We start from the raw sequence: 57,671 nt of genomic DNA, 5'->3' as shown, positions 1-57,671 counted from the left end.
AGGTGAGATGCGTGGAGATGATCGACCACGCGTGGGCACGCAGGAAGTGTCCTGCGATAGCGACGGCAAGGGCTGCGCCTTCTTCTGGATCGGTGGCTGAGCCGAGCTCGTCGAGCAAAACTAGCGAATCTGAATTTGCGATTTGTGCGATGCGATTGAGATTGACGATGTGGGCAGAGAAGGTGGAAAGATTTTGCTCGATCGATTGCGAATCGCCGATGTCGGCGAGAATGTTTGCGAAAACTGGAAAGACGGCTTCTTCCGCAGGCACGGGGATTCCAGCCTGCGCCATGATCGAAAGCAGTCCCGCAGTCTTGAGCGAGACAGTCTTGCCGCCGGTGTTAGGGCCGCTGATGATGAGCTGGCGTTCTTCGCTCGATAAGCCGAGGGTGAGCGGAACGATCTTTCCACCGCTTGCGCGCAGACGCTTTTCGAGCAATGGATGACGAGCCTGCTTCAACTCAAAGAGAGCGTGATCGGTCTCGGTGAAATGTGGCCGTATGCACTCGAAATCCTGCGCAAACTTCGCTCGCACCAACAAAGTCTCCACTTCGACAAGGACGCCCGCGCCTTCTTGAATGACGGAGGCATACGCTCCAATCTGGCGCGTCATGGCGAGAAAGATGCGGTGAATCTCGGCCTGCTCGTCTTCGAGCAGGCGAACGAGATCGTTATTCAGCTCGATGGTTTCGAGCGGCTCCAGATATACGGTCTGGCCGCTGGAACTGGCTCCGTGGATGACGCCCTGCACGCGGCGTTTGACTTCGCTTTTCACGGGGATGACGAAGCGTTCGCCGCGAATGGTGATGAGGTCGTCCTGCGTGCTGCCGCCTTCGGACAAGCGACGCAGGGCGGATCGCAGACTGTCTTCGATGGCGCGCTGCTGGCGCTCCATTTCGCGGCGGATGCGGCGCAACTCGGGCGAGGCATCGTCGGTGAGGGTGCCGTCGGGCAGGATCTTTGTGCGCAGCGAGTCGACCAGCGGACGAAGGTCGCTCGTCAGCAGTTGCGCAGAGAGCGCTTTGAGCTGCGGAATTTTGTCTTGTACGCGCTCGGGCGGCATTCGCAACAGGGCTGTCCAGCCGGAGATGTCGTCGGCGAGGTTGAGTATGTCGCGAATCTCTTCGGCTTCGAGCGCTGCACCTTCTATACGGGACTTGTTAAGCAGATCAGTGGCGTCGAAAAGCGAACCGAGTCGAGGCTGCTCTCCTTCACCGAGAAGTAGCCGCATTTCTTCGACCAGCGAATGCTGGCGGTCGAGCCATTCACGGTCCGTGGAAGGCTGCAGGGCTAGAACCCAGGCCTTTCCGATGGAGGAAATGGAATAGCCTCCGAGCAGGGCGAGAAACCTGTCCCATTCAAGAACAGTGCGGCTACAATCCTCTACCGGGGACGGGGTGGACTTCACGAGGGGCATGAAATCCATGGTAACTGCGATTTGCGGAACCGGTAGGGCACGGGGTGCGTAGCTTCTTAAGGAGGATTTGAGCGATGTTTTGCAGCGGATGCGGCCAGGCAATGCAATCCTTTGAGCAGGTATGTCCCCGGTGCGGGCGGCCTATACCTCCGATGCCACTGGCGCGGCCCTCAGCTTATTCGCGCGTGCAGCGGCATGTGCAGACCGTCGGGATTCTGTGGCTGGTGTGGGCGGCATGGAGCATGATCGGATGGCTGATCGCTCTGCCGTTTGTGGCAGGCGCATTTGGCGGCTGGGGTTATTGGGGCCATGGTGGCCATCACTCCTATGTTTTTGGACCCGGCTTTCCCTTTCCACATATGATCTGGCTGCCGGAGCTGATTACGGCGCTGGTCATCGGAAGATCTCTGCTGGCAGTGGTCACCGGTATTGGCTTACTCAGGCGTGCTCCATGGGCGCGGTCGCTGGCGATTGTAACTTCGTTTCTTACGCTTATTAAACCGCTTACGGGAACGATTCTGTCCATCTACACACTGTGGGTGCTGCTGCCTGCGCCATCCGGCCAGGACTATGAACAGATTGCAGTGCCCTGATGTTTGCATCGTCATTCTGACCCTGAGCGAAAGTGAAGGGGAAGAATCCAGAAGATATTTCGAATGGCACAGCACCTCTAAGTTTCTGGCGAGAAACTTGCTAGCGTCCTTGCCCTGTCAGCGCCCTCTGGATCCTTCGCTACGCTCAGGATGACGGCTTCCGGCGAACGGCAAATCATGGCTGGACATTAAAATAAAGGCATGGAATATCCAGTTACGCGGCTGAGACGCCTGCGGTCAAGCGAGCCGATGCGCTCGCTGGTGCGCGAAACCCATCTCGAACCCGGCGCGTTTATTTATCCGCTGTTTATTTGTCCCGGCGAAGGCGTGCGGAACGAAATCTCTTCCATGCCTGGTGTCTGCAATCTCTCGATTGACGAGGCATTGAAAGAAGCTGAAGAGGCTGCGTCGCTGGGTATTGGCGGCCTGCTGCTTTTTGGTTTGCCGGAGTCGAAAGACGAAGAAGGGTCGGGTGCGTGGGCCGAAGACGGCATTGTGCAGAGTGCTCTGCGCGAGTTCAAAAAGAGCGCTGCACTCAAAAACCTGCTCCTGATTGCCGATGTTTGTCTCTGCGAGTACACCTCGCATGGCCATTGCGGCATTGTGAAGAAGCAGGGCGAAGCATATGAGATTGAGAATGATTCAAGCGTGCGGCTGATTGCGCGTACGGCGCTCTCGCTGGCGCAGGCTGGGGCCGATATTGTCGCTCCCAGTGACATGATGGATGGCCGTGTAGCTGCGATTCGCGATGAGCTGGATGAAGAAGGGTTGGAACAGGTGCCGGTGCTCTCGTATGCTTCGAAGTTTTCCTCGGCTTTCTATGGGCCATTCCGTGAGGCGGCGGATTCGGCGCCGCAATTCGGCGACCGGCGCAGCTACCAGATGGATGGCGCAAATCTGCGCGAGGCGATGCGCGAAATCGAGCTTGATCTGGCGGAAGGCGCGGACATGCTGCTGATGAAACCGGCGATGGCGTATCTGGATGTGATTCGGGCGGCGCGGGAGCGCTTCGATGTGCCGATCGGGGCCTACCAGGTGTCGGGGGAGTACTCGATGTTTCAGGCTGCGTTTGCTAAAGGCTGGCTGGAGCCGCAGCGGACCATGATGGAGTCGCTCGTCTCGATTCGGCGGGCGGGGGCTGGATTTATCGTGACGTATTTTGCGAAGGATGCTGCGAAGGTGCTGGGGTAAGTCTATGAATTGGTTCACCAGACTACTACTTATCGCAGGCGGACTAGGCCTCATTTTGCTGGCAGTCGTTCAGTTGCGAAACGGGCAAATGGTGTTCGACAACTCTAGTTATCACCAAACTACTTTTGCCGCGGGTGGCATCGGTGTCGGCATTGTGATTTTGTTACTTGCCTTTCTGCCTCCCGGTGAGTGGGTTTACAAACACATCACCACGAAACGAAACAATGTGCTTCATTCTGAAAGAAGATCCGGCTCCAAAGCACGTCATGAGCACTGAGTCTCAATTACCCGGCCTCGCGTGAATCCTTCCCGCTCGCATAGAATCAATAGTTAGGGTAGTGGTCATTCCGCGCCGGTACATTTCACTTTTTTCGAAACGGAGCATCCCTTGGCAGAAACAACCTATGACATTGCAATTATTGGTGGCGGTCCGGCTGGATATACGTGCGCCATTCGCGCGGGCCAGTTTGGATTGAAGGTCGCCCTCATCGAAAAAGTAGACAAGCTGGGTGGAACCTGCCTGCACGTGGGCTGTATCCCGACGAAAGCATTGCTTTTCAACGCCGAAGTCTACGACCACCTGAAGAATGCCAAAGAATACGGCATTGAGGGGCTGGGCGAGGGCAAGCTGAACTGGAAGGTAATTCTTGACCGTAAGAACCAGATCATCGCTAAGCACACCAAGGGCCTTGACTTCCTGATGCGGAAGAACAAGGTGACGGTCGTCCCGGGCTTCGGACGCGTTACCGGAGTCGCGCAGGGCGGTGTGCATACCGTGGAAGTTTCGGATACGGCTGGTAAAACCAGCCAGATCAAGGCGAAGAACGTGGTCTTGGCGACCGGCTCGGACGCGCGCATGCTGCCGGGCCTGACTCCTGATGACAAGATTCTTACCAATATCGAGATTCTCTCCATCAACGCGATTCCCAAGTCGCTGGTAGTGATTGGCGCGGGTGCGGTTGGCGTCGAGTTTGCTTCGATCTTTCGCAGCTTCGGCTCGGAGATCACGCTGGTGGAATACCTGCCGCGGCTGGTTCCCGCCGAAGATGAGGATGTGAGCAAGGAGCTGGCGCGGAGCTTCCGCAAGCGCGGCATCGATACGCATACCGGCGCAAAAGTGGAAAAGGTGGAAAAGACGAAAACCGGGGTCAAGGTTACGTTCACCGCGTCCGATGGCAAGCAGGTAGTAAAGGAAGCTGAGAAGGTGCTGGTCGCCGTGGGCCGCGCACCGCGTACGGAAGGCATCGGCCTCGACAAGACGAAGATCACGCCGGAAAAGGGCTTCATAAAGACGAACGAATGGATGGAGACGACCGAGCCGGGCATCTTCGCGATCGGCGATATCGTCGCCGGGTTGCCGCAGTTAGCACACGTAGGCGCGATGGCGGGGATGGTGGTTGCGGCCAAGGTTGCGGGCAAGTATGCGCGGCCTATCATTCGCGAGCGCATTCCGGGCTGCACCTATACGGAGCCGCAGATTGGCAGCGTAGGACTGACCGAGGCGCAGGCCAAGGAAAAAGGACATACGCTGAAGGTCGGCAAGTTCCCGTTCGCAGGTAACTCGAAGGCGTCGATTGTCGATTCGCATGAAGGCTTTATCAAGGTTGTCAGTGATGCGAAGTATGGCGAGATTCTCGGCGTTCATATCATCGGGCCACAGGCTACGGAACTGGTAGCTGAGGCGGTTACGGCCATCGAGCTGGAAGCGACGATCGATGACATGCTCTACATGATCCACGCGCATCCGACGCTTTCTGAGGCGATGCTCGATGGCTTCGGCAGCGTCGAGGGATTAGCGATCAACATTTAACGCATAGTGAAGGAAGCCCGGTACTCAAACCGGGCTTCTTGCTTTTGAGAAGAATGATCCTATCGGTCCTCGATCTCGGACGCCTTGATTATGCTACAGGGCTGGCGCTGCAAAAAACACTGGTCGAATTGCGGCATCAGCAGCGCATAGGCAACGTGCTTTTGCTGCTGGAGCACCCTCCGGTGCTGACGCTGGGCAGAAATTCCAGCCGCTCAAACATTCTTGCCAGCGATGAGATGCTCGCCGCGCGCGACGTCGAAGTGCATGAGATCAATCGCGGCGGCGACGTGACCTATCACGGGCCTGGGCAGCTGGTGGGCTACCCGATCTTTGACCTGCGCAGCTTTTCTCCGCGCCTGGGCGCGGTCGATTATGTCCGCAAGCTCGAAGAAGTTCTGATCCGCGCTTGCGGAGATTACGGTGTGCGCACCCAGCGGATTGCCGGCAGGACCGGGGTGTGGACATTCGCCGGCGGTTCGGTTCAGGAAAAGAAGATCGCCGCGATTGGAGTGCATATTTCACGAGGCATCACCTCGCATGGCTTTGCGCTCAATGTAACGACGGATCTACGCGATTTCAACCTGATCGTTCCCTGTGGCATTGCCGACCGTGACGTGACCAGCCTGGAACTGGAAGCGGAGAATGCTCCGACGATGGAAGGCGTGATGCACACGGTATCTCGTTATTTTGGGCAGGTTTTCGACCTGCAGATTCTGTGGCTGGAGTCATTGGAAGATCTGCTTCCCGACCCGGCGAAGGGTTCCGCGCAGGACACTCCTTTGAGCATTCCAAACGAGGTCAAGCGTCTGCGAGGTGAGAAGGAAACGCATTTCGCGTAAACTAAACCGTTTGGCCTCGCACGACCTCAGGGGCCGGAACACCGATTTATAATCAATATTTGCGCAAACGGGTGTTTGCACTACTCCGGAAAGGGAATCCATGCCGACTGACGTAATCATGCCCCAGATGGGCGAGTCGATTTTTGAAGGAACGATCACCAAATGGCTCAAGAAGCCGGGCGATACTGTGCAACGCGACGAGCCGCTCTTTGAAATTTCGACTGATAAGGTAGACGCGGAGATTCCGTCGCCGGCGGCAGGCGTTCTTTCTGAGATCAAGATTGCCGAGGGTGCGACCGTTCAGATCAATACTGTAGTCGGTGTGATCAATGAGTCAGGTTCGGCTACAGCATCAGCTCCGACACCTGCGGCCGCCGCACCAAGCCCGACAGCTCCGGCAGATGAGGCGCCTGCAGCCCCAGCCCCTGCTGCTCCTGCCGCAGCAGGCCCGGGAACAGATATCGTGATGCCGCAGATGGGCGAATCGATCTTTGAGGGCACGATCACCAAGTGGCTCAAGCAGGTTGGCGACAGCGTGCAGCGCGACGAGCCGCTCTTTGAGATTTCGACCGACAAAGTAGACGCGGAAATTCCGTCGCCTGCAGCAGGAGTTCTGTCCGAGATCAAAGTTCCTGCTGGAAATACTGTGCAGATCAACACGGTTGTTGGCGTCATCGGCGGCACTGCACGGGTGAGCGCAGCTCCGGCAGCAACTCCTGCGGCACCAGCTCCTGCGAAGACCGAAGCCGCTCCCGCCGCATCCGCACCTCAGGCACCGGCCGCCAGCGTAAGCGAAGATGTGCGCTCCTCGCCGCTGGTCCGCAAGATGGCCAAGGACAACAATCTTGATTTGAGCCAGGTTCAGGGCAGCGGAGCCGGCGGTCGCATCACGAAAAACGATGTCACCAGCTTCCTCGAAAAGCATGGCGCTGGAAGCGCAGCACCCGCTCCTGCGGCAGCTGCCCCGGTCAGCACACCGGCAGCGACGCCGCAGCCTGCTGCTGCAAAGCCGGCTGCTCCCGCTGCACCGACGACCCCGGCGCTTCCCGGCGAACTGGTGCCGCTTTCAAGGATGCGCTCGATCATTGCGCAGCGCATGGTCGATTCCAAGCACACTAACGCGCACGTGCATACCGTCTTCAAGATTGACTTCACGCGCATCGTCAAAATCCGCGAGAAAGAAAAGTCGAAGTACGAGCAGCGCAATGGCGTGAAGCTCACCTATATGCCGTTCATCTCGCGTGCTGTGATTGCGACGCTGCGCAAGATGCCGATTGTCAATGCTTCGATGGAAGGCGATGCGATCCGCTATCACAAGAACATTAATATCGGCATCGCAGTCGCGCTCGATTGGGGTTTGATCGTTCCGGTGATCAAGCAGGCGGAGGAACGCAGCTTTGTGGGCGTCGCCCGCGCGATTGCCGATCTGGCAGAACGCGCACGCGGCAAGAAGCTGAAACCGGATGAAGTAGGATCTGGCACCTTCACGATTACAAATCCGGGAATTTTTGGCGAGCAGTTCGGTACGCCAATCATTAACCAGCCGGAGAGCGCGATTCTCGGGGTTGGCGGACTCTTCAAGGAGCCTGCCGTCGTCACCAATGAGGACGGGACAGACTCGATTGCGATCCGCCACATGATCCACCTGACGCTTGGCTTCGATCACCGCATCATCGACGGCGCCGATGCAGGTAAGTTCATGGTAGAGGTGAAGAAGTACCTCGAAAACTGGAATGAGGATATCGGCTAACTGTCGTTCTTCGGTAAAAAGGCAGGCTCTTGGAGCCTGCCTTTTTTATTTTGACGTCATGTAAGACCGAGTCATTCTGAGCGAAGCGAAGAATCCAGAGAATGTTTCATTGCTGCTCGGCTGTTTTAGGTTTTTCAGGAGAACCTATGAGAAGTTTCGTTTACGTTAGCTCTTCTGGATTCTTCGCTCATTCAGAATGACGGCAATTTAGAGCAACGCCTTTGCCTCGAGTACGCGCGCAACCGCATCCTGCGGCGTGTCGCCTATCGCAGAAAGATGTCCCATCTTGCGACCAGCACGCGCTGAGTGCTTTTCATACAAATGCAGCCCAACTCCCGGCACGGTGAGAGCGCGATCGAATTTCGGCTCATGATTGAGCCAAAGATCGCCCAGCAGGTTTGCTATCGCGGCGGGCTTGACCAGTGCGACATCTCCGAGCGGTAGATCGCAGACAGCGCGGACAATTTGCTCGAACTGGCTGGTAACGCAGGCGCGCTCGCTGGCGTGGTAGCTGTTGTGCGGACGCGGAGCCAGCTCATTCACAAGCAGCCGCCCGTCTCGCGTGAGAAACATCTCTACTGCAAGAATGCCTTCGAGCTGCATTTGATCGGCGATGCGTCGTGCCATTTCCTGAGCCTTCGCTTCCACATCGGCGGGAACCGAAGAGGGAATGACACTCCAGGCCAGAATCTGATTTTCATGGTAATTTTCGGCCGAGGGATAGCTCTTTACCTCGCCGTTCGGCGTGCGAGCAACCATCACCGAGATCTCTTTCTCGAGATCTAGTGCTTGTTCTGCAACCGCTGGCCGTTCTCCAAGCAAACGCCATGCTTCAGCCGCGCTGACTGGATCGCCGAAGCCAATTTTTACCTGGCTGCGGCCGTCATACCCACCGCGTGCGCTCTTCACGAAACAGCGGCCACCGAGAGCAGGAATAGCTGCTTCAAGATCGGCCTCTGATTCGATGGTGCGGAATTCGCCGACGGGAAGACCGTGTTCGACCAACCAGTTCTTCTGCAGGATGCGATCCTGAATGGTCCGCATCATGGCAATGCCCGGGCGCACCGGCGCATACTTTTGCGCAGCTTCCAGACTTGCTACCGATATTTGTTCAATTTCCAGTGTGATGACGTCGCATCCACGCGCCAGGTTTGCAGCAGCGCGGGCATCGTCCCATGAGCCTTCAAAGCAGGCGTCGACAACAAATCGCGCCGGGCATGAAGGATCGGGATCCATGACCTGAATGCGGTAGCCGAGCGAGCGGGCTGCCATGGCGGTCATGCGGCCAAGCTGCCCGCCGCCAAGAATACCGATGGTTGCGCCGGGAAGGATCGCGCTCACTGCGGCAGCTCCTCAGCTAGAACTTCTTCCTTGCGAGACTCGCGCCATGAGCGCAGGCGCTCGCGCAGCTCTTGGTCGGTTATCGCCAGAATCTCAGCCGCAAATAGTGCAGCGTTGGCTGCCCCAGGCTTGCCAATAGCGAGTGTGCCTACCGGGACGCCTTTCGGCATCTGCACGATGGAAAGAAGAGAGTCGATACCGTTGAGCATCGTTGCAGGAACAGGCACACCGAGTACAGGCACAAGTGTCTTTGCTGCCAACATGCCGGGCAAATGCGCTGCGCCGCCGGCTCCTGCGATAATCACGCGAAGGCCGCGCGATTCCGCATGCTCTGCATAGGTGAAAAGCCAGTCGGGAGTGCGATGCGCGGAAACCACTCGCACTTCATAAGGAATGGAAAATTCTTTCAGCAGGTCGACGGCAGCTTTCAGCACTTCATAATCACTCTTGCTGCCCATCACCACGCCGACAAGCGGGGCGTGCTCCATAGGTGGATTATAGTGCGGAAGTCGACTCGTGGTTCCGATCCACTGTATGAAAGAAGGTGAGCGCGCCGCCATCCTGAGCGCAGCGAAAGAGATGCTTTCTTATCCGATCAGAAAATCACACGGAATTGCGCTCAGGACGGCAGACTCATCGCTCGAAGTTATTACAGCTTAATGCCGATGGATCCAGCGAACTGAACGATCGCCGGCCATACTGTTCTCAGATCCTGAATGGTAGTGGCATCCAGCGAAAGATTCAGCGGGTTCGCCACAACGCTGTTTATGTCGCCAATCGTTTTGGCAACGGTGCCCAGCAGAACGCCAAGAGCCGCCACCACATCGGGCGAAACTTTGCTGGTTGCTGCTTTAGCGCCACTCACGAATTTGAGGACATCTTCGGCAGCTACTTCAACGCCGTGTTCCATTCCGAGTAATATGTTCGCCATTTTTATGCTTTCTCCTTATTTGAAAAATCGGTATGCGGTTGACCGGACACAGGCCCGAGGGCGCGATCCAGATTTGCGGCTAAGAGATGGGTAAAACGGTAGAGCCACGCGTAAAATCCGACGCTGTTGGCCGCAGGCGGGCTCATTGCGCTTACCGCAGCCGAAAAAATCCAGAGCGCACCCGCGCCCGTCCAGAAGGACTGCGCAGCGCCGCCAGTCCAAAGCCCCACGTGTGGGAAGCTCATGATCGATGCACCTTTATTGTTTTAGGATTGAATGAAAAGTCGGTAATGAGTTGCTTTAGAGCGGTACGTTGACGAAGATGGCGCTCGAAAAACGCGAATAATTCGGTGGTGTGGAACCGTCATACATGCGCACGTAATATTGCTCTATTGCAGCTTCGCGAGGAATGGTGAAGTTGCTGGCGGGGCTGCGCAGCACGAGATCAGAATCCGTTCCCGGACCGAAAGACCAGTCGCGCCGCCGCACCTCGAAACCACCGCCCGGAGGCGGCGTTGCACCCGCACTGATTTGAATTTCACTGCCGGTAATCGATGACGGATTCAGTGTCAGCAGATTAGCCAGCGGCTCGACCGCCTGTGGTTGCTGCGGCAACCATGCGTCCGCAGGTACGGTGGAAGAGGTTTTGATTGCGAGCGCATCCGCCCAGTCGTTTGCAAAGCGAATGGTGTACTGATTCATTTGTGGCACGGTGCAGCCAATATCGACCTGTACACTGCGCACAATAAGATTCGCACTCATGCTGGCAGATGTAGAGCTCACCGCCAGAACGTCACCGGGCCAGATGTCGCCCTGCGCTTCCATGTTCCAGCCTGTATAGGTTCCCGTCCATGCGGCTGCGCGGCTCGATGACAAGCTGAGTAACGCGGCGGCCGCATTTTCACAGTCCACAGAGCTTATTGCCTGGGGATTGGTCACAGTGCCGAACCAGCACGCGGTGGACGGAAGCTGGGAAGAGTTTTGTGGTGAGACGCTGGTATTGTTTGCCTTTCTTGCCACTGCGCGCCACTTGCTGCGATAGGAGACGAACACCAGCTCCCCGGCTTGCGGCACGCTGGTGGGATAAAAGCGAAGTTTCCCGGTTCGCTCAATCTTGCAGTCCGCTCCTTGTGCTGTCGTGCCCAGGCGTCGTGTCATCACGTTGCCACCCGGAGGAATACTTGTCACCCATGCAGGGCCTTCCTGGATTACATCCACACTGCGAATCGTACAGATAAGATTTGTGCTGTTTAATAGAGCAAAAGTACAAACCGAAGGAGTGATTGCTAGCGATCCGTCATACAACACCACGGGTGTCGCATTCACGCCATTCGTGGTGTCTTGTATCTCGAGTACGACATTTATCCCACAAGGAGTAGCCGTGCCGCCCCAAAGCTGCAGCCCGCTATCTCCCATTGCATAGTAGGCCTGTAAAACACGCTGCATCTCTTTCGCATACAGCCGCGTGCGCAACGTGTAAACATGGCCCGCAACCGGAGAAAATGAACTGCCTGCGCTAAGGCCGTCAATCAAAGGCGAGATCAGCGAATTTCCGCTGTTCTGAAGCACCTGAAAGCCGGCAACACAGTCTGGGATATTGATGTCGCCCGCATAAAGTCCGCTGATCACGCCCGTGCTGCCTGCACTGATAACCACGCCGTTCGCCTCGATCACCAGCGATCCGCCAAGCTCCAGGTCGCTGTTAGCGAATAGAGTGGTTTCTCCATCCAGCCCATTGCCGCCCGTGCAGGTAAGCCCATTCGAGGTAATCGAAATATGAGTTCCCGTATCCTGTAACTGCCATAGTTGCATATTGACAGCAGGCGTCTGAAAGAGATCCGACAGCGGATGCGTCTTCGAAGAGGTAGGAAAGAAAGGCACCTCGGTTAAATCAAAAAGAACGGTTGTACCATCGCCCGCGAAGACTTCGGTGATATAAGCGCTCGGTTCCTCCTGTCCACAGACAGTCACGTCGTTGGCCAGCATCTTCACCATGGAAGCCTGTAGCTTACTCACCTGCAGAGTTCCATCGCTTTCGCTGAGTGAATGCGTGACATCACCTACGGGCGCCATCGTTAAGCCACCGGAAATGACGCGATACGCATTGCCTGAGCTGGAACCGAGAAGACCGACATTGCCGGACCATGCCTCTCCCGGCTCGGCAACAAACCTTCCCACGACACCTGTCGCCTGGGCGGTGTTATAGGTAAAGCGCGTTGGATCCACGATGCCAGTGAGCATTTGCGCGGTCTCCCCTGCAGGCAGCGCAAAACGTGAGGTCGCTTGTGAAATGCCCTGCATATCCAGCAGCACTTCGTCACTTATCGCCGAAACGACCGCTTCGTATACCGGTCCTTCTGTGCCTTCTCCAGCTTGTATCAGTGCAGGTTCGCTGGCCACATATCCCGTAAACAAGATAATGCCGTTGTCATCGCTCACGATGACGCGTGCAAGGCGCAGAGGCACGGACATGTTTGAAGCCATTGGCAGCAGCGTAAAGCTGCATGTGGACGGCTCGTTTAACTGTCGTTGGATGCGCAGCGGAGCCTTTGCCATCACAGTCCTGGAGTAATTCAGCGGACCGTTCCCGTCCAGATTATCTATTGTCAGGATCATCAGATTGATTTCCTCAGCGCGCAAAAGGTATTACAGAGCTCATCAGCACCTAGATGAGCGTCATAGTGCCAGGAAGAAAGCTGCGAAAGCACACCACATGCTCACCATCGTTGCTATCGGTGACGGGAAGCGCGCGAAAGCTCGCATCGAGCGAGATTCGTTCGAGTGGTGCTGCGAGGGCATCGCCGCTTTCCGCCGCTCCCTGCATCGCCTGCAAGCGTGGATAGTGGAAGATCACACGGTCACCTTGTTCCCCCGGCAAAACAAAAACCGCAGACCATTCCTGAAAAAAACTTCCGCCCTCACGATCCACAAACCCGACGATCGGCTGTACCTTCATCCCAGGCGCGGGAGCACCTGCGAGCAACGGTTGAGCAAGTTGCAGACCGGACGTGTTCACCTGCGACACACGCGCGACGTTAAATGTAACCCTGCGGATGTAATCAGGATCATTGTTGACGCCCGCCGCGCTGCGCACATACGCCGCGGAAACTCCGCTGCCAACAAATCCTGTTTGTCCTGCATAGTCCACATCGACTACGACTAAACTACCGGGAGAAAATAAAGCTGTATCTGTTGCATTCAAAGCGATGCTGGTAGCCGTGGAACCCGTTTGGGCACTGACTGCCGCAATCCCCTTCGTCCCGGAGCCGTTGGCGCCGCTGCCGTTCAGCGGCTGGATAAGATTCATATGTTGCGATCCAGCGGTAAGCGCCATCGTCAGCTTGCTCCAGACCTTAAAGCGAAACGATAACGTCGCGCCCGTGGTCTCGCGAATCTGATATTGCGCAGTGCTAGGCAAACCGCTGTTCAGCGCGTCAATCGCGCTCGTCGATTTGCGAGCGAAATTCTCGATCCATCCGAGATCGATCCATGGGGCAGACGGCGCATCAAGCAGGAATCTGCCTGTCTGCGACGGATCAAATATGGATGGGGTCTGATGTACGCGATCCACTGGCGCAAAATAGGCGCGCACCCGGCGGCTGATGGTTGGCAGCATCGCGTAATTTGTAACTGCGTTCGTGCTCATAATTCGCCTTGCTCCTGAAACGCAAATACATTCACCTTCGCTATACGAGCCATGCGCTCACGCGATACCGTGAGCGCGCCGAATTGTGCGCCTGGCCAGAAAACTCGTGTCTCCATAGCCGCTGCCGGAGCCTGCGTGTAGTTCATCTTTTGCGCGCAACCAGGCGAAATGATTGAAAGCAGCTCTGCATCCATCTCCTCCATCGCGCGGCCTCGATCCAGGCCAGAGTTGGGCTGTGTGCCGCCGGTCGTGTAGTGAATCTCGCACGTCATCTGTGCCAGAACGCATGGCAATTGGGTGTCAGTTTGAAGCTCCGACCAACGCAGTACGAAAACATCTCCCGGCATTTGCGCGACAACTCCCTCGGCGTCTTCCACCATGATTCCTGGTCTTTGCACGCCACGCTGGATCATCACCCGGCCCGGATTGAGTGCGGCCAGCCGGTTTCGCAGCGTCACATAAAATGTGTCTATTGCATTTTGCATGGTAGCCTCACAAACGTTTATGGAATCGACTGGAGTAGCGCATGCGATTCACGTAACAGAAGTCGATACAAATACACCTGTCCCAGGGATTCTGAAACAGAGCGGGACTCTATCAGAAACTGTCCATCGTTGATCTCCACCCCTGCGGCGCTGTCGAAGAGCGCATCCGCCGAAGTAAATTGCAACGCGCTTACCTGTTGCTGCACAGAAGAAGCAGAAATCAACAGCTCATACAGAGGCGGTCGGCCCTCCTGCATCGTGGCACGCGCTTTGCGGAAGATCGCAGGCGACAGCGAAAGCAGCTGGAAATTCGGAGCATCGATTCCGACCTGTCCCGCGTCGCTGCTGTCGCCAGTCGCAGGCGCTACCAGGAGAGACACTGCTATACCGCCGCCCGCCCGCAGTAGCGCATCTGCCATCAGCAAGGGGCTCTGGTTCGCGTTTCTAACGCTAAGATCACTCCCCATAATTCACCCCAGCCTGTTCGCGACCCACGGTTTCAAAAGACTCTCCACCGTGCCGTCAATCAATGAATTCGAAAAATACTGCATCTGCATTGTGTCGATCTTGCTGCTCTTCACGTTCAGACCAGGAGTCGCCTGCGCGTTCTTCACGATCAGCGCACATGCCGCCATCACCGAGTCGGGAATGGTGCTGAGGCCAGCTGTATATGTCACTTGCACTTCGTTGTAAGGAAGTCCCAGGACGTTCATTGGAAAAATCAGTTCGCCCGTTTCCGCAACGAAATCGACAGCAGAAGGATCAAGCTGCGTCCATGCACCCGGTAAAGCAAATGCCCACGCAATCTCCTCTTGCATCGGATAAATCATCTGCCCTCGACGAGGCCGGGCATAACGAGCCTGGATATTTACAAAAGGTGAAGCGGCTGGCACAATCGGCGCCAGTGGAAGATAGCTCAAGCGCACTGTCTGCGATCCCGCAGTCAGTCGCAGCCGCTCTACATACTGCGTAGGATTCAGACTGACACGCCTGCAATGGCTATCAATCAAGGCCGACGCCACCGTGACCCAGTCATCAGTGGTGTCCGACGCTAACCCAAAATTTTCGTAATCGGTCGGCTGCAAATAACCCATAGTCATCTCCGCGTTAGAAAAAGAAATGGGCTGGTCGTTTAAGACCAGCCCCGTAATCAAAACAAATTCAGACTAGCGGTCGACCAGCACCTGGTAATGTGCATAGTTTGCGCCCTTCACTACTACGCCACCGAACTTCACCGCGACGTATTGCGAAGCAAGCGATCCTGGAACACCCAGCTGGAAAACTCGCGGAGTCGAATCACTCAGCCAGTGATACTCGATCATGTCTTCCGTCACGATATACGCCGGAAGTACAGCCGAGCCCGAGCCGGGAGTTCCTGAATAGCTCAATGCCCAGTCCGGAATCAACGGCAGATCTCCAGCCTGTGTCGAGAGCGTCTTCACGGTGAAGCCGGCATTGATCTCACGCGTATTCAGCACGACATTGAAGTCGGTCTTCATCTCGCGGTCGATCAGGTCCAGCAACACTGGATTGGCATAGATGGCCGTGGGACGAACAGCGAAATTGCTGCTGGCGACCATCTGCGCAATCGTGGATTTCAGACCGTCCACGATGCTGGATGTGGAACCGATCATCGTGGTGTTGCCACCGGCAGCAATCTGTGAAGCGACACCGTAATACTGCGCGGAAGTTGGTGTGCTCAGCGACGTGTCGTTCCCATTCCACAGCGCGATGTCATGCGTGTGCAGAACGCCCTCTACCGTATCGACCAGGTCCTTGGCCTGCAGATATGCAAACTGCTTCTGCTGCGTGCCCAGTTCAATATCAAAGAGGTTGTAATTGAGCTGCGCCACAATCGCTTTCAACGGCACGCTGCGCTCTACACGCGTCGGGCTCACAATGGGCGCGACGATGTTGCGCGGATCGACAAAGCCAGCCGCGCCCGGAGACGGAATCGCGGTCTCTTCAAAGAAACGCGAAGGATGGCCCGTAGCCGGAACCTGCTTGATGCGCTGTCCGAAGATGCCGCGCCGCCGAACGATGTCGGTAATCTCCGTCTGGTAAAACGGAACCTCAATTGCGCCAGGCCCGATGAAATCTGCAGCTGCATGAATGTCATAAAAATTTGCGTTCATTCCATTCCTTCCACCTGATTTGCAGGTTGTTTTTACTTCATTTTGGAAATCGTGATGGCTATCCGGCAGCAAAGGGTTACTGCGTCAGCAATCCGGCGCGCAACAGCTGCGACTTCACCGCAATACGCTGCTCCACGTTCAATCCTGTAAGAGCCGCGTCCAAAGCGCCGGCCTGAATCGAATCCACAGTCGACAATCCCTGCTTGGCCAGCAATTGTGCTGTCGAAGCGGGCAGCGTCTGACGTGCGGCAGTCGCGCGGCTGCCCGATGCACGAAGCTCAGCAATTTGTTGCTCCGCAGCCTCGAGCTTCAGCCGTAATTGAGACAGCTCTTCCTGGCTATCGACGGCCGCGGTCAGCTTTTCCACAGCGCCTGCAGATCCGCGTTGTTCCAGCAACGTTACCGTCCGCTCCAGCAGTTCCGCCGCGGCTCCGAGTCGCTCAATGCTTTCCCCCAACGAAGCAAACATATTTTCTGTTTCCATTACGCTTCCTTCCTCCTCTGTGTTTGACCAAAAGATTGATCTTTGAATTGCCAGCGAGAACGAGTAGCCGTTCTTGTCTCGCTCCATCCTTTTGCGGATACGCTGCTTCTGCACCGGCCAGCCGACAGCCGAAAAGAAGTATTCCCATACGCGGCTTTTTCCCGCAGCAAAATGGCCGCACCCGTAAACGTTGCACGCGTCAGAGTCCAAACCTCCGCATACATGTTCGCCATATGCGCATTGGCCAACTCATATGACATGCCCATATTTCCAGCCGTGCTCGTATTCAACTGCTCCACTACTTCCGGAAAATCACGTCCAAATAGGTAACCGCTCACCCGCAGCTGATTGCCGATTACGTCAGCCTCGGTGATGATGCCGCATTTCACTCGCGCATCGTGGGCATCCCACTTCGGTGCATAGTCCACTGCCATTCCCAGCAGCGACGGCAATGCCGCACTTGCTGCCTCACGGGTAAGAATCACTCTGTGTCCGCGAGCACCCGATGGAGGTCGCGTGCTCGCCTCATCGACCGCTGTAAGTACACCTTCAAACGGAACCCGGTTCGGATGGTCCGCGACCTCCGGCATGGTGATCGCCATTGCTTCCAGTCTCATGTCCTCTCCATCCCTCTTGTTGAAATACCGCCATGCTCTTCCTGACTGCCCTTTACCTCCCTTCTCCCGCGATCTCTGTAGTCTGGGCTAATGCAAGCGGAGCAAGTCCTCGCATCGACCGGACTTCATTGACGGTCAGCACTCCAGCAGCCAGCAGCTGTGTCTGTATCTGCAGCTCGGTCAATTCATCCGGAGCATCGAGTTCGTTAAATACAAACTCGAACTCGCGCCATCCCAGCTTCTTTGCAAACAGATCCCGAGTCAGATGCTCAGCGAGTAACTTCGCTAACGGAACCACCGCGCTCCGAAACGCTTCATCCGCTTGCTCTGCGGCAGTCGACCGATTCACTTCGCGTTCGAGGCCCAGCAGCATTAGAGGCAGCGAGAAGGCGTTTGCGATCATGCGAATCAGAAACTCCTGCCAGTTAAGCCGCAGATCGGCATCCGTTCCGCTGGCAAAACGCAGCACTTCCGGCTTCTGCTCCGTACTGAGAATTGGAACGCGTCCCGTGCCTTCAATCTCGTCCTGCCACCAGCGAATCAGCCGCTCGTGCTCCATTGGCGTTGTTTCATTCAGCCACAGCGCATACTGTGCCACCGCGTTGCTCGCCAGGTTTCCAGCAAATCGGTGTGCTGCAAGGAATGTATTCACCGTCTCGAAAGCAACTTCCAACGGACCCAGGCCAAATGGCGTATGCGAGCGCGGGTTCATCCGCATATAAATCAGCTGATCGTCCCGCAAAAGCACCTGCCCGGTGGCTCCCGGCATTCCCGTCGTCTGCGCATATCGGATCGAATCAGCTTTGCCATCCCATTTCGGATCGATCTGAATCGTCGCTCCATCCACGGCCCACAGATCGAAAGGTTTCTGAGGATCGCCCGTTAACTCCATCTCAATCGCGCCGAAACCACCAACCAGCGCGTCTTCCAGCGCCTGTTCGATGAGTGTGCGAAACGAATCAGCCGGATTCGGCTCCTCCAACGCTTGCCGAAGAGCCTGCATACGCTCCTGAACATCTGCGACATCCGCAATCGAAAACCCTCGCTTCAGCCGAATCTGCCAATCGAGGCTGGCGATGCGATCCTTCAGCACGTTGATCGCCCTGCGAACCAACGGCGTTTCAGCAAACCTTCTCAAATTCACCGGGGTCGGCTTCGGCAGCGCATTCGAAGGCATTCGATACGGCGTCAGAATGGAAGGCAGCGCCAACGTTTTACGCTGCGCAACCCGAGCCTCTGCCGCTGCCACGCTTACTTCTTTGCGCCGCCATAGTTTTTGAACAGAATTCTTCACCGTCAATGTCGCCTCCAACTCTTGTCATGGCTAAAAACAAAAGGCATGGCTTAGCGCCATGCCTTCATCTACCCTCAAACTCAGTCAACCTGCCGCGGCCCAGCCTCCTAAACCCGAAGCTCCGTCTGTGCGACCTCAGCTATTCGAGGCAGATCATTCGTAGTCAACACCCGAATCTCCTCCGCCTCCATCGTTTCTACTGAAAACCTGTACTGCTCCATGCGTTCTGCGTCATCCCGATCGGAGCTGACCTCCGCAATCGGCTCGACCACAGCGGTTAATTCGAGCTTCGCATTTTCAACGCGGGCCACCCCTTCGCGAATCGCCGCCACGCTGAAGGCCAGCACCTTTGGCCATTCCGTGTCACTCTCCAGAGAAACAGCATGAAACATACGAACAACGCCATTAGGCCGATACCCGCAGTCAATACGCAGCGGATCGCCTGGCTTTGTGTAACTCGATACTGCAATTCGCTTCCGCATCAAATCCCAGACACCAGCCCGCTCAAACTGCGATCGCATTTTTGTATGGATCGCCTGCCTGCCGCTTTTGCGCGCTACCGTCTGCCGCTTTCGCGGTTCCACATACAACCGCATCAGCTCTTCAACTCCGGCAACCAGAGACTCAGCCAGGTAGGCCTTTGGCTCCGTAACCTGCAGAGCATTCGAGAAAGAATCCTCCAGCACGTGCATGAGCGGCGGCAACCCAGCCTCCGGATGCGCCAGCCGTTGTCGCAGCTCGCTCTCCAGGCTCTCCAGCATGGCGACATCCACATCAGGATCGATACAACGCACGCGCGCCCACTCTTTCGTGAAAGTCACAGTCATCTGCTCCGGCCGCTCCGCATCTCGCAGCATAACGCCGATATTCACAAACTCGTTTCTCACCGGGTCCGGTACATACCGGACGAGGTAGAAATTGCATTGTTTCCGCGCGCTCAATCCTGAATCACCTGAATGTCACCATCACAATTACATAATCGGTCCACGTACAGTATCGGCCCATCCCGGCTCCGGAAACTGCCCTGCCGTCACATTCGCGGGCGGCTTCATCCAATTTGGAAACGGCTCTCGTGACGATTCCCGAAAGAGCGTAATCAGTTCCCCGATCCGCTCCCGTCGCTCGAGCAATCGTTCGATCAGCATCTCCATCTCCGTCAAGTCGCCGCCATACCACTCCGGAGGTACAGTCTCCGCAATCGACCATATCTTTTGCGGATCAAGCTCCGTCACCCGATTCAGCCAGGGCTCGAAACTATCCCAATTTGTCACGCCTCTATAAACAAGGTTCCGTGCATAGACGCCACGCAGCGGAGCATCCGCAAATTTCCATTCCCCGGCATTAAAACAATATCCCTGGTCAATAAAAGTCGCTGTGTAGCGTTTCTCCCTCGCTCGTTTATAAAACACAGCCTGTCGTCCATTCGAATTGCAGGTCCATTTGTCGATCACCAGCATTCCGGCAAACTCATCGAGATTCTTGACTTCCATCAGCCTTTCCTCAGGCAGATAGTCGATCGTCTGGCCCGGCATCAGTCCGCCAACCAATCGTGATCCAAATTGCAATCCCGGCCGACAGCGTTCCTGCCTCTGTCCGAAATCGAGTGTCATCTCATCAGAATTCTGAATCAGCCAATCCGTTACTTCAACCACATCACACGCCGGCACACTCAAGCCAACAGCCTCTGCCAGCCGTGTAGCCAGCAGCTCATTCGCAAGTACCCGTATATGTTGCGGATTATTCTGAAACTTCACCACATACGGATTTCCATCCGACGCCAGCATCAGATAACTTTGCGCCCCGCCCCGCATCCGTCGAATCGATTGTGTCGCTAGTACTGCCAACCCGCCTCCGCTTCAATCGGATTGTACCTTGCCGTCCTTCATAAGGCAGGTATGCCATCATTCGCGAAGTAGAAGGCTGATATGCCCACACTCATCGAAACAGGTATCGCCCCTGCAATTCTTCCCGCACACAAAGCGCCATCGCCATGGCCATCACGCAGTCATCATGCGCGCCTGCGCTCGCGCTGACCTTGCCGCTGCGATGCCGCACAAAGCTGCGGCACTCCTGCAATAGCCGCCGGCTGAAGAAGATCCCCGGCGTCTCAACCAGGGCCGCGGCCAGCTTCCCCAGCATTCGCGGCCGATGAAGGACGGAAGTCAACCAACCATCCTGCCCATCCTGCTGATAAATGAGTGCATACTTACTCACACCCTGCAGATAAGCCAGCACCCCGGACCCATGATTGTTGCGTTCCACCACAATCCAGGCCTCGTTGTACTCCGTCGCCAACCGCGTCGCTTCCTCCGCCAGTTCGAGCGGCGTAAGACGTGCCTGCAGCTCCGCGCATTGCAACCCTGTTGCGATCTCCAGGATCTGCGCAACAGAATAATCGCCTTCGCTGCCACCTCCCGCAGTATCTACTGCCACCAAGTACCGCCGTCTACGTATCGGAGGAAACCAGATCTGCAACTGCCCCCCGAGGCGCTTCGCTATTGGCTCCGGAAGCTCCTTTACTCTGGCATCAAGCGCCAACGTATCGAAGTAGCAACTCCCGCTGCTGAGAAAGCATTCCGTAGCATCTTCCGGATACTCCTGTTTCGCCAGCCCGCGAAAACCCGCCGCGATCATTCTGCGAAAGCCAATCTGCTCCAGCGTTAACCCATGCCGCTCGACCAGCATCCGCTCTGCATTTTGCAGTGATTCCTCGTTTACACTCGCATCGCGATACGCATCCTCCCACCACCAGGGAAAGAAGTGCTTTACCATTCCAGTTTCATCAGCGCGATTCCACTCATCCCAGAAGCATCCTTCCGCCCCGTTAGGCGTAGACTCCAGAACCAGTTCACCCTGTTGAGGCATGGTTGCCCGCAAACCCTGCAGCGTTTCCGCCGCATTTCCGGGCCATCGCGCCACCTCTGAGCAGTGCAGGTTATGCACCGTAAGCCCACGTCCTGCGTTCGTGTCACCGGCTGTTTCCACCCGATACTCACTATCCAGTGCAGAAAAAATAATCTGGCGCGAGTTAGCCCTTGATGTGCGCAGTGTGTCCTCACGGAGCCATTCGGGGAGACTTTCCAGAAACCGGTGAACGATCCTGAAGATCGCCTCTGCAGCCTCCTGCGTATGCGCCACCTGCAGCGTCGTAGTGCCCGGTTTCGTAATCGTCTTTAGAAAGAATCGCCCCGCAACCCAGGTGCTGATGCCCATCTGCCGCGACTTCAGCACGATATTCGCTCGCCCCCGTCTCCGTTCAAATTCACATTGTGCGCGGTTCGGCGAAAATCGCACGATCCGCCCCTCACGATCTCGAATTCTCAAAAGCTGTTCGGCGAGAAAATGTCCGGTGACGTCACCTATCGGTGGTACTGCGTCATCCAGCGTACTTCCCAATCGAATCAACTCATCAAGATCAATGCAGTCTTCCAGCAGCTTAGTATGCATACCAGTTTGCATCCGGACCACACAACAGCGTTCGCGCTCCTGGCGACGTGATCACTAGAGATTGCGTCGGCGTACCAGCCTGGTAATGAATCGGCTGAGAAGAACTGGCTGCAGTTACAGTCACAGCATACGGGGTCGAATCAGATTTAAGAATCGTAAACTCTTCACCCGTAGGAGAAGCCTTGTCCGGCCATGCCGTGTAACAAGTAGGCAACGTAATCGTCTGCGCCCCATTCTGCGCATTGGCAATCACATTCTTGTTAGCAGCCGTAAGCATCAATGTAGAAGATGTGTTTATCACAGTCGAAAGCGCAATCCCGCCATCCGATCGCACTGTTCCCTGATAAGTAATGTTGAAGAACGGATTCTGTCCCGCGATATGTCCCTCGAATAAGTCCGTCTGATACCCGTTATAAAGCTGAGCGGAATATGCTTCGTAGTTTGAAGTGGCCGCCTTCGGAGAGGCCCAAACCGTCGCTACTGCACTGTTGCCTGGAGCGTTGTTCGAAGCCCCGCCGCCGGTAAATCCGGTCGACGTCTCGGGCTCTAAAGCCTCGGCATAGTTGCCACACCCTGTCAGGTGATGCACGCTGGCAAACGTCGGCGGAACGCCGGAAGCCGAAGCATAATTGATCCAGTTCACCGACGATGACATTCCCAGGCAGCCGATATCCGCGATCTCCATGCCATTTGTAACGAAAGCAGATACATATGCTAGATTCGCCGCCGGAAAGCTAGTTAAGTCTGGCCACTGAATATGTCCGCCATGAAACGAGCTCCCATTCGCTCCAACATAGAACGCTGCAATCGCCGGGCTGTCTGCATAAGTGTCCGTCCAGACGCTGCCCGCGCCACCCGTGTCATAGATCACATAATTCGTCGCATAAGAGGCATTCACCGCCGCCGCGCTGGATGCTGTGTTACTGCACGGACCCATGGCGCAGGTATATGGATAGCCAAACCCATGCACCATATAGCCCGTATTTCCTGTCCCTTCGTTATAAACGCTCGCTATCTGCGCATTCCTTACCAGGACCGTATCCATATGGCTGTCGATCGCCGTCTGTTGTATATGAATTCCGTAAGCTGGCCGATTCGCAGGAGTAAAGGTAGAAGCGTTGTAGCTGACCGTCACATTTCGCAGCAGAAAACCTGCCTGATGCCCATTGGTCGTGCTTTCTTCACCCAGCAGAACGCCTTCCGCCGAAGTATCATTCACCGTGACATTCTCTACTAGCAAACCACGGAACCACTGCAGCTCCAGCCCGTGCGTGGCATTCTGATTACCCAGTATTGTGAAGTCTTTGAAGATACATCCCTGAGGTTGCGCTGTATTTCCCAGAAAGATAACATCGCCGCCAAGGTTCGCTGAAATAGTCAGAGTCGTTGCGCCTACTGTGGCATCAGCCGCATTGCTTGCACCACCGGAGCCTACCAGGTTCACGCAGCTCCCATTCGTTGGTTCCGTAAGTGTGGAAGTTACAGCAAATGTTCCGGGACTAAGCCTTACAGTCTGATTGTGTCCTGTGCTGCCGGCAAGATTCAGTGCAGCGTTCCATGCGGCGTTCACCGTGGCATATGTACTTCCATCCACCGTAATCTCGCCATTCATGGATGCAGCCGTAAGCGCGCCGCCGATTTTTGTCGCTCCGCTCACGCTCATATTTGCCGTGGCATTGCTCTGGCCCGTAACGGTGAATGCACCTACCCATTGCGTTCCGTTCCACATGTCATATTCATAGCCAGACTGACTGGCATACGTCGGTGAGCCTTTAAAGCAGACTCGGTTCAGAGACTGCGAAGCTCCTACCGGCGGAGTATCAAACCAGCAGTAACTGTTCGCGAATTTAGTACCCACCATCCAGCTATTTCCCAGCTGACGAAATTGCTGTTCATATCCTGTATAAAATCCATTCGCGGGAGCCCAGACAATTCCTAATCCCGGAACCGTTACAGTCGGCTGCGCCGTTCTTCCATTTGCATACGTCGGTACCGTTAAGTAAGAGCCTCCTGTGATCGTCGAAAGCTGCATACGCGATGAGGAGCCGACGATCTCCGCCGTTTCCATTGAGCCGGTTGGAACATAGTAGCCGCCATCAAAATTCAGGTTCGGATAACGGTGTACCGCAATCTCGCCTTGGTGCTGATAAGAACCGGAATACATCTCGACATTTTTCATCGTAACCTTGGCCGATGAATAGCCATCGAAGCCTTCGAGCGGACCACCGGCCGGATCAATGATCAAGCCATCCGGCACCGGCCCTGTTACGATATCTGCACACGTCAACGCACCGGTTTGATTGCAATTATCCGTGTATCCGCTTCCCGGCGGCTGAATCGCTTCAACATGCGAATCCTCTATGTCGATCGCTGCATGTTGCGTAGCCGGTCCTTCTTCCACAATCGATCCTGCTGACCAATCGGCATTGCTTACTGTTGATCCAGATAAGTTGCGCGCAATAATGTGAATATTTCCGTCGCTGCTGAAACCTCCTACCTGGATGACTTCGAATTGACCGCGCTGAATATTGAAGTTGTACTGTGACGGCGCAGTGCTCCCAGAGAGGAAATCCTGCGGCATGATGACATACGTCACCACCGATCCACTGGCCATGTCATTCGCAGACTCAAAGTATTGAGGCATCCACGACACGTCCGCAACACTCGTGACTGTGCTGCCCGGTGCCAACTCGCCGGTGAGTTGTGTCTTCTCCAATACGCCGCCATTAATGTTGATGCCCGCATTCAATCGCGGTTCGTTATTGTATGGATAGCCTTCGAGATAGAAGTTCCTTATGCTGCCTGATCCGCCTATGCGAAAACCGCTCATGTACTTGAGCGATTTGATCGATCCACCATAGAAGCCATAGTTCACAGCCTTTGTGATCGTAATCGCTCCATGTGGATCAGGATTTACCGGTGCAGGCCCTCCGCCTGGTCCTTGATTAGCAATAGGATAAGAGTGAGCAGGGCAATTCACGCCGTAGCAGTAGTATTCTTCTCCGTAATGCTCCGTAGTAGCGCCAGCTGTTATCACCTGCGTGTTGTAGAAGTACGTCTCGTTGATGTCGCCAGAGAGGATGATTGGCCAGCGTACAGATGAAATCGTCAGGTTATCGGATCGGAAACGTTCACTATTTCCGTTAAGCTGTAACCCTCGACCCCCATGGTTCGACATTACGAGATTGGTGATATGAAACTGTATGGCAGCATCCACCTCCAACAATGCTCCCGTCGTAAGGTGTCCGCTGCCATCCAGTTGCAGATCCTGAATCTGCCCGTTGCATTGCTCAGTACCAGGGCACGTGGCCGCGTAAACAGTAAACAGATTCGTCGGGCCGGAAGTAAGCTGCAGAATACTAGCCTCGCTGCTATCCCCTTCTATGCACAGATTGGCAGGGATTCTTAGCGTGCTGCTCACTTTGTACAGGCCGGCTGGCACATAAAGGCAAGGCGTTGCGCCATTGCTTCCTGCCTGCGGATTTCCGACAGCAAATGCGATTGCCGCTTGGATCGCTGTCGTCGAATCGTTCGTCCCGGTAGGGTCGGCGCCACCTGCAAAATCCGGATGCCGGATGTCCACACGTGGTAGTTTTGTCATCGTGTTTGGCGTGCGCAATGTGCCGGTCATGTTGCCGCCAGCCAGAGGCACAGCTGTCTGCACAGCCTGATCAATGTATTGCTTGGTCGCTGCCTGATTTGCGGCTGTTGGTGAACTAGAAAGAACGAGCGGCCCGGTCATCGAACCGCCGGTAATTGCCACGTAATTGCCACCTAGTGATGCAATCGACGCATCCACATACTGCTTCGTCGCGTCCTGCACCGCAACCGTCGCAGGTTGCAGGTGGGCACGCACCGATACGATCGAGGCACTCGCCGCCGCCGGAACTACCCAGTACTCTTTATTTACAGTGCCGTCACTCAGATGATAGATCGCAGTGTAATAGCTACCCGCCGGCGAGGCTCCCGCATTCGGCGCCAGATTCAGACTGACGAATCCGTCCTGACCAATAATTACCGTCTTGCTTCCTGCGGCAACAGCCTGGTTATTGGCTGTTGAAAATGCCGGCCACTCAACAATCAGCGTGCCGGTAGCTACGCTTCCGTCAGCGCGATAAACCTCTCCCTGCACAGTGGTCGTTGTTATCTGCGCATGAATGCCGGACACAGCTGATACCAGCAGTACGACCCATATCGCATTCGTCACAAGCCATCTCTTATTCACCTTCGCTCCTCATCGACCAATCACAACAACGACAATTGTGTGAGCCATGTCTCGTCTTTTAGACATGAATCGAGCCGCACCTCGTTGTCGAGATGTTGCGCATGTAGGCGCCAAATCATTTACTTTGAAAACTATTCAAGCAGCAGGCAGATATTTTTCTAACTCACGCTCAGTTACTGGCAAGTCCAGAAGGCTTATATCTACCGGGGTGCTCTTTCTGTATCCTGCTTGGCGATAGCGGCATTTGCCGCCTTTTCTTTATTGCGTTGTTCAACTGCTGCCAGCAGCATCTTGCCCAGGCTCGGCGCGTTGCGGCGTCGTTTGGGAGAAGCCGAAGCTCGTACTTCTTCTTTAACACCGCCTAGATCAAATAACAGCTTCGTATGTTGAACGCTGCCCTGGCTTGCATGGTCCGCTAACTTCTCAACTATCGCTTCGTACTTCTCCCCAATCGCTGTCTGGGCCGTTTTCCTGAAATGTCGAGGTTTAGTGGCCCTTCTTTTTCTGGGCTCAGGATTCTTTTCCGCTTCCATAGTTGCCGGCGTAGCATGATCTATGGCTTCTGCTTTATTCGAATTGTCTGTTTTCTCTGTCATGGCCAAAAGAAAAAGGGAGGCGATTTCGCCTCCCTTTGATTTTTCTTTACTCTTATTCTTAGAATATCATTTTAAGTGGAAATACTCTGCCAACTTTCCTCTACTTTTATTTCCTGTCGATTGAAACACTTAGATAAATTTCCACAGTTATACCCTCTTGACAGGATTTCTAAGACCTAATTTCAAGCATGCCTAGGTCGAGAAATATCTTCGAAAGTAGATCGATAGTATCTGCATACTTCCGAATCACTGTACGAACACTTTGTCCCATAAGTTGGGCGGTTTCCTCCTGCGTATATTCCTGTAGCGCAATGCGTGCGATCAGTTCTCGTCCAAAAGGGTCAATTCTTTTCAAACATTTCTCGATGTCGAATAGAAAGATCACTGCGTCCTCAAAATTGTGCATGCGGTAGCTCGTCGCTTTCCCGCGAAACACATAATTCCCAATCAATGACGGAATGCGTCCCGTTTGCAGCGACACGAGCATGTATCTGCGCAGCAGAAGCTCGGTGCGCTTCCTGTAGAAGGCGATGCCATCGATTGGAACTTTTGCGGAAACCGGTTGCTGTCTGGTTGCCGCGGATTCGGCCCATACGTAGGGAAGAGTCAATACGGCGCTCATAGTGTCCCTCCCGCCAAAGCACAGTGGTTTGCCGGCCGTCGATGCTTTCGCGGTCGCCCAGGCGATCGCCTTGATCTTGGAGCGGGAAACGCTCGCAGCTTGGTTGAGCACATTGCGCAATAAACTTCGTTCAACTCCTGGGAGCGGAACCAAAGGCTGCCGCACCCCTCACAAACTTTCAAATTCACGCGCTCAAACGTCATTATTTCTCCAAGGCAATACAAAGGCCCGCAGCGTTGTTTTTTACAAATTACGTCTGTAGGCAAAGCGGAGTAATCGCAGCCAGCATGCTTTTTAGCTGCTGGCGGCACGCATTCCTCTTGTCAGTAGGAATAGGAAGGGAGATGCAAATCATGGGGGTAATAAAGACCGCGCCTTCTCGTCTGTATGCTCATTAACCATTGCACCTTGGGCAATATCCGGTCGTCGCGCAGAACATGCGCGAAAGCCCCATGCATGGAGGACCGGGAACCCGGCCTCCAAACGTGAATGGCAGAAAACCCAAGATGACTGGTAAAAGTGAAACGAATCTATCTGTGCCAGGGTGAACCGGTCAATCCGCCTTCCAATGCAAGCCTTCTGCCTGCTTGGAGACAATACAAAGACCTCTCCGTAATCAAAAGAAAGTGGCAGAGTAACTTTTCTTTGAGCTAACTCATCGTGCAAAGGTGTATAGCTCAGAGAAAAATTTCCACATGAATTTCTCGCAGCTACATGAGCAACTCCGCCGCGAACTCCTGCGCCGAATCGCGCGCGGTTCGCTCAGCGGAACGCTGCTCGCGCGACAGACAGGACTGAAAGCTGCGCATATTTCCAACTTTCTTCATAGTAAGCGCCGCCTCAGTCTCGACGCCCTTGACCGCGTCCTCTCAGCACAATCGATCGACATTGAAGACCTTCTCGGGCATTCCGCGGCAGGCACCACCGACTCGCCAAAAAAGAGCCTTTCTCCAGCAAATCGCGTTGCTCTGGTATCTCAATCCGTTGCCATGAATGAGTCAGAAATCAGACCCAGTTCTATTTTGGAACTCATCGAGCTGCCTTCCGGATATCTGGATCACCTTCGCGTGCGGCGTTCTCACGACCGTCGAACCTGGGAAAGATTCGTCGCAGTGCGCGCCAGCTATAGTCAAGCTGAGCCAATGACGCCCGCAATTATGCCGCATGCCATCCTCATCCTCGACCGTCACTACAACTCGCTTGTTCCTTATCGGCCTCCGGTACCGGCCATCTATGCTGTCCGCTTCAACAACGCTATGCAGTTCCGTTATGCAACATTGCATGGGAATAGCATTATTCTGCGTCCCCGCGCCTTCGAGCATCCCATCGACCTGATTGAAATCGAATCTGAAGATCGTCGTCCAGACGTCATAATCGGACGAGTGTGCGCCAGTATCTCTGAGATCTGAGATCGTCGCCCTCTCACGCCTGCTCGAATTTTGGTAGCATCGCGTCGGAGGGGTTGTTTCATGGATCAGCCAACAACTCCGGTGAACGTTTCTCGCCGGAATGAAGATATTGCTCTCGATCTGCTTAAATTTATCGCCACTACTGCGGGAATAGGCCGTACCACCACAACGTCTCCCGGCTTTGCAGGCGCAAGCGCGTCCAAGCCCGAGGAGCAGGTGACGCATCTGCTTGAACTTTATTCGCGCTGTCTCCGCACGGTTGAGGGGAAGGGAGAAGCGCGTTAGCGCTGCTTTGCCAAAGGCGGATATATCGAACGTTATCGTCTGTGGTGCAGGTGCATTCGGACGGAATCACCTGCGTATCTATCCCGCGCTCGAGGAATCTGGCGTCCCCGTCAGGCTCACCGGCATTGTCGAAACTGACCAAAGCATGGCAGAAACTCTCCGGCTGGAGTGGAATCTGCCGGTCTATGGCTCAATTTCAGCCTGTCTCGTCGATAGAGATGCTGGCCGGCTTCAGGTCGACGCTGCCTCCGTATGCGTTCCCACGATCAGCCATTTTCCGGCAGCCTCTGCCCTGCTGACTGCCGGAGTCGACGTACTGGTCGAGAAGCCGATAGCCGCATCCCTTGAAGAAGCCAGCCAGCTTGTAGCACTGGCAAACCAGCATCAACGCATTCTTCAGGTAGGCCATCTGGAACGCTTCAATCCTGCGGTGGCAGCCGTCATTCCGCTGCTGAACGGGCCCATGTTTTTCGAGGCCCATCGACTCAACGTCTTTAGCCCACGTTCGCTCGATGTGGACGTTGTACTCGACCTCATGATCCACGATCTCGATATCGTATTGACGCTGGCGCAATCTCCAGTAAGCCAGGTGCACGCCGTGGGCCTTCCCATCCTGTCGTCAAAAGTGGATATAGCGAATGTGCGCATCGAATTCGAATCCGGCTGCGTAGCGAATTTCACCGCCAGCCGGGTCAGCACCGAGCGCGTCCGTAAATTGCGCTTCTTCCAGCCGCATCAGTACGTATCCATCGATTACGCCCGTCAGGATCTGCTGGTCATCAACGTAGACCCCAGGGCGGCCTCCACACCGAGTCCACAGTCCTTGACTGCCGGCCTCAATATGCAGAAGCCAGTGGTCACGCAGGGCGAGCCTCTGCGACTTGAGATCGAGTCTTTTCTGGAGAGCGTTCGCAGCCGCAAGCAGCCGATCGTTACGGGAGAAGATGGACGCAACGCGCTGGCATTGGCATTGCAAATCACCAGTGCAATCGCCGATCACGCGAAACGCGCTGGGTTAGATCGCTACACGCTGTAGAAGAAATCTGCTGGTCAACAGCAATCGCAAAATTAACCAGAACTCGAAGCGTTTATTGCAGCTTCTGTATCTGCGTTCCATTAGGAATCGCCAGTTCAAACTGGTTATCCGGCAGCGGCTGGTTGACCGTCACCTGCTGAAAGGTAATCACAATCTGGTATTCCTCAAGCGGGCGCTTGATCGTTATACTTTGAGGGAAACGGAAATCACCAAAATCCTGATAGGGCCCATAGACAGCTTGTGTCTGGATATTCCCGTCTTTGTCATAAATGTCCTCGCCGCTCGGAAGCAGATCGATGCGGCTGACATGGATGACGCGCTCCGGAATGAGAACGCTACTGTTTGAATTTTGTCGGAAGACTCCGAGGGCATATTCCGGCTGCAGCAGGAGTTCTTTTTGTTTTGGATCGACTACCGTCTTCGAGTCCGTGGTCAACGAGAGCAGTTCATCGCTTCCGATGCTGTGAATCAGCAGCGAATCGAAGAATATATAAGGCCGCATATTTTCGAGCGCCTTCGATGACGGCTTTCCGACGGTATTTGGTCCTTCAATCGCCTTATTTTCGTGCGGAATCCATAGCTTGAAAGTCGAGCCATCGCTGGCCAGATCGAAGGCGCGGGTACTGAGAACCGGAAGCAGCCCGAGGACACGCAGCATTTCAGGTTTGCGCAGTCGGATAAAGCCGCGGAACGACGTGTAGTCAGTGATCTTGCCTTTTTGAGCGCCGCCAACCGAGGCCTGAAACGTCACGGTCGCGCTTAGCGTCTGCACCGCGTCATATTGCTTGTTAATACTGCTGACAAGCTGCTGCGCATCGGCAGACATCACCAGGCCAGGCATTTTCGGCTGCTGCAGCTTATGGGTATGGCTCAAGCATCCGGTCAGCGCCGGCAGGCACATCGCTATTGCTCGAAACCAAAACTTACGCATCAGGCCTTCACTCTTTAAGAAATGCGACTATAACTCAATTAATTCTGCTTTTTCTCGTCTCATCGCTCACCGGCGGCGTGTTGCGCCTTCCGGTAGGCCTGCACATTCTGTTCATGTTCTTCCAGGGTCTTCGCAAAGCGGGAGTGTCCGGAAGGATCGGTGCCAGCTGCTACAAAATACAAATATTGTGTTTGCGCCGGAGACATCGCCGCTTTCAGCGAGGCAATTCCGGGGTTGCAGATCGGCCCCGGAGGCAATCCCGTGTGCTTGTAAGTGTTGTAGGGCGAATCAGTGCCCAGATCGGACTGGAAGATCGCTCCCCGGTATGTTCCCGTCAATAAGTTGGCGTAGATAATCGTCGGATCGGTCATCAGCGGCATGCCTTTTGACATGCGATTGGAAAATACGCTGGCAATCATCGGCCTCTCGCCCGCGATTGGCGTCTCCCGTTCTACCAGCGAAGCCATCGTAACGACATTGTGGTAATTCTGCGTCAGGTGGATGCCGGCCGCCTCCTGCCGGAAACGCTTCACCATCGCAGAAATGATCTGGTCGGGTGTAGTTTTCCGCTGAAAATGGTAGGTGTCGGGGAAAAGATATCCCTCCAGGTTCTGAGCGCCAGGATCAAGGTCAGAAATCAACACCACATTCCTCTTCGCGGCATCCAGAAAAGCCTCTTCGCTGCCCAGTTGTGCAGCCTCAACTCTTTGCGCGATATCGAACATATTCGCGCCCTCGGGAATTGTCAGGGCGCGTGTATAGACGTCGCCTCGTTCCAGCCGCTCATAAACTTCCGCCATGCGCGCCGGGTGATCGAAACGGTATTCGCCCGCCTTCAGCGTTCCACCCCTTACCAGCCGCATCGCGTCAAAGACATAACGATTCCAGATGACCCCGTGCGCTCTCAGCAGTGCAGCAATCTGCGCCGACCCCGTACCGCCGGGAATCTCGACGAAAGTCTCACTGTGAGGGCCTGTTGGGGCGTAAATCGCAAATCCGGTGTAGAGCAGTAATGCAATGACAGCAAGCAGTAGTAAGCGTCGCAATTCGAATCTGACCTGTAAATCCTTTAGATTCCCTTTCCTGATTGTATGATGCGACTCTTTTTGCTGGAATACGTCAGCATCGTTTCTATGAACATCTCCTGAACCAGAGGAGCCGTCCGCATGCGTAAGATGCTTCTATGAGCCAGGACACCGTTCCCCGGATCATGGGACTCGATGTGGGTAATCGCCGCATCGGCGTCGCCATTTCTGACGGTCTCGGCCTGACCGCGCAGCCGCTGCTGACGCTGATACGGAAAAAGCCGCGTGAAGATTTGAGGTCACTTGCCCGGCTCGTTCGCCGTTATGAGTGCCACGAGATCGTCGTCGGTAACCCGCTCCACCTCTCCGGCGACCAGAGCCCTCAGGCAGCGAAGACGCAGGCCTTCGCCCAGCTCCTTGCCGATGAAACGCAGCTCCCCGTCCAGCTCTGGGATGAGCGTTTGACGACCACCGAGGCCCACCGCATCCTGTACGAAGCGGGCAAACCCCGCTCGGAGCATCAGAAAGTGGTCGATCAGGTCGCCGCTACGCTGATTCTGCAGGATTATCTCGATTCCCGGCGGGTGAAGTCCTCTCACGTATAATGAATGCTTGGCGGTCATCCTGGTCCAGCCGTTGTCAGAGCGGCTCATGCCCATGAGCCGCAACGGATATTTTTCATGCCCGAACACATCAAAAAGAAACTGTTGGAAGAAATCAAGCAACTGGAACATGAACTTGCCCACGAGCTTCCCCTCGAAATCAAGAAAGCCGCCGCTCTAGGTGATTTGAGCGAAAATGCCGAATACCACATGGCCAAGCAGCGCCAGGTATTTGTAAATGCACGGCTTGGACAGCTCAAGAAGCGAATGGGTGAACTGGCGCTGGTCAATCTCGCCAACATCCCTCACGACCGCGTCGCTTTCGGATCCACGATCACGGTTTACGACACTTCCAAGGACGAGAAAATCGAGTATAAGCTTGTCACCAGCGAAGAGTCGGATGTGAACAAGGGACTTATCTCGACCACATCGCCGATTGGACGCGCCCTGGTTGGCAAGCAGGTCGGTGACGTAGCGACTGTAGTGACACCGAATGGCAATCGCGAGCTCGAAATTCTGAAACTTTCAACTATTCATGACGAAGCGGAATAAGGCGAAATGAGTTCCCATAAAACGTGGACCAGCGCTTTTGGGCGCGCTTGCGGAGTGCTGCTGCAGGCCATCGTCAATGGCCTCGCGCTCACGCGCATCTCGCCCAACGTCCTCACGTTTGTCGGACTCATCATCAACACCGCCGCCGCCATTCTTTTCGGTTACGCCAATGAGCACAATTACGTACGCATGTTCGTTTATGCCGCCCTGGTCATCATCGGCGCCGGCATCTTCGACATGGTGGACGGACGCGTTGCCCGCCAGACCGACCAGGTCACGATCTTCGGCGCATTTTTCGATTCCGTCATCGACCGCTACTCCGACGTAGTACTCTTCTTCGGGCTGCTGGTGTTTTACGCCCGCGGCAACCGATTCTTCTACGTCGTGCTGGCCGCCTTCGTCATGGTCACGTCGCTTATGGTGAGCTACACCCGCGCCCGCGCCGAGGCGCTGATCGGTCAATGCAAGGTCGGCTTCATGGAGCGACCGGAGCGCATCGTGCTCATCATCCTGGGCGCGCTCTTTAATCGCTGGGGCGCGATGGCCCCTGTTCTCTGGATTCTGGCCGTACTTTCGACCCTCACCGTCATTCACCGCATCAGTTACACCTACAAAATGACGAAGCATCTTGCGCCAGTTCCAGACACCAGGCCACTGGCCTATCGCAGTCAGCCGGCCGAAGTTTCACCGGAGTTGCACTCCGCCCCCACCGCCCCGCGCGCCTGACGGCGACAAAAATCCCGACCCGCTCTACAGAAAAGTATCGACCTGGATACTCCACAAGAAGCGCGATTTACATCAAAGTAAACGCTATGAGACTACGCTCGTTTTTGCTCCTCACTGTCTTAGTTGCTGCCACTGTCATCACCTCTCACGCGCAGACTGATGTCGCCGGCAGTTTTTACGGCGCATTCAGCGGCACGACCGAAGGAAACGGCACGGTACAGAGTCCCTCCGCCTCGGCAGGCGTTCTGCTTGAGCTGCGCCATATCTCGAATCCGCTCGTAGGTTACGAGCTGAACTACTCGTTTAACCGTGCCAACCAGAACTACAACGACTTTGAAGAGATTAAGACTGCAGCCCATCAGGTCGGTGCCGACTGGATCGTGTCGTTTCCAGTCCTCATGTTCAAGCCTTTTGTTTTGGCTGGAGGTGGTCTGATCTTCTTCCATCCAGATTCAGACCAGCCGGACGGCACAAGCGACACCAAGCCAGTTTTTGTCTACGGAGCGGGGCTCGACTGGACGGTAATTCCACATCTTGGCCTGCGCTTTCAATACCGCGGCAATCTCTATCATGCCCCTGACGTGTCGCATGCCTTCTCGTCGACGGATGCGTTCACGCACACAGCCGAGCCGATGATTGGCGCTTACCTGCGGTTCTGACCCGGTCGCCTGTTTCTGCAAAATCGCCGTGGAAAAGGGACTATAGCAAATTCTCATCGATTAAATAGACAAGCACGAAAGTCGTCATTCTCACCCTGAGGAACGAAGGGGAAGAATCTCCAACCAATCTGGCTTGAGATTCTTCCTCCCTTCGGTCGTCAGAATGACGGCGGTCTACGAATACTGGAAAATGCTCCAGCACCGTTTTGCACTCACCTTGTGAAGGATTGTGCAAAAGTGCCAAGTTCCTTTTGGCTTCAGCCGAAAAATCCAGCGATATAAACCTCACTCATCGTTGCCAGGATCATCCTTTCCAATGAGCATTTCAGAACCACACAGCCCCAATCGGTCTTGACAGGATTTTGTGCAGCGACGCCGCAGCCGTTTGCTTCCGCTCAAACACTCCCTGTGATAGCATCGTCAATCTCTGAAGACGCCCGGTTTTCCGGCGCGCCTGCTGGCCTATGGATTACATGGACGGCAGATTCGGCGTAGTACGATCGCCGCGAACGACGGCCGAGCGAAATCCCTGCCTGCATTCACGCGCTTCCCCTTGAAAACCCCTGATCCGCTGATTCATTCCACATCCATCGCTCTTCACCCGATCACAGGAGTTGGCCATGAAAACCTACCTGGGAAGTGAGATTCGCAACGTAGCTGTAGTGGGGCATGCGCACAGCGGGAAGACGACGCTCGTCTCCGCTCTGCTGCATGCCGCCAAGATGACGCCAAAGATGGGGCGCGTGGAAGACGGCTCGGCAACCACGGCCTACGACGAAGAAGATATAGCCCGCCGCACAACGATGTTGAACGCTGTGGCTTTTGCCGAATGGAACGGCGTCAAGGTGAATTTCATCGACACTCCCGGCTTTCACATGTTCGTGCATGAGGCCCGTGCGGCGATGCTGCCGGTCGATGCCACGCTGATGGTCATGAACGCCGCCAACGGCCCGGAGGCCATGACCGACCGCGTCTGGAAATACGCCGATGAATTCAACCTGCCGCGTATCGTGGTGATCAACCAGATGGACCACCCTCGGGCCGACCGCGAAAAGACTCTCGAAGGCGTACGCAGTCGTTATGGACGGCATCTGATCCCTGTCCAGCTGCCCATCATCGATGCCAAGGGATTTCAGGGCGTGGTCGACCTGGTGACGATGGAGGCCTTTTTCTACACGCCGAACGGAGACGGGCACGGCAAAATCAGCGATATTCCTGCCGATATGGCCAACGAAGCGAAGGCAGCTCACGAAACTCTGGTCGAGCTGGTCGCCGAAGGCAAGGACGAGCTGCTGGAGGAGTTCTTCGCCGAGGGCACCATTCCTGAGCAGCACCTGATTACAGCCCTGCATGAAGCTATTCGAGAAGATCGCATCTTCCCGGTGCTCTTTGCGAGCGGTGGCACTAATGTTGCCACCGATCACCTGCTCGACTTTCTGAAGGTCTACACCCCGGCTCCGGTCGAGCGCGAAGCCGTAGCAGCGCGCGCCGTACTGCAGCCCATGTCTGCCCATGGAAACGGCGCCGTGCTCGAGAGCCAGCCGGAGATCGTGATGCGGCCTGTGAATGATCAGGAACCGCTGGCGCTCTATGTTTTCAAGACCATGACCGATCCCTTTGCCGGGCGCATTTCGTTCTTCAAGGTTTTTTCCGGAACGCTGAGGAACGACGCCGGGGTCTGCAACTATTCGCGCAAGGGAACGGAAAAATTCGCGCACATAGCTGTCATGCAGGGGCATACCGCAGTGCCCGTCACCGAACTGCATGCGGGCGACATTGGAGCGATAGCCAAGCTGCGCGACACATTCACCGGCGACACGCTGGGCGAGAGAGGTCATGACATCTTCTTTGAACCGGTCACGATGCCGGAGGCGGCGATGACCTATGCCATCGAGCCCAAAACGCGTGCGGACGAGGATAAGCTCGCTCCCGCCGTTCACAAGATCATGGAAGAAGATCTGCTGGTGCGCTTCTACCGCGACCCGCAGACCAGCGAATTTCTCATTGCAGGAGCGGGCCAGCCCCACATCGAGTCACTGGTGTCAAAGCTGCGCAAGCGCTACCACACCGAGGTCACGCTGAAAGCGCCGAAGGTGCCGTACCGCGAGACGATTCGCGGGCGAGCCGAAGCGCAGGGCCGCCACAAAAAGCAGACTGGAGGGCACGGCCAGTTCGGCGATTGCAAAATCAAAATCGAACCGTTGCAGCGTGGCGCGGGCTTTGAATTTGAAAACGACATCTTCGGCGGAGCAATACCGCGTCAATTCGTGCCGGCGGTCGAAAAAGGTATCCAGGAATCCGCAGCGCGCGGTTATCTGGCCGGTTTCCCGGTCGTCGATTTCAAGGTTACGGTCTTTGACGGCAGCTACCACGATGTCGATTCGAATGAATTGTCTTTCAAGATGGCGGGACGAGTCGCCTTTCGCAAGTGCATGGAGCAGGCAAAACCGGTGCTGCTGGAGCCGGTCATGCGGGTCGAGATTGAAGCGCCGGAGGAGTTTGCCGGAAGCCTGATGGGCGATCTGAACCAGCGACGGGGGCGGGTGCAGGGCATGGACAGCGCTGATATGAGCACAGTGATCCGGGCCGAGGTGCCGATGGCCGAAATGCTCACCTATGGCCAGAGCCTGACGGCAATGACGCAGGGCCGGGGCAGCTTCCACATGGAAATGGACCACTACGACATTGTGCCGCAACTGCTGGCTGACAAAATCATCGCCAATGCAAAGAAGCCGGCGGCTGAGGAGGACGAGTAAGCATTTCGCTTCGCCTGACGCAGTGTAACAACAGTTCTTTTCAGCCGATAGTCTGTCAGCCTGGGACAGAGATAAAACAAAAGAGCCTGCCATTGGCAGGCTCTTTTGTTGAGGCCAGCACTCAGCTGGCTGCTTCAAAAGGGAAGTTGGCTGGTTCGTCGGAGATATCTTCCTGAGACGAGGGTGGCATGTTTTCAGGCAGAAAAATGCTGAACACGGTGCCATGTTTCTCTGGCCGGACAGAAGACCGGTTCTGCAGGACGGATCCATGCTGCCGCAGAATCGCCATCGTCACCCAGATGCCGAGGCCGGTCCCTTGGTGTCCTTTGGTAGTGAGAAAAGGCTTGCCCAGGGTGCGCCTGATGGCTGCGTCGATGCCGCTGCCATTGTCGGCGATGGTGATACGCACTCCTGGCGTTCCATCGCTCCAACGGGAAGCGTAGCGCACACGCACGCATAAGGTGCCGCCGCGCGGACAGGCTTCCATCGCGTTGACGATCAGGTTTGAAAAGACCTGCCTGAGACCACCGGGAAAAACCGTGGCGGTTTGCCCCGGGTCGTATTTTCGGCTGATTTTGAGCTGTTTTTCCTGAATTTTACGGCTGTACAGCAGCAAGGTTTCATCCAGCAGCTTGCTGATCTGAACTTCAACCGGCTTCGGCGTATCGCGATAAAAATTCAGCGTTTGCTTGCTGATCTGTATCACGCGGTCCAGTTCCCGCTGGGCGAGCAAAAGATAGGATTTCGCGTTTGATGATAGCTCCCGCTCCTCGTTTAAAAGAAACAGAAGATTGGCAATGGATTCAAGGGGGTTGTTGATTTCGTGCGTAATCGAAGCTACTTGGCGTCCCATCGCGATCAGCTTCTGATTTTTGCGCAGAAAATCTGCCACAGCCGTCGGGTCTTTGAAAACCTCTTCTCCGCCGCGTGCAGAATTTCCCTCTCGTCCGCCAATCTGCACCGGCTCAGGCGCTTGAAACCCACCTGAAGCCAGTTCGTCGATTTTTTGGATTTTGAAATTTTTCATGGAAATTTCCACCGCTGTCGATACGATGAGAGCAGTAGTGGTACTGTTGCTTTTCCCACACATCTCAAGGGCCAGAATCCATGGCAAATCAATTATTTATATCGGCATATTTACAAGAAATTTAAAAAGGCAACATTTCCTGAGGAAACGGGAAGTATTTTGGCAACCTTCGCGAGACTCGCTAATCTAAAAAGTTGAGCCAAAAGGTTGAATCCAAGGAAGTTTGATTTGTCCATGATGAAATATAAGCTGATTGCGTCCGCCCTGGCGGGCTGTCTGGGGACAGTATGCGCTGTCGCGCAAAGCAATCCGAACAATTCTGCGACAAATCCGTACTACGGAAGCGTTCAGGCCATTCCCGCAACCCAGGGTGTGAAGCAGCTGTCACTGGACGACGCGATGCAGATGGGCATTCAGAACAATCTTGCCCTGACGGAGGCGCGCCAGAACCAGCAGACGGCGCAAGCGCAGGCTTCGCAGACCCTGAACCTGCTTCTGCCAAATATCGATATCACCGGTGGCACAGGGCTTCACCAGTACAACTTAGAGGCGCAGGGTTTTCGCGGTGAGCTGATTTCTTCGTTTTCCCCGCTCGTACCGCCATCGGAAGCGGCCAATTTTCCTTTTATCGTGAAAGTGGATCTGACCGAGGGGCAGGCCAATCTCAAGCAGACTCTCTTCAACTGGGCAGGATGGGACCTGTATCGGGCGATGAAGGTCGGAGCCAAATCCGCTTACTATAGCGCGCAGTCGACGCGCGGGCTCGTGGTTCTGAATGTGGGAACGATTTATCTGCAGGCAATCGCGGACAGTGCGCAGCTGGATTATGCCCGATCATTACTGAAGACCGACGAAACCCTTTTATATCAGGCACATGAAGGGCATATGGCGGGCACGGCGGCAAATCTGGACGAACTCCGTGCTCGGGTGCAGTACCAGACGCAGCAGCAGGCAGTGATCGTCGCTGAAAATACGCTGGAAAAGGACAAAATTACGCTCAAACGGCAGATTGGCATGGCTCCAGAGCAGCAAATTCAGCTGACGGACGCGGTACCTTTTGCCGATCTTTCTGTCCTGACGATCGAAGAAGCCAAGCGTGAAGCGTATGCCAGCCGGCAAGACTATCAATCGCTTCTACAGGAAATCCGGATGGCCGAACTGGAGCGGAAAGCGGCGACACATGAACGCTTTCCGACGCTGGATTTCCAGGGAAACTATGGAGTTCAGGGTATTTCAGGCGGACCTTTCCACGGCGTGTTTGTAGCTGCCGGCAGCCTGAATATCCCTATTTTTCAGGAAGCCAAATTTCGCGGCGATCGCGATGTCGCCGAGTCGCAGCTTCAGAATTACCGCTCGCAGATGGCTGATTTAAGAAACAAAATCGACCAGCAGCTGCGCGACAGCCTGCTCGATCTACAGACGGCAAATCAGCTGGTGCAGGTGGCGCGAAGCAGTGTGGATCTTTCCAATACTGCTCTCGAGCAGAGTACCGAGCGGTTCAAGGCCGGGATAGACGACAATCTGCCCGTAGTCCAGGCGCAATCAACTCTGGCGCAGGCGCAGTCACAGTATGTGAACAGCGTACGGCAATTCAACCAGGCAAAATTGGGGCTGGCGCGCAATCTGGGGATTGTGGACACGCAATATAAAACTTATCTTCAGGGTGGAAACCCACCCGAAGTCAAGAGCAAGAATCCGATCCAGCCTTGAAAATCCGGCCCGAGATAATCGTCGGTAATCATTTTTTGGGTTACTGCGGGAATCTGGTAGACTGGAGTGGCGTTAGAACTGAACCGGGCAAGAGCAGTCCTCGCCCAGCAGCAAGATTCTGCCAGTAGTGGCTCCGATTTGTTCCAGCGCAATTCAAATTAGGAAACAGCATCACATGGAACAAGGAACAGTGAAGTGGTTTAACGACGCAAAGGGCTTCGGTTTCATCTCTCGCCAAAACGGGGAAGATGTATTCGTGCACTACTCAGCCATTAACTCCAATGGCTTCAAGAGTCTGCAAGAAGGTCAGGCCGTTCAGTTCAACGTCGTTAAGGGGCCGAAGGGTTGGCAGGCTGCGGACGTTCAGCCGCTCTAAGACGCACGAAAACAGAAAACAGATTGACCACAAAGACGAGTTGCGGCTCGTCTTTTGTGCTTTTTAGACGTTCAAAAGAGGCAAAAGTTAGCGGTTCAGCAGGTTTTCGAGCGCATTACACGCCGTTTCGAGACCGTTTTCAGCTGCCATCCGGCGCTGAACTTCGGTGGCGCGGACGGAGTAAGTGGTGTTTCGGAGTAACTCCAGAATGAAACGGCTGGCTTTTTCCGCAGTGTAATTCTTTCGCTGGACGACTTTGGCGACACCGAGCCGCTTCATGCGGCGGGCGTTGTCCGGCTGGTCGTGACTATAGGGCATTACCAGCATGGGTTTGCCTGCGCGAAGCGCTTGCGCTGTCGTTCCCACTCCACCCTGGTGGACGATGACGGATGCCCTCGGGAAAAGCTGCGAGTAAGGTGCATATTTTGCGATGCAGATGTTTTCCGGAAGCGGCAGCTTCGGCACGTTGGCAGGATCGTTGCCGACGAGCAAGACGGCTCGAACATCACCGAGCTTCGCTGCCTGAGCACTTTGCTCATAGAAATCACCGGCGTCGAGCACGGCTGCCGAACCGAGGGTAAAGACCATGGGTGGCGGTCCTGCGGCTAAAAACCTTTCCAACTCCGGGGATAAGCCGGAATGGCCGGCATCGCCATCGTAGAAGACGAAACCGGAGATGACTGTGCTTCGCGGCCAGTCGGGCTGCCGATCGCCGAGGACTCGGGAAAAAAGCGCCAGGACCAGAGCTTCGGAATGCTTGGCATCGAAAATCGGATCTTTGCCGCGATCCAGCCCCAGCTCGCGGCGCAATTCGTAGACGGGCTTGGGCCAGCCACGCGTAACACGGCGCGCAAAGCGATTCACGACGTGACCCAGACCGGGTGTTACAGCCTGGGCCCGCGCAAGCCCGGGATAAGGCGGCAGTACCGGCGGATCGTAAGCGGAGAAAAACGAAAACGGAGCCAGGACATACGTAGCCCAGGGGATGCCGGTTTTTTCGGCGATGATTGGGCCAGCGTAAGCCAGCTCACCTGTGACCAGCAGATCGGCTCCTCCATCGGCTTCAACCGCAGCGAGGAGATCGTCGTAACTCTGGCGCAGGGCGGGAAAGAGAAATTTGCGCAGCCCATACTCAGTGCCGGTCTTCTTGTCATAGATCATGGCGACAAGCTGCTTGTTGCTCTGATCCTGATCGGGGCGCACCGGAGAAAAGCGGATTCCGAGAGGCTCGATCTTTGGGCGAAACATCTCCGGCACCGCAAGCACCGGCTGATGTCCACGCCGCTTCAATTCCAGAGCGAGCGCTATCAGCGGATTGACATCGCCAAAAGTGCCGAAGGTAGAGAGAACGATTCTCACGTTCTAAAAGCTTGCCTCAAAAGTGTGAAATCTTCGTTCAAGCTCCCACTGCTGCTGCGCTTTTTCGCTGGAGTGAACCAGAGTTGCACATGCGCCGGAGGGTGTGTCGTGTCCGAGCTGTCCACGGCAGGCGGCGATGGGCTGGTCGAGCTTCTCCGGAGTGGTTTTCTGCCAGATGCTATCACCCGGAAGGAAGGCGTGTTCGATGCTGGTGCGGGCCATTAGCTTCAAATCGCGATAGCTGAGCGGATATGTAACAGTAGCGCGTACATATTCGTGCGTAAGATCGATGCGCGAGACGCCTTCGTCGTCCGTTGAAAGCGCGACCGGCACGCCGAACTTGCGATACAGCATGAACGGATGGTTGTCGCCCTTCATATTGAGGATGACGTCGTTGCTGGTCAGGTTCACTTCGACCATGATGTGTTTTGCCGCCATCTCTTTCAGTAGGCCGTAGGGATCTGTTTCATACATCAGATCGACGCCGTGGCCGATGCGCTCGGCATGGCCCTGCTCGACTGCTGAACGGATATGGAAAGTCATGCCGTCGGGCGTTACCATGCCCGGCTCCAGTTCTCCGGCGTGAAGACTGATGTGGACATTGGGATATAACGCGTGCAACGCGTCGATCATCTGCATGTGCAGGCGGTAGTCTGTCATGCAGACGTAGCAATCTTCCGGTTGAACAAGGTTGAAGCCGACGACGCGCTGATCGACAGAGGCCAGCTCAAAGCCAAGAAGGATCTGCGCGAAGACGACCTCCTTCGGAAGCCCACGCAGCACCTGATAGACGAAGCGAACCTCAACCTTGCACGCAGGAGTGGCGTTCGCTGTATCGCAGTATTCGCGCTCGCGCCGCGCCGCCTCAATGCCGTCGAAGTAAGTTCTTACCGCCGGGATGGAATCGCGGAAGCCCTGCGCCAGAAGCAACTCGCGGTACTCGGCGAAATTGGAATGAAAGCCAACCTTTGCTGCCAGAGCCGCGGCAGGCTTGAAGTCGGGCGTCTCCATTAATTCAAGATATTGTTCGTTCTGTGCGGCTGCGCGTGTTGCCACCTCGTCGATCCACTCGCCGACGTGCCGCTTGTCCGTGCCACCGAACTTATCGAAGGTATCGAAGAAATGGTCGTGGCCGGAGTCGCCGGTGTGCGGAACGAAAGTGCGCATGGAGAAAGAGTCGATCAGCTCGTCATAGAGCTTCTGATTTTGCGGCACGGCAGATGCGGCTATTTCACCGGACTTACAGGAAGCATCCGCAGCTGGTTTTGCAAAGGCGAGTGTTGCCGGATCGACGCATAATCCGTCTTCGCCGGCGGCGCGAATAAAGGATTCTGCATACACTGCGCCCGAAAGGTGGACATGCAGATCAGCCCCCTTCGGCATCTGGTAGAGAAACGCGCGCAGTGCTTCGGGGCCTTCTTTTCGCGCTTCTTCAAAGGCGTGCGATGTGCGAGTTTCTGCGCTGAGATCGTGCGTCTGCGCATAGGCTGAGCTCAGATAAAAGCACACGGCAAGAAACAGCAGAAGACGATAGCGGGCGCGAGCCATTACGATAGTCCTTTTGGGTGGCTGAGAATGCAAAAGCAGTGTGCGACAAGTGTATGGTATCGGTTTGCTTTGTTGGGAATGGTCTTTTTCGCGGTTCTCACGGCCTCAGGTCAGCAGGAGCTGCAGGCTATTCCGCAATTCCCGCTCGCGTCGAATGAGCTGACGATTCGCAGTCATGCTGAGGCGCTGAAGCCATTCACAGTTGCCGGAGAATGCGGCACCTTGGTGGGCCAGCAGGACGGCAGCTTTGAGGCATGGGTTTTTCCCGTGAAGCTGCTCAGCCATTTCCGTATCGAGGCGCAGCTTGCGGACTATGACGTTCCTATTGATGTGAACGAGCAGGCGGCGGAGATTGAAGTCGCGCCCGATCATGCGACCATCACCTATTCTCACGCTGCTTTTACTGTGCGCGAAATTCTTTTCGCCACGCCATGCGATACGAACGGAACCGGCGTGATGGCGCTCTTCCAGATCGATTCAGTGCGGCCGGTGAAGCTTACGTTCTCATTCACGCCGGAGGTCAAGCGCATGTGGCCGGCGCCGAATTTCAACACGCCGTCACCGGAATGGGTGAAGCGAGGTGAGAGTGGCTATTACATTCTGCATACCGATGCGGAGGACCTCGCCGCAGCGATTGGAATGCCCGGCACGCAGCCGGGGATTCTTGCGCCGTATCAAGAGCGTCCGAAGGTGTGGCCGACGCAGTTGATTCTGAGCTTTGATCCGAAACGCGATGCGGGAAGGTATTTTCCTTTGCTGCTTGCTGTCGGCAACAACGCGGAGAGCGCCAAGCCAGCTGCACTGGCCGCACAACTGGAGCGACTGAATGCGAATGCTGCGCAGCTTTACGCGAAGACGGCGGATTACTATGCGCACTTCTTCGACAAGCGGCTTGTCGCCGAGACTCCGGATGCAAAATTCAATGAGGCTATGAAGTGGGCTGAGCTTTCGATCGATCAGCTGAGAGTGCGCCATGGAAGTGAGGTCGGCCTTGTGGCCGGCTTCTATTCTTCTGGCGATTCGAACCGGCCCGGCTTTGGCTGGTTTTTTGGGCGCGATACGCTGTACACGCTTTTTGCCGTGAATGGCTATGGAGATTTTGCGCTGACGCGAGAGGCCCTGGAGTTTCTGATCAAGCGGCAGCGCGACGATGGCAAGATCATGCACGAGTATTCGCAAACTGCGGAATTAGTTGACTGGCAGAAGATGCCTTATGAATATGCTGCTGCTGATGCGACGCCGCTCTTCCTGACGGCGATGGAAGATTATGTGAATGCCAGCGGCGATAAGAATTTTCTTGAGCAGCATTGGGATGCTGTCGAAAGAGCCTGGCAGTTTGAGCGCACGCACGATACGGATGGCGACGGCATTTACGACAATTCGCAGGGCACGGGCTGGGTGGAGAGTTGGCCCTCAGGCATGCCGCACCAGGAAGTGTATCTGGCGGCGCTCGACGAGCAGGCAAGCGGCGCTTATGCGCGACTTGCCGACGTCGTGCATAAGAAGGATGAAGCGAGCGCAGCAGAAGCGCGTGCTCAGAAGATCGCGAGCACGATTGAGAAGGAATATGCCGGACCGATGTATGCCTTCAGCCGCAATACGGATGGATCGCTGGATAAGACGGCGACGATCTATCCGTCGATTGCATGGTGGGATGGGCATTACGCGCTGAAACAGCCGGATGCGATGTTTGAGCGGTGGGCGTCGAGTGAGTTTTCTACTGACTGGGGGTTGCGTGATCTGGGCGAGCATGAGGCTTTTTACGATCCGATCAGCTACCACCAGGGCTCGGTGTGGCCGCTGTTTACCGGATGGGCCTCGTTAGCTGAGTACCGCACGGGCCGAACGCTTTCAGGTTATGCGCATTTGATGCAGAATGCTGGATTGACCTGGTCGCAGGATCTGGGCGCGGTGACGGAGCTGCTTTCGGGCGCGTACTTCTCGCCGTTCGGGCGAAGCACGACGCACCAGCTGTGGTCTTCGGCGATGGTTCTGACGCCTGCGATTCGCGGGCTATTTGGCGTCACTCCTGATGCGATGCAGAACAGTATTATGGTGGATCCCCATTTGCCTGCGGATTGGAATGAGGCGACGCTGCGGCATGTTGCGGTGGGCAAAGATTCAGTCGATCTTGTTTTTCGTCGTGATGGAGCGTCTCTTCTCGTTAAGGCAAGCGGTAGCCAGGTTAGGCTGGTGAGCCGCGATGGTAAGACGGGAAAAGATGGCGAGCTGCGCCTTCCTCTGCCTGCGGTGGAGATCGCTATTCCGCACGAGCTGCCTTTGCCCGGTTCGCGCACGGCGCAGTTGAAGGTGCTGAGCCAGAAGGAGGATGCGCACTCGCTGCATCTCGAGCTGGAAGGGCAGGCAGACAGCCAATATGAGCTGCCATTGCGGGTGAACGGCGCACATGGTGCGATACAAGTCGAAGGCGGGAAGTTGATTGCTGGTGCAGGTGATGTGGGCATGCAGAGGCTGAAAATTACTTTCCCGCAGGGAACGGGATATCAGCGGCTGAGCGTGCGTGCGACATGGTGAGTTTTTGCTATACTAGCTGAGGTTGTTTGACGTCAGGTTGTTGCCCGCAAGCCGGTTCCGGCTTGGCCTTCCTTTTTCTCAGACATCCTTACGCGCGGTTTGCAGGGTTGAAACTGCGTGTCCTTGGAAGCTCCCAAGGCCAGATAGCTCAGTGGTAGAGCGCGGCCCTGAAAAGGCCGGCGTCGGCGGTTCGATCCCGTCTCTGGCCACCATTTATAATCAACAGCTTAGAAGACCTCGAACAAAGCCTCCGGATATCGGAGGCCTTTTACATTTTTTAAGAATGCTTTTTATTTTCAGTAACTTGACTTCCTGGCGCCGTGGTCGTGTATTGGTCGCGCCTCATCGCCTGAATTCTAGTACTCTTGCAAGTCAAATCGGATGTTGAAAATGCGGACGCTTAATGAGCGACGCCAGCCTGCAATGAATACGACTGGATCTCATGGGCAGACGTCTCCGATGGCCCGATGCCGAAGGTTCAGATCATGCGGTGCCGCAAGCGCACCCTCTATTAAGGCGTTGGCCGCGCCTTCTGACTGAAGCTCTCGCTTCTGTAAGTCCAGTTCGATCAAACACATACAGTGCTCAATAACCGACGCCAGCCTGTTTATCAATACGACATGCGAGTCAAATGAATACCATGAAAAGAAGCTATCCAGATCAAAGGTGCTCGGAAAGGGCCACCTCTATGCGGGTGTGGGAAAATTCGAGGAAACGTGACTTCCTCAGCCCTCTGCTGGCCGCTGGGATCCGGCGTGTAAGGGTCTGAAAAGAAAATGGCGTACCGATCGGAACTGCCGCGGTTTTGTGGCAGACCATCGTCGCCTCGTAGTCCGGGATTGCGCTCATTAGGCCGTCGGCCTTTGTGCAATTTGGAGTGTCGCGCTTGACTTAATGAAGCAATGACGGCTACCACATAATTTCCAATGTTCTGTGCGCGTGGAGAGGTTATCTGTTCGAGAAGGCTCTCGCTGAAACAGCTCTAGAATCGAGAGGGTTTTAGAACCATCCCAGTGGAAAGTTGGAGTGCTACGGACCCGGTCAACCCTTAGGCCCGTCCGCTATGACAGCCGTGGGTTCGAATACCTATATCTTCGACACATCTATTTCCGGGGGAGCCGGATTCAGTTTGGGCCCGGTTGATAAGGATTGTGTGGATCTGTGGATCGTAACTTCCGGTGGTCCGAGTGAGGCTCCCATCGTCCCAGTACTTCCAGCCGTCTATATTGAGGTAGGTATAGGTGACGGAGTCATATTTTGCTTTGTATCCGACTTGCCGAATGTAGAGCACCACGCGCTCGAACAGTTTTCGTCCGGTGCTTTCGAGCGGAGGGTATACTCGTGCGGCGTCTCTGGCATGGTTCGGGCGAACGTCCACGGCGACGTTCGCACAAACTCTCTCAATTCTTCCATCGTCATGTCGACATACTGAGCGATATCGTCCTGCATGTATCAAACTCCTAGACCGTTCGTACATCCCGATTTTGCAGCTTCGATTCTGAAATAAATTGAAAAGAGACGGCGAAGAAGCCGTCAATAAAAGGACCAGGCAGTTACCGCATTGATCATTCCGGAACGGGTCTTGTGCCGGACACTCATGATATGAGAACCTCGCCAAACCAGGAGAGGACATGCCCCGGGTTCAGAACGTTTTCCATAACATCGTGACCGACGAGAACTCCACTACGGAGTTGCTTTGTAACCTTCTACGATTTGACGATTTCCGGGCTCCGTTCCTAAAGCTCATTCTTCCTGACTTTGATTCTTCAGAAATCGCATGGGACCACATTGAAACACAAATCGACCATGGCAAGTTCGGCCGCCCTGATATTCAGATTCGAAATGGTAGTCTTCTCGCTCTCATTGAAGTGAAGATCGTAGCTAGTCTAGACACTACGAAGAATCAGCCCGATGGTTTCGTCAACCATTGATTCAGATGCAAGATAGAGAGCATGATTCTTACGGTATGTTTCGCAACAGATATATACATGACCTATGTCAGTCATGTTGTAAAGTATTCGCTCATCTGTGGGGATCGCGTTTCAAAAAAACGCACAAGACTGCTTGCGACTGACTCTGGCTGATGAAGGGGAATGAAGTGTCCCGAATCAAGCATCACCATGCCTGCATTTGGGAGAAGTGAAGCTGCCCGGCGAGCAAAGGATTCCGGAATGGCTGCATCGTGGGAGCCTTGAAAGATGAGCGTTGGCATTAAAAGTTGTGGCAAAAACGCAGGCACTTGTGCCAAAAGTTGTGAGGGCTTGCCCCAGCGCATGAGTTTCATAAATCGCCATGGACCTGCCGGGCCTGTAAATGGAGCGTGGAACTCGTTGACCATTTCCGCTCCACTCGGTTCATCTCCGATAGCACGCCGCATTGCAATTTTCCAGAACAGAGCCTGTACCACTGGCGCAAGAACCTCGCCGAGCACTGGAGTGCGCAGTGGTTCGATCAGGAAATATGGTTCAAGCTCGGGAAACAATGCAGGCGAAAGCAAAACCATGCAGTCAACCTGAGGTTGAAAAAAATGAGCGTAATGGACTGCCACGGCGGACCCGGCATCGTGACCGACAACATGCCACTTAACGATGCCGTTTTGTAGACGCAGGGCTTCAATTTGTTCAGCTAATTTCCGTAGATATTCAGGGCCGTATTGCGCCCGGGGGGTCTTGCCCAATCCTGGTAGGTCGACGGTAAAGCAGGTATAGCGACCACAGAGTCGCTCGATGATTTTGTTCCAGAGTCGACCGTTGGTTGGCATTCCGTGAATGAAGAGAATAGGCTCTCCGGAACCGCAACGGGTTAGATACATGACGTAGCTCCATTGCAAGTCACGAGGCGGACTCCGCGGAGGGCATACTGCGGCAGAGCCAGTAAAAGATACACGCAGCGGCTCGCAGCGATGCGAGGGCCAAAGTAAATAGACCCGTAGAGATCAGGCCAACCGGCTGCAGCCGGGCATAGAGAGCGTTCATGCTCCAGGCGGGAACCGTGTAGACGTCTCCTGCATTCACGACTCCGATCCGCTTTCTAATCGGTGAGTCGTAAATAACTCTCTCGATCCCGCTGTTGAAGAACTTCGCCAGTTCTTGTACGCGCCGACTATAGGATGTGCGGGCGAACAGCGGCAATCGGCCATGCTGAAAATATTTAACAATCAGGCTGGATGCTTCTGAAGCGGAGCGCAGCGCAGCGGTTACACCATTGGAGGTCATCGGATCTACCATCGCAGCGGCTTCTCCAACGACCAGCCAGTTGGGACCTGCGATCTTTCCGTGCACTCGGCAGCGAAACGATGTAACCTGCGGGGAAAGGCCGATCGCCGATGACAGCACGGATGCGAAGCGCGGAATCTCGCTGAGTCTTTGCGTGTAGATCTCGCTTACAGTTCTTTTCTGTTGGCGCATACCTTTCATTGCAGCGCCGGTGCAAATATATCCAACACTGATGAGCTTTGGTTGGATAGGAATCTCCCAGACCCATTCCATGTAACCTGGCTGGTTGCCGTCGGCATAGAGTGTCGTTCCTTCGATCGAGTCAGCGACATGGAAGTAATTCCACACAGCTACTTTGCTTGGGCCGTATTCGCGCACAGGGAGATTGAAGAGACGCGGCAACAGGCTGGTTACACAACCAGAAGCGTCTATAAACCAGCGGGAGTCGAATCGCTTTCCGCTCTCAGTCTTCAAAGCGATGATGCGCTTTCCGTCGCGTTCCACCTCGAATACTTTGTCACGGAATGTGTCGACATCGTGAGCAAGCAAAATCTCGCGCAACGCTTTCTTTAAGCGAACGCGATCGACATGCAATGTGCGCAGTTCGACATTCCATGGAGAATTTCCCAGCCACTCGGAAGGCACATATTCCTGTCTGCAGCCATCGCCTATATCCAGAATGATGTGTCGCTTATATGTAGCGATTTCTTCTGCGATCAAATGCTCCATGGAGAGACCAAGAGCCTTCAGCAATTCTGGCGCAGACCAGTCCAGTGATTCACCAACGATAACGTTGTTTTCTGGGGTGGCCTCAATGCAAGCGACCTTCAAGCCAGCTTTCGCGAGATGAATGGAAGCTGCCATGCCAGCCAGGCCGCCGCCAATCACTATCACATCCTGTCGGCCCAGGTCTGTCTGCATGAAGAAAAAATGCCTTCCATCCTAATCTCAAATGGTAAGTAATCGTCATCGAAATAAGAGGCACCTAGCAACCGTCTTAAGATTGGCTCGCAGCTCAACCTTTAGGGGGAGGCATCATCTTTCGCCGTAACAGCCGCGAAGGTATCCGCATTCCACCGATTGGTGGACATCCATTCCCATCCTAGGACTGAAGACAGTTCCGTAACTACTGTTTAAGGTGGCACACAGACCAATAGTGACAATGCATTCGTAAGCAGATGCCGGCCAGAGAGGCCGATCCAGAGCTATCCGGTCTTTACCTTTTTCCGAGGCCAATTCCATGTCTGTAAAACTTCCGCGGAGTTATCGCGTCAGACTACGTACCGCTTACATCTTCTTGCTTGGTATCTTTCTCATCGTCCAGCTGGCTGCATTTTTCTCTTCCACTGCTTATGCTCAGGACGCAGTCGGTACTCTGGAAGGCCTCGTAATCGATGGCAGCGACCGGCCCATTCCTGGGGCCACACTCACTATTAGAAACTTGGAGACAAATTCTGTTCGCACGCAGCTATCGAATGCAGATGGACGCTATCGCTTTGCTCTGCTGAATGTCGGCCACTATTCTCTTGCTGCGGAAGCTCCAAGTTTCGCGCACTTTTCGCAATCTCCCATAGAGATTACCGTCAGCCAGACGGTGCAAGTGAATATCGCCCTGGTGCTGGCCACCGTGCAACAGTCCATCACAGTGGAAGGTGCAGCGCCTGCGATCGACACCTCGACGAATACTCTGGGCAAAGTGGTCAGCAGCAAAGAAGTGCTTGACTTGCCTTTGAATGGCCGCAACTTCGCACAGCTTGGATTATTGCAGGCAGGTGTGGCGCCTCTTTCCGCTGGCCTGACGACAGAAGGAGGCTCATTGCGCTCCGGTCAGTCGTATGCCGTAAATGGACAGCGACCGGAGGCGAATAACTTCCTTCTGGATGGTGCGCAGAATGTGAATCGTATGGATGGAGGATTCGCGCTAAAAATTCCGGTGGACGCGATTGCGGAATTTCGTATCCTGACAAATACCGCGCCTCCGGAATACGGAGCGAATACTGGATCGACCACCAGCGTAGTGACACGCGCCGGGGGGAATGACTTTTATGGGACAGCCTATGAGTTTTTTCGCAACGATGCTTTGGATACGCGCAACTACTTCTCACCCAAAGTTGAGCCTCTAAAGCAGAACCAGTTTGGCGCAACCGTGGGTGGGCCGATTCGTACCGACCGGCTCTTCTTCTTTACCTACTATGAGGGCTTCCGCAATCACCAGGGGATTACGACTTCGGCGACCGTTCCAACTGAAGAGGAAAAGGCTGGGAACTTCTCCGGCCTGGGATATCCGCTGATCAATTTCGCTGCCGGTGGCATCCCTTACCCGAACAATCAAATTCCTTCGAGCAATATCAATCCTGTTTCGATGAATGTTGCGAATCTGTATCCGGCAGGAAACGTAACGCCGTCTATTTATACCGCGACTGTAGTCGGCACGAACGATGACGATCAGGTTGGGATTCGTCTCGATCTCCATCAGTCAGACAAGAGCCAATACTTCGCGCGCTACTCTTATTTTACTGGGTACAACATTAACCCTGTATCTGTGCGCGGATCGGATCTTCCCGGCTATCCCACGCGCGATGATTACACGGCACACTCTCTTGTAGGATCGAATACCTATCTCTTGTCTTCGTCGATGACCAATGCTCTGGAAGCCTCGTTTTTTCGATACGAGTTTCTCTTTGATCAGCGTTTGAACAAGACACCGCCACGAGTGCTGGGATTTGACTATGATTCCGCTTCAGCTATCGGGCAGGGGCCACCCTTCTTCAACCTAAGCGGTTATTCGCCTATCGGCGGTGCAATCACTGGCCCTCGAACCTCAGTGCAAAATACATATGAGGTCCATGATGGACTGTCATGGTTTCATGGGAATCACTCCATCAAGGTTGGAGGCGAATTCCGCCGTAACCAGATGAATCTGTTTCAGTCGATTGCGCCGAATGCGTTCTTTATCTTCGCGGCCACTTTTCCAACGAACGATGCCTTCGCTAATCTCCTGCTTGGCAGCCCGGTCGTGTTCTATCAGGGGCGCGGGGACTTCACTCGCTATGTGCGCAACTGGGGGATGGGTGTCTATTACCAGGACGAGTGGCACATTCGATCGAGGTTCGCGTTCAATTATGGCCTTCGCTACGAGATCATCAATCCCAACACAGAGACGCGCAATCGATTAAATGCGTTTATTCCCGGCGTTCAATCGCATGTGATGCCGGATGCCCCGACCGGAGTATTGTTCCCAGGCGACCCCGGAGTTTCGAGCGGTATTGCTCCGAGCTACTACAAAGGTTTCATGCCGCGTATTGGGTTTGTGTGGGATCCAACAGGAGAGGGCCGGTGGTCGATTCGTGCGGCGTATGGAATCTTCTATGACCCTTTCGCCAACGGATCCGGCGTGACTTCGCAGGAGCCAATCAGTTCTCTTCCATGGGCACAGTTCGAGCAGATCACCCCTCCGACATTGAACTTTACCGCTCCCTACAGTAACGTGCCGATTCCAGCACCGAATACCTTCCTAAGCCCATCGACACCGTTCGTGATGGATACAAAGTCGCGCCCATCGAATGCTCAGGACTGGAATCTCTCTGTCCAGCGCGAACTTTTCAAGAACTACGTGCTCGAGGTCCGCTATGTGGGCACCAAGGGTACGCATCTGCCGCGCAATATCGACGCCAATCCCGCAGTGTATGGTCCGGGCGCAACCGCGCAGAATGCCGATCGCCGTCGCATGTATGCGAACTGCCAACCGAATGGGGGCCCCTGCATGTATGCAACCATCGCAGAGCTCACCTATGGGCAGAATTCGACTTACAACGCAGGTCAGGTTAGCCTCTCTCATCAATACAACAACGGAATATCGTTCAACGTGTCGTATTGGTTGTCGAAGACGCTGGACTATCTCTCGGCGATGAACCTTCAGGGAGCGTCAGCGAAGCCGCTTAGCGGAGAAAACGACCTCGCGCAGAATCCATTCGATCTCAAGGCTGAGCATGGCCCATCCATCTTCGACGCGAGACACAGGTTCGTGGCCAGCGCAACGTGGGAGATTCCATTCGCCCGCAAGACACAAGGCATCACAAAGCTCCTGCTTGACGGATGGCAGTTGAATGGGATCGCCAATGCCAACTCCGCGCCGCCGTTCACGGTGTATGACAGCACCAACGTTTCGCTACAGGCATCGGCGCCTCCGATCTCTGGTTTCTTTGCCAGCCGTCCGAACCTCATCGGGGATCCCAGCCACGGTCTGCATACAGTAGCGCAATGGCTCGATCGCTCTTCTTTCCAACGGCTCAATCCGCAAACACAGGCCGGGCAGTTTGGTAATGAGAGCAGAAACGCATCGCGCGGACCTGCATCTGCCAACGTCGACCTTTCCGCACTCAAGATGTTTGAGTTGACAGAAAAATTTCATCTGCAATTCCGAGCGGAATCCTTCAACGTTGCCAACCATCCGAATTTCGGGTTGCCAATCGCCGATCTCGCCTCAGCTGATTTCGGAAGAATTCTGCAAGCTGGCCCGGCTCGGCTCACGCAGTTTGCGCTCAAAGTAATTTTCTAGGTGAAGCGATGACAGGACCTAAGAACAAGATCGATCCGGAGTTCCGCTTTGGTTATCCCGGCTGGAAGGTGGTGCTTGCCGGATTTTTCGGCGTCATGGTCAGCTTTGCGGCCGTCGTGCCATATACCTTCGGACTTTATCTCAAGCCTCTAGCCTCCACCTTCGGCTGGCACCGCGAATCGATCTCCATTGCATTCAGCATAGCGGCGCTGACTGTAGCCGTGTGCTCGCCGGGACTTGGGATTCTGCTCGATCGGTACGGTCCCCGGCGCGTCATTCTTCCGTGCATCGTTCTTTTTTCATCTGCATTCACATCGCTGGCGCTCCTCACGAGTCACATTGCTCACTTCTATGCAGTGTTCCTGGTGCTGGGCATTGTCGGCAACGGCACGGCTTATCTCGGATATTCGCGAGCTATTGCAAGCTGGTTCGTCCAGCGGAGAGGCATGGCATTGGCGGTTATGCTTGCAGGGGGCGGTTGCGGAGCCATGCTGCTACCAGTTCTCACGCAGTCGCTCATTTCAAATTATGGATGGCGTATCGCCTTCGCCGGAGTCGGACTGCTCGCATTCATCGTTGGATTTCCTCTGACGGCCCTTTTCGTACGGGAACAACGAATAATCGACACGCAGAGCAATACTGAGCACTCGGGAGAATCAGTACGCAAAGTTGTTCGTGGGCGCATATTCTGGATACTCCTCCTGACCGTCTTTCTTTATTCGATCAGTGTGAACGGAGCAATCGCACATTTTTCCGCATTGCTCACCGATCGTGGTGTCTCCCCACGCGGAGCTGCCTATGCCATTGCAGCAATTGGCGGCTCGGGAATTGTCGGCCGTCTCGTAACCGGGGCATTCCTGGACCGGTTCTTTGGGCCACGCGTTTCGCAGATCATGCTCTTATTAACCGTCTCCGGCGTTCTTCTTCTTTCGATCGCCAACACACTGGCCGCTGGCATTACCGCGGCCATCCTGATCGGGTTCAGCATGGGCAGCGAAGGCGATGTGACGCCTTACCTGTTGAGCCGTTACTTTGGCCTGAGACACTTTTCAACCCTGTACGCTCTTACCTGGACAGCCTTCGCCGTAGGCGGTGCGGTTGGCCCCATCATTCTGGGAAGAGTCTTCGATGTCCTTGGTTCATATCGTCCTTTGACCATCCAGCTTCTCGCAATTCCCGCTCTGGTGCCGTGCCTTGTTATGTTTCTGCTTCCACGTTATGGCGAGATCTCTCAACTTAAATCGAAGTCTGACAATACACTGAGCCAACTCTCGGCGCCGGATCCGGCGATCTAATTAGTTAGAAAGGAAACTTCTATGGCGCATATTCCACTATCGGAAGGAATGGCTGGTCCTCGCGGCCCGATGATGTATCGCCCTGAGACGGCCAAGCCTCTCAGCGAGCTTGCAGAGATCCTCCTGCGCGGCGAGAGTACATTGACGCGTGCCGAACGGGAACTGATCGGCACGTTTGTCTCGTCTGAGAATGAATGTCAATATTGCCAGACAATACACGGAGCTCTCGCGGCCCACTACATGGGAGGAGACGTGGAGCTGGTTTGTCAGGTTAAAGCCAATTTCTCGATAGCCGCTATCTCGGAAAAGTTGAAGTCACTCCTTGTTATCGCGGGCAAGGTGCGGCAGGGCGGAAACTATGTCACCACCGAGAACATAGAACAGGCACGCGCGCAAGGTACAACAGATCTCGAGATTCACGACACTGTTCTCATCGCCGCAAATTTTTGCATGATGAATCGATATGTCGATGGACTCGCCGCATGGACTCCAGATGATCCGGATTTCTATCGACAGCGTGCTGCAATGTTGGCTGAGCAGGGTTATATCGGCTCAGCCCGTCGTCATTAGGACTGTTTCTACCAATACAATCTCAAACTTTCGATCGATATCGCCGCCGAAAGACTTGTCCTACACTGGGACTGCTATTTGTTCGAGTTATGTCAGCGACTTCCAATCCGAGGCGCCCGAGGCGGAAAAGTTATTCGCCTAAACCAGAGACTCTCGCATTGCTGAAAGTGTCTGGGAACCCGATCAATGGCCTCGGGGAAACCGTGCCTCGTAGGCCGTCACCCTTTTTCTGGCATCCGCCGGATCAGCATCCATGGGGTGAGTTGCAAATTGTAGCCCGCCAGAGCTCCCGCAAATGTCCTGGTGCAGGTCCAGCGTTTCTTGCGGCCAACACTTATCCCGAACTCCTGCCGGTAGCCAAGGTAAGGAATGAAGCCCCGCCCGACCAACTCTCCGCCGAGGTTACCGATTTCGCTCTCGCTCATGAAGCGGACGCAGTTGGCATCGCATCAATGGATCCGCTTTATGTTTTTGAGGGCTATACAGTTTCCGAGCCATGGGTGATCGTGCTCGCGCTCGCGCACAACTACGAACGACTTAAAGAGGTTCCTTCTGACGAATCCAACGGCATCGGTGTAACGGATGTCGGTGATCAATACGCACGGCTACCCGGTTTGATCTTTTCGCAGCCAGCTAACAATCAACAAAGGTGCCGGCTCCAAGGCAACCCTGCCAGGCAACAAATCACTAACTGCGATAGCGCCATCCCAAGTCCCGACCGCGCCTGCCGCGACCAATCCAATAGAGGAATATCTGGCGCGCGGCGGCGAGATCAAACGACCCCCCATTGACCCGGCGACTGGTAAGCCAACAGTTGGCGGAAAGCGGCCAAGACAAGTCACAACGCCGCGGGATAAGTCCTGGGAAGGACTATTAGGCGAGGGCCTCGAAGAACGGAGCATACAGCGCGGAACGCGCTCCTACACAGGAATGGCCGAGGCACCCGAGCACCATATCTTGCCAAAAGAAAAGAAATATCGGGCATGGTTCAAAAAACGGGGGATTGGGAGGAACGAAATTCACAAGGTAACGGTGAAGTTGCCCCAGTGGGAACACGAGGCCATTCATGGCGGTGGTGATTGGCAAACAGCACGCAAATTATGGGAGGGGGAGTGGAATCGCAATATGATGGAAAACCTTTATGAAGCGGAGCGGCACAAGGGCAGCCTTCTTACACCGCGTGAGATTGGGATGTCGCTTATAGTCAGGTTCGGAAATACGACTTACCGCGAGAATTTGTTCCATATTCTGGTCCTTGGAATTGATGCAAGTCGGTCAAATGAAACATTGGTCTACGAACTCAGATAGGAACCAGCACAATGTGCTAGCGAGCCAAGTTGGACCACCGTTGGCTCGGTTGCCTGTATCGCAAGGGTTTTGAGAGTTGCCCGTTCACGCGAAGTCTCGTTCATCGGTAATGGAAGCGCCAATCGGAGGTATTTCATGCTTATGGGAACAATACGGGAACATCTTCATTCAATAATTTCAATCACTTAGAACAAAGAATGAAAATGGCCTCGTAAATTTTTACTGGCCGCTTTGCTCTAAGTTATTGATTTAGATGGTGGCCAGAGACGGGATCGAACCGCCGGCGCCGGCCTTTTCAGGGCCCCTACCAATGGACCTAAGCCGTCTGGAATCAGTGGACTCTATTGAAACGAAAGCTGTTGTGCACTGCCGATTTAGGATTGTTTGGGATCATTTGGGATGGTTTCCTCCCCAGGTTGTTCCCGTATTGTTCCCGCACAACTAATTAACCGATTCCGCCATAGTCTTCCGTTCTCAACAATTAAACGAGACGGTCGGTTGTCCGGAAAAGGCGCCTATACAGACAAGTGGGCTCCTCTTATTTGTTGGAGAGTGCCTCGGCGGAGCTGATGCGATCGTTCAAAATGCGCCATGGTCCGAGCCATCGAAGGGCCACACGGATTCGGACTCCGTTCGCAATGCACGTTTCGGAATACTAGGCAGCGAGACCACAAAAGCGGCAAACAGATGACATCCGGCCATACCGGTTCTCGGTCCAGGTCACGTGGGTGGTATGGCAGCCGCATGCAGCCGCTGCATCATCTCG

General features: G+C 55.0%; 50 protein-coding genes and 1 tRNA gene (1 of these 51 running past the window's edge). 24 read left to right on the top strand and 27 right to left on the bottom strand.

What is annotated here, in order from left to right; genetic code table 11:
• On the bottom strand, positions 1 to 1,426 hold the 5' portion of the coding sequence (locus GSQ86_RS22070; RefSeq protein ID WP_371720690.1) for an endonuclease MutS2. The gene continues 1,040 nt to the left of window position 1, outside the view; 1,426 of the gene's 2,466 nt are visible here — the first part of the coding sequence; its start codon is at positions 1,424 to 1,426; its stop codon lies off the left edge, out of view.
• 143 nt (positions 1,427 to 1,569) lie between these two features.
• On the opposite strand from GSQ86_RS22070, the gene GSQ86_RS22065 reads away from it, so the two are divergent.
• From GSQ86_RS22065 to sucB, 6 genes are all read left to right on the top strand, one after another.
• The gene (locus GSQ86_RS22065; RefSeq protein ID WP_158752298.1) at positions 1,570 to 2,010 is read left to right on the top strand and encodes a hypothetical protein; all 441 of its coding nucleotides are present in this window, start codon (positions 1,570 to 1,572) and stop codon (positions 2,008 to 2,010) included.
• 201 nt (positions 2,011 to 2,211) lie between these two features.
• Positions 2,212 to 3,201: a porphobilinogen synthase gene (gene hemB, locus GSQ86_RS22060; protein WP_158752297.1), complete on the top strand. Its 990-nt coding sequence runs from the start codon at positions 2,212 to 2,214 to the stop codon at positions 3,199 to 3,201.
• A 4-nt stretch (positions 3,202 to 3,205) separates the two neighbouring features.
• On the top strand, positions 3,206 to 3,478 hold the full coding sequence (locus GSQ86_RS23215) for a hypothetical protein (RefSeq protein ID WP_216841254.1): 273 nt from the start codon (positions 3,206 to 3,208) through the stop codon (positions 3,476 to 3,478).
• A gap of 111 nt (positions 3,479 to 3,589) precedes the next feature.
• Entirely contained in the window at positions 3,590 to 5,011 is a 1,422-nt protein-coding gene (gene lpdA, locus GSQ86_RS22055; RefSeq protein WP_158752296.1) for a dihydrolipoyl dehydrogenase, read from the top strand.
• Between the two features lie 53 nt (positions 5,012 to 5,064).
• Entirely contained in the window at positions 5,065 to 5,850 is a 786-nt protein-coding gene (lipB, locus tag GSQ86_RS22050; RefSeq protein ID WP_158752295.1) for a lipoyl(octanoyl) transferase LipB, read from the top strand.
• Positions 5,851 to 5,950: 100 nt separating this feature from the next.
• Positions 5,951 to 7,600 carry a 2-oxoglutarate dehydrogenase, E2 component, dihydrolipoamide succinyltransferase gene (gene sucB / locus GSQ86_RS22045; RefSeq protein ID WP_158752294.1) on the top strand — a complete coding sequence of 550 codons (1,650 nt, stop codon included), beginning with the start codon at positions 5,951 to 5,953 and terminating at the stop codon, positions 7,598 to 7,600.
• A gap of 207 nt (positions 7,601 to 7,807) precedes the next feature.
• Here sucB and purK read toward each other — a convergent pair whose 3' ends face one another.
• From purK to GSQ86_RS21950, 19 genes are all read right to left on the bottom strand, one after another.
• Positions 7,808 to 8,941, bottom strand: a complete 1,134-nt coding sequence (purK, locus tag GSQ86_RS22040; protein WP_158752293.1) for a 5-(carboxyamino)imidazole ribonucleotide synthase — start codon at positions 8,939 to 8,941, stop codon at positions 7,808 to 7,810.
• Positions 8,938 to 9,429, bottom strand: a complete 492-nt coding sequence (purE, locus tag GSQ86_RS22035) for a 5-(carboxyamino)imidazole ribonucleotide mutase (RefSeq protein WP_158752292.1) — start codon at positions 9,427 to 9,429, stop codon at positions 8,938 to 8,940. Before purE ends, purK begins: the two co-directional genes overlap by 4 nt.
• A gap of 161 nt (positions 9,430 to 9,590) precedes the next feature.
• Positions 9,591 to 9,872, bottom strand: coding sequence for a hypothetical protein (locus GSQ86_RS22030; protein WP_158752291.1), 282 nt, complete (start codon positions 9,870 to 9,872; stop codon positions 9,591 to 9,593).
• Between the two features lie 2 nt (positions 9,873 to 9,874).
• The gene (locus GSQ86_RS22025) at positions 9,875 to 10,117 is read right to left on the bottom strand and encodes a hypothetical protein (protein ID WP_158752290.1); all 243 of its coding nucleotides are present in this window, start codon (positions 10,115 to 10,117) and stop codon (positions 9,875 to 9,877) included.
• Positions 10,118 to 10,172: 55 nt separating this feature from the next.
• Positions 10,173 to 12,488 (bottom strand): hypothetical protein, encoded by a 2,316-nt coding sequence (locus tag GSQ86_RS22020; protein ID WP_158752289.1) that lies wholly within the window; start codon positions 12,486 to 12,488, stop codon positions 10,173 to 10,175.
• A gap of 49 nt (positions 12,489 to 12,537) precedes the next feature.
• Positions 12,538 to 13,518, bottom strand: a complete 981-nt coding sequence (locus GSQ86_RS22015; protein ID WP_158752288.1) for a hypothetical protein — start codon at positions 13,516 to 13,518, stop codon at positions 12,538 to 12,540.
• A complete protein-coding gene (locus GSQ86_RS22010) occupies positions 13,515 to 14,003 on the bottom strand; it encodes a hypothetical protein (protein ID WP_158752287.1) in 489 nt (162 codons plus the stop codon). Before GSQ86_RS22010 ends, GSQ86_RS22015 begins: the two co-directional genes overlap by 4 nt.
• A 17-nt stretch (positions 14,004 to 14,020) precedes the next feature.
• Positions 14,021 to 14,422: a hypothetical protein gene (locus tag GSQ86_RS22005; protein WP_158752286.1), complete on the bottom strand. Its 402-nt coding sequence runs from the start codon at positions 14,420 to 14,422 to the stop codon at positions 14,021 to 14,023.
• A gap of 51 nt (positions 14,423 to 14,473) precedes the next feature.
• Positions 14,474 to 15,097 carry a hypothetical protein gene (locus tag GSQ86_RS22000; RefSeq protein ID WP_158752285.1) on the bottom strand — a complete coding sequence of 208 codons (624 nt, stop codon included), beginning with the start codon at positions 15,095 to 15,097 and terminating at the stop codon, positions 14,474 to 14,476.
• A 72-nt stretch (positions 15,098 to 15,169) separates the two neighbouring features.
• A complete protein-coding gene (locus GSQ86_RS21995) occupies positions 15,170 to 16,138 on the bottom strand; it encodes a hypothetical protein (protein WP_158752284.1) in 969 nt (322 codons plus the stop codon).
• A 76-nt stretch (positions 16,139 to 16,214) separates the two neighbouring features.
• Positions 16,215 to 16,622 (bottom strand): hypothetical protein, encoded by a 408-nt coding sequence (locus tag GSQ86_RS21990; RefSeq protein WP_158752283.1) that lies wholly within the window; start codon positions 16,620 to 16,622, stop codon positions 16,215 to 16,217.
• Positions 16,622 to 17,239 carry a hypothetical protein gene (locus tag GSQ86_RS21985; RefSeq protein WP_254062552.1) on the bottom strand — a complete coding sequence of 206 codons (618 nt, stop codon included), beginning with the start codon at positions 17,237 to 17,239 and terminating at the stop codon, positions 16,622 to 16,624. Before GSQ86_RS21985 ends, GSQ86_RS21990 begins: the two co-directional genes overlap by 1 nt.
• A gap of 52 nt (positions 17,240 to 17,291) precedes the next feature.
• Positions 17,292 to 18,533, bottom strand: coding sequence for a phage portal protein (locus GSQ86_RS21980; protein WP_254062551.1), 1,242 nt, complete (start codon positions 18,531 to 18,533; stop codon positions 17,292 to 17,294).
• 107 nt (positions 18,534 to 18,640) lie between these two features.
• Positions 18,641 to 19,474, bottom strand: coding sequence for a DUF3037 domain-containing protein (locus GSQ86_RS21975; RefSeq protein WP_158752282.1), 834 nt, complete (start codon positions 19,472 to 19,474; stop codon positions 18,641 to 18,643).
• Positions 19,475 to 19,504: 30 nt separating this feature from the next.
• The gene (locus GSQ86_RS21970; RefSeq protein WP_216841253.1) at positions 19,505 to 20,377 is read right to left on the bottom strand and encodes a HipA family kinase; all 873 of its coding nucleotides are present in this window, start codon (positions 20,375 to 20,377) and stop codon (positions 19,505 to 19,507) included.
• Positions 20,378 to 20,468: 91 nt separating this feature from the next.
• On the bottom strand, positions 20,469 to 21,980 hold the full coding sequence (locus tag GSQ86_RS21965; protein ID WP_158752281.1) for a terminase: 1,512 nt from the start codon (positions 21,978 to 21,980) through the stop codon (positions 20,469 to 20,471).
• Positions 21,970 to 26,205, bottom strand: coding sequence for a glycosyl hydrolase family 28-related protein (locus GSQ86_RS21960; RefSeq protein ID WP_158752280.1), 4,236 nt, complete (start codon positions 26,203 to 26,205; stop codon positions 21,970 to 21,972). Before GSQ86_RS21960 ends, GSQ86_RS21965 begins: the two co-directional genes overlap by 11 nt.
• Before the next feature lie 200 nt (positions 26,206 to 26,405).
• Positions 26,406 to 26,801, bottom strand: a complete 396-nt coding sequence (locus GSQ86_RS21955) for a hypothetical protein (RefSeq protein WP_158752279.1) — start codon at positions 26,799 to 26,801, stop codon at positions 26,406 to 26,408.
• A gap of 169 nt (positions 26,802 to 26,970) precedes the next feature.
• Positions 26,971 to 27,423, bottom strand: a complete 453-nt coding sequence (locus GSQ86_RS21950; protein WP_158752278.1) for a hypothetical protein — start codon at positions 27,421 to 27,423, stop codon at positions 26,971 to 26,973.
• A gap of 695 nt (positions 27,424 to 28,118) precedes the next feature.
• On the opposite strand from GSQ86_RS21950, the gene GSQ86_RS21945 reads away from it, so the two are divergent.
• From GSQ86_RS21945 to GSQ86_RS21935, 3 genes are read left to right on the top strand one after another with little or no spacing between them, the layout of a single operon-like run.
• A complete protein-coding gene (locus tag GSQ86_RS21945; RefSeq protein WP_158752277.1) occupies positions 28,119 to 28,832 on the top strand; it encodes a helix-turn-helix domain-containing protein in 714 nt (237 codons plus the stop codon).
• 60 nt (positions 28,833 to 28,892) lie between these two features.
• Complete coding sequence (locus GSQ86_RS21940) at positions 28,893 to 29,117, top strand: hypothetical protein (protein ID WP_158752276.1); 225 nt, start codon at positions 28,893 to 28,895, stop codon at positions 29,115 to 29,117.
• A gap of 7 nt (positions 29,118 to 29,124) precedes the next feature.
• On the top strand, positions 29,125 to 30,153 hold the full coding sequence (locus GSQ86_RS21935; RefSeq protein WP_254062550.1) for a Gfo/Idh/MocA family protein: 1,029 nt from the start codon (positions 29,125 to 29,127) through the stop codon (positions 30,151 to 30,153).
• Positions 30,154 to 30,205: 52 nt separating this feature from the next.
• Here the strand turns inward: GSQ86_RS21935 and GSQ86_RS21930 are convergent, their stop codons facing one another.
• A complete protein-coding gene (locus GSQ86_RS21930; protein ID WP_158752275.1) occupies positions 30,206 to 31,084 on the bottom strand; it encodes a DUF4292 domain-containing protein in 879 nt (292 codons plus the stop codon).
• Positions 31,085 to 31,143: 59 nt separating this feature from the next.
• Positions 31,144 to 32,130, bottom strand: a complete 987-nt coding sequence (gene mltG, locus GSQ86_RS21925) for an endolytic transglycosylase MltG (protein WP_158752274.1) — start codon at positions 32,128 to 32,130, stop codon at positions 31,144 to 31,146.
• Positions 32,131 to 32,267: 137 nt separating this feature from the next.
• On the opposite strand from mltG, the gene ruvX reads away from it, so the two are divergent.
• The 5 genes from ruvX to fusA all read left to right on the top strand — a co-directional run bounded on the left by ruvX (position 32,268) and on the right by fusA (position 37,404).
• The gene (ruvX, locus tag GSQ86_RS21920; RefSeq protein ID WP_254062549.1) at positions 32,268 to 32,714 is read left to right on the top strand and encodes a Holliday junction resolvase RuvX; all 447 of its coding nucleotides are present in this window, start codon (positions 32,268 to 32,270) and stop codon (positions 32,712 to 32,714) included.
• 75 nt (positions 32,715 to 32,789) lie between these two features.
• The gene (gene greA, locus GSQ86_RS21915; RefSeq protein WP_158752273.1) at positions 32,790 to 33,263 is read left to right on the top strand and encodes a transcription elongation factor GreA; all 474 of its coding nucleotides are present in this window, start codon (positions 32,790 to 32,792) and stop codon (positions 33,261 to 33,263) included.
• Between the two features lie 6 nt (positions 33,264 to 33,269).
• Complete coding sequence (locus GSQ86_RS21910) at positions 33,270 to 33,989, top strand: CDP-alcohol phosphatidyltransferase family protein (RefSeq protein WP_254062548.1); 720 nt, start codon at positions 33,270 to 33,272, stop codon at positions 33,987 to 33,989.
• Positions 33,990 to 34,093: 104 nt separating this feature from the next.
• Complete coding sequence (locus GSQ86_RS21905; RefSeq protein ID WP_158752272.1) at positions 34,094 to 34,648, top strand: outer membrane beta-barrel protein; 555 nt, start codon at positions 34,094 to 34,096, stop codon at positions 34,646 to 34,648.
• A gap of 620 nt (positions 34,649 to 35,268) precedes the next feature.
• Positions 35,269 to 37,404, top strand: coding sequence for an elongation factor G (fusA, locus tag GSQ86_RS21900; protein WP_158752271.1), 2,136 nt, complete (start codon positions 35,269 to 35,271; stop codon positions 37,402 to 37,404).
• Between the two features lie 121 nt (positions 37,405 to 37,525).
• Here the strand turns inward: fusA and GSQ86_RS21895 are convergent, their stop codons facing one another.
• Positions 37,526 to 38,431 carry an ATP-binding protein gene (locus GSQ86_RS21895; RefSeq protein ID WP_158752270.1) on the bottom strand — a complete coding sequence of 302 codons (906 nt, stop codon included), beginning with the start codon at positions 38,429 to 38,431 and terminating at the stop codon, positions 37,526 to 37,528.
• Between the two features lie 234 nt (positions 38,432 to 38,665).
• On the opposite strand from GSQ86_RS21895, the gene GSQ86_RS21890 reads away from it, so the two are divergent.
• The gene (locus GSQ86_RS21890) at positions 38,666 to 40,141 is read left to right on the top strand and encodes a TolC family protein (protein WP_158752269.1); all 1,476 of its coding nucleotides are present in this window, start codon (positions 38,666 to 38,668) and stop codon (positions 40,139 to 40,141) included.
• A 175-nt stretch (positions 40,142 to 40,316) separates the two neighbouring features.
• Positions 40,317 to 40,517 carry a cold-shock protein gene (locus GSQ86_RS21885; RefSeq protein ID WP_117300112.1) on the top strand — a complete coding sequence of 67 codons (201 nt, stop codon included), beginning with the start codon at positions 40,317 to 40,319 and terminating at the stop codon, positions 40,515 to 40,517.
• An 87-nt stretch (positions 40,518 to 40,604) separates the two neighbouring features.
• On the opposite strand, the gene GSQ86_RS21880 is transcribed toward GSQ86_RS21885, so the two are convergent.
• Together GSQ86_RS21880 and GSQ86_RS21875 are read right to left on the bottom strand one after the other, a co-directional pair.
• A complete protein-coding gene (locus GSQ86_RS21880; protein WP_158752268.1) occupies positions 40,605 to 41,876 on the bottom strand; it encodes a glycosyltransferase in 1,272 nt (423 codons plus the stop codon).
• 3 nt (positions 41,877 to 41,879) lie between these two features.
• The gene (locus tag GSQ86_RS21875; protein ID WP_158752267.1) at positions 41,880 to 43,424 is read right to left on the bottom strand and encodes an adenosine deaminase; all 1,545 of its coding nucleotides are present in this window, start codon (positions 43,422 to 43,424) and stop codon (positions 41,880 to 41,882) included.
• 27 nt (positions 43,425 to 43,451) lie between these two features.
• Between GSQ86_RS21875 and GSQ86_RS21870 the strand changes: the two genes are divergently transcribed.
• The 3 genes from GSQ86_RS21870 to GSQ86_RS21860 all read left to right on the top strand — a co-directional run bounded on the left by GSQ86_RS21870 (position 43,452) and on the right by GSQ86_RS21860 (position 47,890).
• Positions 43,452 to 45,959: an amylo-alpha-1,6-glucosidase gene (locus tag GSQ86_RS21870; RefSeq protein ID WP_158752266.1), complete on the top strand. Its 2,508-nt coding sequence runs from the start codon at positions 43,452 to 43,454 to the stop codon at positions 45,957 to 45,959.
• 137 nt (positions 45,960 to 46,096) lie between these two features.
• A tRNA-Phe gene (locus GSQ86_RS21865) sits at positions 46,097 to 46,171 on the top strand.
• A gap of 1,419 nt (positions 46,172 to 47,590) precedes the next feature.
• Positions 47,591 to 47,890 (top strand): hypothetical protein, encoded by a 300-nt coding sequence (locus GSQ86_RS21860; RefSeq protein ID WP_158752265.1) that lies wholly within the window; start codon positions 47,591 to 47,593, stop codon positions 47,888 to 47,890.
• A gap of 71 nt (positions 47,891 to 47,961) precedes the next feature.
• Here GSQ86_RS21860 and GSQ86_RS21855 read toward each other — a convergent pair whose 3' ends face one another.
• Together GSQ86_RS21855 and GSQ86_RS21850 are read right to left on the bottom strand one after the other, a co-directional pair.
• On the bottom strand, positions 47,962 to 48,771 hold the full coding sequence (locus tag GSQ86_RS21855; protein WP_158752264.1) for an alpha/beta fold hydrolase: 810 nt from the start codon (positions 48,769 to 48,771) through the stop codon (positions 47,962 to 47,964).
• Positions 48,772 to 48,790: 19 nt separating this feature from the next.
• Entirely contained in the window at positions 48,791 to 50,095 is a 1,305-nt protein-coding gene (locus GSQ86_RS21850) for an NAD(P)/FAD-dependent oxidoreductase (RefSeq protein WP_158752263.1), read from the bottom strand.
• Between the two features lie 319 nt (positions 50,096 to 50,414).
• Between GSQ86_RS21850 and GSQ86_RS21845 the strand changes: the two genes are divergently transcribed.
• From GSQ86_RS21845 to GSQ86_RS23630, 5 genes are all read left to right on the top strand, one after another.
• Positions 50,415 to 53,732 (top strand): TonB-dependent receptor, encoded by a 3,318-nt coding sequence (locus GSQ86_RS21845; RefSeq protein ID WP_158752262.1) that lies wholly within the window; start codon positions 50,415 to 50,417, stop codon positions 53,730 to 53,732.
• An 8-nt stretch (positions 53,733 to 53,740) separates the two neighbouring features.
• Positions 53,741 to 55,027 (top strand): MFS transporter, encoded by a 1,287-nt coding sequence (locus GSQ86_RS21840; protein ID WP_158752261.1) that lies wholly within the window; start codon positions 53,741 to 53,743, stop codon positions 55,025 to 55,027.
• A 21-nt stretch (positions 55,028 to 55,048) separates the two neighbouring features.
• Positions 55,049 to 55,597, top strand: coding sequence for a carboxymuconolactone decarboxylase family protein (locus GSQ86_RS21835; RefSeq protein ID WP_158752260.1), 549 nt, complete (start codon positions 55,049 to 55,051; stop codon positions 55,595 to 55,597).
• A 158-nt stretch (positions 55,598 to 55,755) separates the two neighbouring features.
• Positions 55,756 to 56,388 carry a hypothetical protein gene (locus GSQ86_RS23635; RefSeq protein WP_254062547.1) on the top strand — a complete coding sequence of 211 codons (633 nt, stop codon included), beginning with the start codon at positions 55,756 to 55,758 and terminating at the stop codon, positions 56,386 to 56,388.
• The gene (locus tag GSQ86_RS23630; RefSeq protein WP_371720734.1) at positions 56,294 to 56,905 is read left to right on the top strand and encodes a DUF2380 domain-containing protein; all 612 of its coding nucleotides are present in this window, start codon (positions 56,294 to 56,296) and stop codon (positions 56,903 to 56,905) included. The genes GSQ86_RS23635 and GSQ86_RS23630 overlap by 95 nt, the downstream gene beginning before the upstream one ends.
• The last annotated feature ends 766 nt before the right edge of the window (positions 56,906 to 57,671 follow it).

It is taken from the genome of Acidobacterium sp. S8 (genome assembly GCF_009765985.1).
In the GTDB taxonomy this organism is placed as follows: Bacteria; Acidobacteriota; Terriglobia; order Terriglobales; family Acidobacteriaceae; genus Alloacidobacterium.
The sequence above is the reverse complement of the archived record's forward strand: the minus strand, read 5'-3'. Positions and strand labels throughout refer to the sequence as shown.

Bases quoted from the DNA above. Each gene is read 5' to 3' on its own strand.
- GSQ86_RS21965 (WP_158752281.1), bottom strand. From the start codon at position 21,980: ATGCATACTAAGCTGCTGGAAGACTGCATTGATCTTGATGAGTTGATT.
- GSQ86_RS21985 (WP_254062552.1), bottom strand. From the start codon at position 17,239: ATGAGACTGGAAGCAATGGCGATCACCATGCCGGAGGTCGCGGACCAT.
- GSQ86_RS22030 (WP_158752291.1), bottom strand. From the start codon at position 9,872: ATGGCGAACATATTACTCGGAATGGAACACGGCGTTGAAGTAGCTGCC.
- sucB (WP_158752294.1), top strand. From the start codon at position 5,951: ATGCCGACTGACGTAATCATGCCCCAGATGGGCGAGTCGATTTTTGAA.
- GSQ86_RS21845 (WP_158752262.1), top strand. From the start codon at position 50,415: ATGTCTGTAAAACTTCCGCGGAGTTATCGCGTCAGACTACGTACCGCT.
- GSQ86_RS21910 (WP_254062548.1), top strand. From the start codon at position 33,270: ATGAGTTCCCATAAAACGTGGACCAGCGCTTTTGGGCGCGCTTGCGGA.
- GSQ86_RS21850 (WP_158752263.1), bottom strand. From the start codon at position 50,095: ATGCAGACAGACCTGGGCCGACAGGATGTGATAGTGATTGGCGGCGGC.
- GSQ86_RS21930 (WP_158752275.1), bottom strand. From the start codon at position 31,084: ATGCGTAAGTTTTGGTTTCGAGCAATAGCGATGTGCCTGCCGGCGCTG.
- GSQ86_RS22010 (WP_158752287.1), bottom strand. From the start codon at position 14,003: ATGCAAAATGCAATAGACACATTTTATGTGACGCTGCGAAACCGGCTG.
- GSQ86_RS22015 (WP_158752288.1), bottom strand. From the start codon at position 13,518: ATGAGCACGAACGCAGTTACAAATTACGCGATGCTGCCAACCATCAGC.
- GSQ86_RS21885 (WP_117300112.1), top strand. From the start codon at position 40,317: ATGGAACAAGGAACAGTGAAGTGGTTTAACGACGCAAAGGGCTTCGGT.
- GSQ86_RS22005 (WP_158752286.1), bottom strand. From the start codon at position 14,422: ATGGCAGATGCGCTACTGCGGGCGGGCGGCGGTATAGCAGTGTCTCTC.
- GSQ86_RS22025 (WP_158752290.1), bottom strand. From the start codon at position 10,117: ATGAGCTTCCCACACGTGGGGCTTTGGACTGGCGGCGCTGCGCAGTCC.
- GSQ86_RS22000 (WP_158752285.1), bottom strand. From the start codon at position 15,097: ATGGGTTATTTGCAGCCGACCGATTACGAAAATTTTGGGTTAGCGTCG.
- GSQ86_RS21950 (WP_158752278.1), bottom strand. From the start codon at position 27,423: ATGAGCGCCGTATTGACTCTTCCCTACGTATGGGCCGAATCCGCGGCA.
- ruvX (WP_254062549.1), top strand. From the start codon at position 32,268: ATGAGCCAGGACACCGTTCCCCGGATCATGGGACTCGATGTGGGTAAT.
- GSQ86_RS21855 (WP_158752264.1), bottom strand. From the start codon at position 48,771: ATGTATCTAACCCGTTGCGGTTCCGGAGAGCCTATTCTCTTCATTCAC.
- GSQ86_RS21860 (WP_158752265.1), top strand. From the start codon at position 47,591: ATGCCCCGGGTTCAGAACGTTTTCCATAACATCGTGACCGACGAGAAC.
- GSQ86_RS21890 (WP_158752269.1), top strand. From the start codon at position 38,666: ATGATGAAATATAAGCTGATTGCGTCCGCCCTGGCGGGCTGTCTGGGG.
- hemB (WP_158752297.1), top strand. From the start codon at position 2,212: ATGGAATATCCAGTTACGCGGCTGAGACGCCTGCGGTCAAGCGAGCCG.
- fusA (WP_158752271.1), top strand. From the start codon at position 35,269: ATGAAAACCTACCTGGGAAGTGAGATTCGCAACGTAGCTGTAGTGGGG.
- GSQ86_RS21835 (WP_158752260.1), top strand. From the start codon at position 55,049: ATGGCGCATATTCCACTATCGGAAGGAATGGCTGGTCCTCGCGGCCCG.
- GSQ86_RS21945 (WP_158752277.1), top strand. From the start codon at position 28,119: ATGAATTTCTCGCAGCTACATGAGCAACTCCGCCGCGAACTCCTGCGC.
- greA (WP_158752273.1), top strand. From the start codon at position 32,790: ATGCCCGAACACATCAAAAAGAAACTGTTGGAAGAAATCAAGCAACTG.
- GSQ86_RS21875 (WP_158752267.1), bottom strand. From the start codon at position 43,424: ATGGCTCGCGCCCGCTATCGTCTTCTGCTGTTTCTTGCCGTGTGCTTT.
- GSQ86_RS21840 (WP_158752261.1), top strand. From the start codon at position 53,741: ATGACAGGACCTAAGAACAAGATCGATCCGGAGTTCCGCTTTGGTTAT.
- GSQ86_RS22065 (WP_158752298.1), top strand. From the start codon at position 1,570: ATGCCACTGGCGCGGCCCTCAGCTTATTCGCGCGTGCAGCGGCATGTG.
- GSQ86_RS21995 (WP_158752284.1), bottom strand. From the start codon at position 16,138: ATGAACGCAAATTTTTATGACATTCATGCAGCTGCAGATTTCATCGGG.
- GSQ86_RS21990 (WP_158752283.1), bottom strand. From the start codon at position 16,622: ATGGAAACAGAAAATATGTTTGCTTCGTTGGGGGAAAGCATTGAGCGA.
- GSQ86_RS21955 (WP_158752279.1), bottom strand. From the start codon at position 26,801: ATGACAGAGAAAACAGACAATTCGAATAAAGCAGAAGCCATAGATCAT.
- GSQ86_RS21870 (WP_158752266.1), top strand. From the start codon at position 43,452: ATGCAAAAGCAGTGTGCGACAAGTGTATGGTATCGGTTTGCTTTGTTG.
- lipB (WP_158752295.1), top strand. From the start codon at position 5,065: ATGATCCTATCGGTCCTCGATCTCGGACGCCTTGATTATGCTACAGGG.
- GSQ86_RS23215 (WP_216841254.1), top strand. From the start codon at position 3,206: ATGAATTGGTTCACCAGACTACTACTTATCGCAGGCGGACTAGGCCTC.
- GSQ86_RS22020 (WP_158752289.1), bottom strand. From the start codon at position 12,488: ATGATCCTGACAATAGATAATCTGGACGGGAACGGTCCGCTGAATTAC.
- purE (WP_158752292.1), bottom strand. From the start codon at position 9,429: ATGGAGCACGCCCCGCTTGTCGGCGTGGTGATGGGCAGCAAGAGTGAT.
- GSQ86_RS21895 (WP_158752270.1), bottom strand. From the start codon at position 38,431: ATGAAAAATTTCAAAATCCAAAAAATCGACGAACTGGCTTCAGGTGGG.
- GSQ86_RS21940 (WP_158752276.1), top strand. From the start codon at position 28,893: ATGGATCAGCCAACAACTCCGGTGAACGTTTCTCGCCGGAATGAAGAT.